General features: G+C 43.5%; 59 protein-coding genes and 1 tRNA gene (2 of these 60 only partly in view). 32 read left to right on the top strand and 28 right to left on the bottom strand.

Features of this window, described 5'->3' with window-relative positions:
- From I8J31_RS06060 to I8J31_RS06025, 8 genes are all read right to left on the bottom strand, one after another.
- Positions 1-131 carry the beginning of a TRAP transporter large permease gene (locus I8J31_RS06060; protein ID WP_199467377.1) on the bottom strand. Its footprint begins 1,483 nt before the window's first position, so 131 of the gene's 1,614 nt are visible here — the first part of the coding sequence; its start codon is at positions 129-131; its stop codon lies beyond the left edge, outside the window.
- Between the two features lie 17 nt (positions 132-148).
- Positions 149-826: a TRAP transporter small permease gene (locus tag I8J31_RS06055; protein WP_199467376.1), complete on the bottom strand. Its 678-nt coding sequence runs from the start codon at positions 824-826 to the stop codon at positions 149-151.
- A 167-nt stretch (positions 827-993) separates the two neighbouring features.
- Entirely contained in the window at positions 994-1,986 is a 993-nt protein-coding gene (locus tag I8J31_RS06050; protein ID WP_199467375.1) for a TRAP transporter substrate-binding protein, read from the bottom strand.
- A 239-nt stretch (positions 1,987-2,225) separates the two neighbouring features.
- The gene (locus I8J31_RS06045) at positions 2,226-4,325 is read right to left on the bottom strand and encodes a tRNA(Met) cytidine acetyltransferase TmcA (RefSeq protein ID WP_199467374.1); all 2,100 of its coding nucleotides are present in this window, start codon (positions 4,323-4,325) and stop codon (positions 2,226-2,228) included.
- An 86-nt stretch (positions 4,326-4,411) separates the two neighbouring features.
- On the bottom strand, positions 4,412-5,899 hold the full coding sequence (gene prpD, locus I8J31_RS06040; RefSeq protein WP_199467373.1) for a 2-methylcitrate dehydratase: 1,488 nt from the start codon (positions 5,897-5,899) through the stop codon (positions 4,412-4,414).
- 35 nt (positions 5,900-5,934) lie between these two features.
- Positions 5,935-7,062, bottom strand: a complete 1,128-nt coding sequence (gene prpC / locus I8J31_RS06035; RefSeq protein ID WP_199467372.1) for a bifunctional 2-methylcitrate synthase/citrate synthase — start codon at positions 7,060-7,062, stop codon at positions 5,935-5,937.
- An 86-nt stretch (positions 7,063-7,148) separates the two neighbouring features.
- Positions 7,149-8,039: a methylisocitrate lyase gene (prpB, locus tag I8J31_RS06030; protein WP_199467371.1), complete on the bottom strand. Its 891-nt coding sequence runs from the start codon at positions 8,037-8,039 to the stop codon at positions 7,149-7,151.
- Positions 8,040-8,050: 11 nt separating this feature from the next.
- Positions 8,051-8,779 (bottom strand): GntR family transcriptional regulator, encoded by a 729-nt coding sequence (locus tag I8J31_RS06025; protein WP_199467370.1) that lies wholly within the window; start codon positions 8,777-8,779, stop codon positions 8,051-8,053.
- A 317-nt stretch (positions 8,780-9,096) separates the two neighbouring features.
- Between I8J31_RS06025 and I8J31_RS06020 the strand changes: the two genes are divergently transcribed.
- Entirely contained in the window at positions 9,097-9,357 is a 261-nt protein-coding gene (locus I8J31_RS06020; RefSeq protein ID WP_123095758.1) for a DUF5062 family protein, read from the top strand.
- Between the two features lie 4 nt (positions 9,358-9,361).
- Here the strand turns inward: I8J31_RS06020 and I8J31_RS06015 are convergent, their stop codons facing one another.
- A complete protein-coding gene (locus I8J31_RS06015; protein WP_199467369.1) occupies positions 9,362-9,829 on the bottom strand; it encodes an Lrp/AsnC family transcriptional regulator in 468 nt (155 codons plus the stop codon).
- A gap of 135 nt (positions 9,830-9,964) precedes the next feature.
- Here I8J31_RS06015 and I8J31_RS06010 point away from each other — a divergent pair, with 135 nt between their 5' ends.
- Complete coding sequence (locus tag I8J31_RS06010) at positions 9,965-10,675, top strand: DUF1826 domain-containing protein (protein ID WP_199467368.1); 711 nt, start codon at positions 9,965-9,967, stop codon at positions 10,673-10,675.
- 35 nt (positions 10,676-10,710) lie between these two features.
- Here I8J31_RS06010 and I8J31_RS06005 read toward each other — a convergent pair whose 3' ends face one another.
- From I8J31_RS06005 to I8J31_RS05990, 4 genes are all read right to left on the bottom strand, one after another.
- Positions 10,711-11,118 (bottom strand): SDR family NAD(P)-dependent oxidoreductase, encoded by a 408-nt coding sequence (locus I8J31_RS06005; RefSeq protein ID WP_199467367.1) that lies wholly within the window; start codon positions 11,116-11,118, stop codon positions 10,711-10,713.
- Positions 11,119-11,336: 218 nt separating this feature from the next.
- Positions 11,337-11,702 carry a Rossmann-fold NAD(P)-binding domain-containing protein gene (locus I8J31_RS06000; protein WP_199467366.1) on the bottom strand — a complete coding sequence of 122 codons (366 nt, stop codon included), beginning with the start codon at positions 11,700-11,702 and terminating at the stop codon, positions 11,337-11,339.
- 69 nt (positions 11,703-11,771) lie between these two features.
- Positions 11,772-12,164 carry a thiol-disulfide oxidoreductase DCC family protein gene (locus tag I8J31_RS05995; RefSeq protein WP_199467365.1) on the bottom strand — a complete coding sequence of 131 codons (393 nt, stop codon included), beginning with the start codon at positions 12,162-12,164 and terminating at the stop codon, positions 11,772-11,774.
- 120 nt (positions 12,165-12,284) lie between these two features.
- Positions 12,285-12,731 (bottom strand): DUF3429 domain-containing protein, encoded by a 447-nt coding sequence (locus tag I8J31_RS05990; protein ID WP_199467364.1) that lies wholly within the window; start codon positions 12,729-12,731, stop codon positions 12,285-12,287.
- A gap of 250 nt (positions 12,732-12,981) precedes the next feature.
- On the opposite strand from I8J31_RS05990, the gene I8J31_RS05985 reads away from it, so the two are divergent.
- Together I8J31_RS05985 and I8J31_RS05980 are read left to right on the top strand one after the other, a co-directional pair.
- Positions 12,982-14,358 carry a glycine--tRNA ligase gene (locus I8J31_RS05985; RefSeq protein ID WP_199467363.1) on the top strand — a complete coding sequence of 459 codons (1,377 nt, stop codon included), beginning with the start codon at positions 12,982-12,984 and terminating at the stop codon, positions 14,356-14,358.
- A 247-nt stretch (positions 14,359-14,605) separates the two neighbouring features.
- On the top strand, positions 14,606-15,748 hold the full coding sequence (locus tag I8J31_RS05980; protein WP_199467362.1) for a Fic family protein: 1,143 nt from the start codon (positions 14,606-14,608) through the stop codon (positions 15,746-15,748).
- Here I8J31_RS05980 and I8J31_RS05975 read toward each other — a convergent pair.
- The 9 genes from I8J31_RS05975 to I8J31_RS05935 all read right to left on the bottom strand — a co-directional run bounded on the left by I8J31_RS05975 (position 15,729) and on the right by I8J31_RS05935 (position 23,510).
- A complete protein-coding gene (locus tag I8J31_RS05975) occupies positions 15,729-15,878 on the bottom strand; it encodes a homocysteine S-methyltransferase family protein (RefSeq protein ID WP_233402619.1) in 150 nt (49 codons plus the stop codon). The two genes, I8J31_RS05980 and I8J31_RS05975, sit on opposite strands and share 20 nt — an antisense overlap.
- A complete protein-coding gene (locus I8J31_RS05970; RefSeq protein WP_199467361.1) occupies positions 15,856-16,572 on the bottom strand; it encodes an aspartate/glutamate racemase family protein in 717 nt (238 codons plus the stop codon). The genes I8J31_RS05975 and I8J31_RS05970 overlap by 23 nt, the downstream gene beginning before the upstream one ends.
- 1 nt (position 16,573) lies before the next feature.
- A complete protein-coding gene (locus I8J31_RS05965) occupies positions 16,574-17,389 on the bottom strand; it encodes an ABC transporter permease (RefSeq protein ID WP_199467360.1) in 816 nt (271 codons plus the stop codon).
- Position 17,390: 1 nt separating this feature from the next.
- A complete protein-coding gene (locus tag I8J31_RS05960) occupies positions 17,391-18,248 on the bottom strand; it encodes an ABC transporter permease (protein ID WP_199467359.1) in 858 nt (285 codons plus the stop codon).
- 81 nt (positions 18,249-18,329) lie between these two features.
- Positions 18,330-19,661 (bottom strand): ABC transporter substrate-binding protein, encoded by a 1,332-nt coding sequence (locus I8J31_RS05955; protein WP_199467358.1) that lies wholly within the window; start codon positions 19,659-19,661, stop codon positions 18,330-18,332.
- Positions 19,662-19,681: 20 nt separating this feature from the next.
- Positions 19,682-20,710, bottom strand: a complete 1,029-nt coding sequence (locus I8J31_RS05950) for an ABC transporter ATP-binding protein (RefSeq protein WP_199467357.1) — start codon at positions 20,708-20,710, stop codon at positions 19,682-19,684.
- 242 nt (positions 20,711-20,952) lie between these two features.
- Entirely contained in the window at positions 20,953-22,041 is a 1,089-nt protein-coding gene (locus I8J31_RS05945; protein ID WP_199467356.1) for an MBL fold metallo-hydrolase, read from the bottom strand.
- Positions 22,042-22,471: 430 nt separating this feature from the next.
- Positions 22,472-23,008, bottom strand: coding sequence for a GNAT family N-acetyltransferase (locus I8J31_RS05940; protein WP_199467355.1), 537 nt, complete (start codon positions 23,006-23,008; stop codon positions 22,472-22,474).
- 118 nt (positions 23,009-23,126) lie between these two features.
- Positions 23,127-23,510, bottom strand: a complete 384-nt coding sequence (locus I8J31_RS05935) for a GNAT family N-acetyltransferase (RefSeq protein ID WP_199467354.1) — start codon at positions 23,508-23,510, stop codon at positions 23,127-23,129.
- Between the two features lie 180 nt (positions 23,511-23,690).
- Between I8J31_RS05935 and I8J31_RS05930 the strand changes: the two genes are divergently transcribed.
- Together I8J31_RS05930 and I8J31_RS05925 are read left to right on the top strand one after the other, a co-directional pair.
- Positions 23,691-23,936, top strand: a complete 246-nt coding sequence (locus I8J31_RS05930) for a type II toxin-antitoxin system CcdA family antitoxin (RefSeq protein ID WP_199467353.1) — start codon at positions 23,691-23,693, stop codon at positions 23,934-23,936.
- Positions 23,936-24,253 (top strand): CcdB family protein, encoded by a 318-nt coding sequence (locus I8J31_RS05925; RefSeq protein WP_199467352.1) that lies wholly within the window; start codon positions 23,936-23,938, stop codon positions 24,251-24,253. The genes I8J31_RS05930 and I8J31_RS05925 overlap by 1 nt, the downstream gene beginning before the upstream one ends.
- A gap of 99 nt (positions 24,254-24,352) precedes the next feature.
- Here the strand turns inward: I8J31_RS05925 and I8J31_RS05920 are convergent, their stop codons facing one another.
- Positions 24,353-24,823 (bottom strand): GNAT family N-acetyltransferase, encoded by a 471-nt coding sequence (locus I8J31_RS05920; RefSeq protein ID WP_199467351.1) that lies wholly within the window; start codon positions 24,821-24,823, stop codon positions 24,353-24,355.
- A 129-nt stretch (positions 24,824-24,952) separates the two neighbouring features.
- Positions 24,953-25,111 (bottom strand): hypothetical protein, encoded by a 159-nt coding sequence (locus tag I8J31_RS20840; protein WP_233402606.1) that lies wholly within the window; start codon positions 25,109-25,111, stop codon positions 24,953-24,955.
- A 592-nt stretch (positions 25,112-25,703) separates the two neighbouring features.
- On the opposite strand from I8J31_RS20840, the gene I8J31_RS05910 reads away from it, so the two are divergent.
- The 18 genes from I8J31_RS05910 to I8J31_RS05825 all read left to right on the top strand — a co-directional run bounded on the left by I8J31_RS05910 (position 25,704) and on the right by I8J31_RS05825 (position 43,990).
- Positions 25,704-26,720 carry a methyltransferase gene (locus tag I8J31_RS05910; protein ID WP_199467349.1) on the top strand — a complete coding sequence of 339 codons (1,017 nt, stop codon included), beginning with the start codon at positions 25,704-25,706 and terminating at the stop codon, positions 26,718-26,720.
- Between the two features lie 587 nt (positions 26,721-27,307).
- A complete protein-coding gene (urtA, locus tag I8J31_RS05905; RefSeq protein WP_199467348.1) occupies positions 27,308-28,591 on the top strand; it encodes an urea ABC transporter substrate-binding protein in 1,284 nt (427 codons plus the stop codon).
- A 180-nt stretch (positions 28,592-28,771) separates the two neighbouring features.
- A complete protein-coding gene (gene urtB / locus I8J31_RS05900) occupies positions 28,772-30,373 on the top strand; it encodes an urea ABC transporter permease subunit UrtB (RefSeq protein WP_199467347.1) in 1,602 nt (533 codons plus the stop codon).
- Positions 30,370-31,503, top strand: coding sequence for an urea ABC transporter permease subunit UrtC (gene urtC / locus I8J31_RS05895; protein ID WP_199467346.1), 1,134 nt, complete (start codon positions 30,370-30,372; stop codon positions 31,501-31,503). Before urtB ends, urtC begins: the two co-directional genes overlap by 4 nt.
- Complete coding sequence (gene urtD, locus I8J31_RS05890) at positions 31,500-32,375, top strand: urea ABC transporter ATP-binding protein UrtD (protein ID WP_199467345.1); 876 nt, start codon at positions 31,500-31,502, stop codon at positions 32,373-32,375. The genes urtC and urtD overlap by 4 nt, the downstream gene beginning before the upstream one ends.
- On the top strand, positions 32,372-33,079 hold the full coding sequence (gene urtE, locus I8J31_RS05885) for an urea ABC transporter ATP-binding subunit UrtE (protein WP_199467344.1): 708 nt from the start codon (positions 32,372-32,374) through the stop codon (positions 33,077-33,079). The genes urtD and urtE overlap by 4 nt, the downstream gene beginning before the upstream one ends.
- A 54-nt stretch (positions 33,080-33,133) precedes the next feature.
- Positions 33,134-34,075 carry an urease accessory protein UreD gene (locus I8J31_RS05880; protein WP_199467343.1) on the top strand — a complete coding sequence of 314 codons (942 nt, stop codon included), beginning with the start codon at positions 33,134-33,136 and terminating at the stop codon, positions 34,073-34,075.
- A gap of 57 nt (positions 34,076-34,132) precedes the next feature.
- Positions 34,133-34,435 carry an urease subunit gamma gene (locus I8J31_RS05875; RefSeq protein WP_199467342.1) on the top strand — a complete coding sequence of 101 codons (303 nt, stop codon included), beginning with the start codon at positions 34,133-34,135 and terminating at the stop codon, positions 34,433-34,435.
- 42 nt (positions 34,436-34,477) lie between these two features.
- Complete coding sequence (locus tag I8J31_RS05870; protein ID WP_199467341.1) at positions 34,478-34,807, top strand: urease subunit beta; 330 nt, start codon at positions 34,478-34,480, stop codon at positions 34,805-34,807.
- Complete coding sequence (ureC, locus tag I8J31_RS05865) at positions 34,804-36,525, top strand: urease subunit alpha (protein ID WP_199467340.1); 1,722 nt, start codon at positions 34,804-34,806, stop codon at positions 36,523-36,525. Before I8J31_RS05870 ends, ureC begins: the two co-directional genes overlap by 4 nt.
- Positions 36,526-36,534: 9 nt before the next feature.
- Positions 36,535-36,978, top strand: coding sequence for an urease accessory protein UreE (locus I8J31_RS05860; RefSeq protein WP_199467339.1), 444 nt, complete (start codon positions 36,535-36,537; stop codon positions 36,976-36,978).
- A complete protein-coding gene (locus tag I8J31_RS05855; RefSeq protein WP_199467338.1) occupies positions 36,959-37,636 on the top strand; it encodes an urease accessory protein UreF in 678 nt (225 codons plus the stop codon). The genes I8J31_RS05860 and I8J31_RS05855 overlap by 20 nt, the downstream gene beginning before the upstream one ends.
- Before the next feature lie 33 nt (positions 37,637-37,669).
- Entirely contained in the window at positions 37,670-38,317 is a 648-nt protein-coding gene (gene ureG, locus I8J31_RS05850; RefSeq protein WP_199467337.1) for an urease accessory protein UreG, read from the top strand.
- A gap of 21 nt (positions 38,318-38,338) precedes the next feature.
- Positions 38,339-38,911 carry a HupE/UreJ family protein gene (locus I8J31_RS05845; RefSeq protein ID WP_199467336.1) on the top strand — a complete coding sequence of 191 codons (573 nt, stop codon included), beginning with the start codon at positions 38,339-38,341 and terminating at the stop codon, positions 38,909-38,911.
- Between the two features lie 43 nt (positions 38,912-38,954).
- Positions 38,955-42,395, top strand: a complete 3,441-nt coding sequence (locus I8J31_RS05840) for a hybrid sensor histidine kinase/response regulator (protein WP_199467335.1) — start codon at positions 38,955-38,957, stop codon at positions 42,393-42,395.
- A 19-nt stretch (positions 42,396-42,414) separates the two neighbouring features.
- The gene (locus I8J31_RS05835) at positions 42,415-43,326 is read left to right on the top strand and encodes a response regulator transcription factor (RefSeq protein ID WP_199467334.1); all 912 of its coding nucleotides are present in this window, start codon (positions 42,415-42,417) and stop codon (positions 43,324-43,326) included.
- Between the two features lie 60 nt (positions 43,327-43,386).
- Positions 43,387-43,800, top strand: coding sequence for a GNAT family N-acetyltransferase (locus I8J31_RS05830; protein WP_199467333.1), 414 nt, complete (start codon positions 43,387-43,389; stop codon positions 43,798-43,800).
- A 113-nt stretch (positions 43,801-43,913) separates the two neighbouring features.
- A tRNA-Ile gene (locus I8J31_RS05825) sits at positions 43,914-43,990 on the top strand.
- Positions 43,991-44,078: 88 nt separating this feature from the next.
- Here I8J31_RS05825 and I8J31_RS05820 read toward each other — a convergent pair.
- Entirely contained in the window at positions 44,079-45,155 is a 1,077-nt protein-coding gene (locus tag I8J31_RS05820) for a hypothetical protein (protein ID WP_199467332.1), read from the bottom strand.
- 118 nt (positions 45,156-45,273) lie between these two features.
- Between I8J31_RS05820 and I8J31_RS05815 the strand changes: the two genes are divergently transcribed.
- The 7 genes from I8J31_RS05815 (at position 45,274) to I8J31_RS05785 (ending at position 53,726) form a co-directional block, all read left to right on the top strand.
- Positions 45,274-45,513, top strand: a complete 240-nt coding sequence (locus I8J31_RS05815; protein WP_199467331.1) for a helix-turn-helix domain-containing protein — start codon at positions 45,274-45,276, stop codon at positions 45,511-45,513.
- 196 nt (positions 45,514-45,709) lie between these two features.
- Positions 45,710-45,985 carry a hypothetical protein gene (locus I8J31_RS05810; RefSeq protein ID WP_199467330.1) on the top strand — a complete coding sequence of 92 codons (276 nt, stop codon included), beginning with the start codon at positions 45,710-45,712 and terminating at the stop codon, positions 45,983-45,985.
- Positions 45,986-45,987: 2 nt separating this feature from the next.
- On the top strand, positions 45,988-47,715 hold the full coding sequence (locus tag I8J31_RS05805) for a type IV secretion system DNA-binding domain-containing protein (RefSeq protein WP_199467329.1): 1,728 nt from the start codon (positions 45,988-45,990) through the stop codon (positions 47,713-47,715).
- The gene (gene mobF / locus I8J31_RS05800; protein ID WP_199467328.1) at positions 47,715-50,225 is read left to right on the top strand and encodes a MobF family relaxase; all 2,511 of its coding nucleotides are present in this window, start codon (positions 47,715-47,717) and stop codon (positions 50,223-50,225) included. The genes I8J31_RS05805 and mobF overlap by 1 nt, the downstream gene beginning before the upstream one ends.
- 49 nt (positions 50,226-50,274) lie before the next feature.
- Entirely contained in the window at positions 50,275-50,577 is a 303-nt protein-coding gene (locus tag I8J31_RS21195; protein ID WP_199467327.1) for an AAA family ATPase, read from the top strand.
- Positions 50,578-50,601: 24 nt separating this feature from the next.
- On the top strand, positions 50,602-52,494 hold the full coding sequence (locus I8J31_RS05790) for a retron Eco8 family effector endonuclease (RefSeq protein WP_199467326.1): 1,893 nt from the start codon (positions 50,602-50,604) through the stop codon (positions 52,492-52,494).
- Between the two features lie 116 nt (positions 52,495-52,610).
- A complete protein-coding gene (locus I8J31_RS05785; protein WP_199467325.1) occupies positions 52,611-53,726 on the top strand; it encodes a reverse transcriptase family protein in 1,116 nt (371 codons plus the stop codon).
- A 3-nt stretch (positions 53,727-53,729) separates the two neighbouring features.
- On the opposite strand, the gene I8J31_RS05780 is transcribed toward I8J31_RS05785, so the two are convergent.
- Both I8J31_RS05780 and I8J31_RS05775 read right to left on the bottom strand, forming a co-directional pair.
- The gene (locus tag I8J31_RS05780) at positions 53,730-54,938 is read right to left on the bottom strand and encodes a tyrosine-type recombinase/integrase (protein WP_199467324.1); all 1,209 of its coding nucleotides are present in this window, start codon (positions 54,936-54,938) and stop codon (positions 53,730-53,732) included.
- A 316-nt stretch (positions 54,939-55,254) separates the two neighbouring features.
- Complete coding sequence (locus I8J31_RS05775) at positions 55,255-55,545, bottom strand: ArsR/SmtB family transcription factor (RefSeq protein ID WP_199467323.1); 291 nt, start codon at positions 55,543-55,545, stop codon at positions 55,255-55,257.
- Between the two features lie 112 nt (positions 55,546-55,657).
- On the opposite strand from I8J31_RS05775, the gene I8J31_RS05770 reads away from it, so the two are divergent.
- Complete coding sequence (locus tag I8J31_RS05770; RefSeq protein WP_199467322.1) at positions 55,658-56,632, top strand: permease; 975 nt, start codon at positions 55,658-55,660, stop codon at positions 56,630-56,632.
- Between the two features lie 357 nt (positions 56,633-56,989).
- Here I8J31_RS05770 and I8J31_RS05765 read toward each other — a convergent pair whose 3' ends face one another.
- Positions 56,990-57,534, bottom strand: partial view of an XRE family transcriptional regulator gene (locus I8J31_RS05765; RefSeq protein WP_199467321.1) — the 3' portion only. 160 nt of this gene lie beyond the right edge of the window; 545 of the gene's 705 nt are visible here — the last part of the coding sequence; its start codon lies beyond the right edge, outside the window; the stop codon is at positions 56,990-56,992.

The following is a 57,534-nucleotide window of genomic DNA, read 5'->3' as shown; positions in this document are numbered from 1 at the left end:
GCCACCGATGACAAGGAGTCATGGGAGAAAAAAGTAATAAACAAGATGGACGATAAGCCCAAACAAATACCAACCGGCAAGCCGAGAAACAGCAAAGTTAGTACTAATCCAAATAAAAGAAGTGATTCCACAATAAGCTCCTAACCGCTTAGTCTTTTAAGACGTTTCTGTTTTCTTCGACGAGGTCTTGTGCCTCATGGCCACTTATAAACATGTCTCGTTTGCCACGAACAATGTCGATAAAGGCTTGCAAAGAACGGTACGTCAGTAGCGCCAAACTGATGGGTAGAATGATTAATACGACCCAGCGATGGAAACGTGGTTGTAAACCGAATAGTTCTTGAACGAACACAGGGTAGCGTAGTTCTTCTGAACCTATGCCAATTTTGTACATTTTTGACCAATATTCGATGGCACCGCCTCTTACGTCCACACCCAGCATAGCGAGCCAAGTGGAGTCCAGTAAGAGCAAGCCATACAGCATGGCGGCCGCTGCGCCAAATAGGGATAGTCCTTTTGCGATGCGTTTAGGAACGGCGTTTAGAACAATGTCTACGCCAAGGTGAATACCAGTTTTAATACCATAGCTCATGCCTAAAAGGATTAACCATGAAAAGGCAATAGTATTAAACTCTAATGCGGCATCCCAACCAGTATTAAAGCCGTAACGAGCAATAACTTGACCGAATGAGACCGCCATAATGGAAGAGATAACCAGAATGATCAGATTTTCTTCCGCTCTCTCCATGGCTTTGGGAAAACGTTTTTCCAGCACCCAAAGGACTAGAATAAAAATAAGTAAATAAAGATGTGGCCAATATGCCATGGGAATCTCCTAAGTTCAGCGGACCTGAACATGTGGTAAAAAGCAGCTCGGGTGTTTTCGGCTCGTATCTCAAAAATGAGAGTTAAAATCTAGGAAAAATACCGAAAATAGCTGACCTCTTCTATTCGAAATGAAAGAGGTCAGCTGACTGCTGGGTAAGGAACTAATTAAGCGCCGGCAGCGGCTTTGATTAGATCTTTACCAATGTCGCTTTCGAACTGAGACCAAACTGGCTGCATGGTGTCGACCCATACTTTCAACTGATCAGCAGTTAAAGTATTGATCTTGCCACCCGCTTTTAGAATGTTAGCGCGGTTTGCGGCTTCTTTGGCTTTAACCGATAGGTTTGCTTCTTGTGTTACATCGTCAGCGATTTTCATGAATTGAGCACGATCTTCATCTGATAGGCTATTCAGAAAATCAGAAGAGGTCATGAACAAGTAAGCCAACAACTGGTGGTTGGTTTCTGTCACGCTATCTTGAACTTCATAGAATTTTTTCGTGTAGATGTTAGACCAAGTATTTTCTTGACCATCTACTACGCCTGTTTGTAGCGCACCATAGACTTCAGAAAAAGACATGGCTTGCGGAGACGCGCCCATTGCTGAAATCATTTGCTTCGCAACGTCGGATGTTTGTACGCGGAATTTCAAGCCTTTCGCATCGTTAGGTAATGTCAGTTGTTTGTTGGCAGAGAAGTATTTCATGCCAGACATCCAGTAACCTAAACCAACAAAACCAGCATACTCATCCATTTCGGTTAGTAGCTTTTTACCTTCTGCTGTATTGGTAAAACGAATGGCGTGATCCATATCTTTAAAGATAAATGGTAGGTCAAATACACCGTATTTAGAAGTATAAGAACCGAATTTAGATAGGGAAGGTGCAAGCAGCTGTACGTCACCTAATAGAAGGGCTTCAAGCTCTTTAGAGTCACCAAATAGGGTAGAGTTTGGAAAAACTTCAACACACAATTTGCCGTTCATTTCCTTATTAACGCGTTCTGCAAAATTGTTCGCAGCAACCACTTTAGGGTGAGTTGTACCACCAGTAACATGGCTGAATTTGACAACACGTTCGCCAGCGTCACAGCTTGCCAAAGCAGTATTTGCTGAGAAAGCAAGAGCGAGAGAGGTTAGAGCTAGGCTAATTTTTTTCATTGTTATTAGACTCCGATTACTAAGTAGTTATTATTGTTTACCCGATTTCAGCCAAAGAATGGCAGAGCAAAACAGGCGTTGCTAACTTCGTAATCTTTACATGATTTGTGCCAAGTTTTTAAAAAACAAAATAAGGTTTTGATTTTAAAGATAAAATTAAATTTAAAGTGAAATTTCTTAGGGGTTTTTAACTAAATAGTAGGGGGGATTACACACATGTCATATTTAAAAAGGGGTGGTCATCCACCCATTTTGTCTTTCGCTACTTGCTCTTTAAATACTTGTTCTTTAAGTAAAGCTTTAAAAGCTTGATGCATGGCTTTTTTACCAGAGAGTTTCGCTTGTTGGCGTGTTTTCTCGGTATTTCTGCCAAGCGCCGCTTCTATTGCCAGTTTATCTAGGGGGGTTTCAGGGTCGAGTTGGGCGTTTGAAGCGAGGTTGAGAATGGTTTTTAAAAATACGGCTCGAATACTATCAAAAGGTCTATGGTGCTCGATGAAGAGTTGTAGATCCTCTTGGTCATATTGAGAAAGCTGAGTTGCCAGAGTGGGCGCTTGACTACTTTGTAATATCTGCATGACGAGCTCTATGGGTAGACCTTGGTATTGCAATAAGAGGTTGATTGAAAAGTGTTCGAGAAAGCGTCGTTGCCAAGACTCTGCCTCTTGTTTTGCTATGGCTGTTAATGGTTTGAGCATCATTAAAGAGTAACTGCCACTGGCTTGATCTTTTGTTGTACCTAGGCGCACAGGAAGGTAAGCATTTTTCAACCAAAAGCCTAAAACATCTGAGGTGGCGGCAAAGCTGGTGCAGAGAAAATCACATTGTCCCTGTGCCGCGATTTCTATGTGGTTGAGCAACTGACTTCCCAAGCCCTTATTCTGCTGGCTTTGCTCTGTGGCAATGCGACTAATGCGCCAGTATTGGTAGCCTCCAGCGTTTTTAATGCCTTCATGGGCGAGTAAAGATTGGGGGAGGAGGTGGCCCCGGGGGCGGCGCTTGCCTTCGAGCACCGCTTGGCTTAACTCACTGGGTAGATTGCCCTCAGTTGTCATGATGGCAACACTCTTTAGGACACCGTCTTGCAAAGAGAGATAACTCAACACAGAAGGGTCATCCAGTATCCAACGTAAATTATCAGCTGAAGTTTGATAGTGAGCGCCAACTAATAGTTGAAAAGTCTTGTTCAGCAAGGCTGGCTGTTGCAACCACTCTTTTCCGGCCATGCTTTGGTATTCAATCGCTTGTGGTTTTTGTCTTTGTAACTCAGGGGGAGTGGTTGCTTCTGCAAGGCAGTGGGGTGTTAAACAGAGACAGTGATTGATCCAGTTTTCTAGTGGGTCATTTTCCCCCCATCGAATAGGTGCTTGTAATGACAGGGATGTTAAGCGCGGCTCTTGATCCGTTAAATAACGGCAAAAGCGTATGCCAAAGCCTTTTCCCGCGCCTTCATAACCATAATCTGTGGTACTAAAAATGCACTGATTGGCCTTCTGATGCAGCGACATGAGCAAGGGTACAGGAATCATCGCGGCTTCATCGACAAACAACCAATCCCATTGACTGTCATTGAGAAGTAACGCGTCAGGCGCGAAAAAGGGCAGCTTAATGGTTTGGTCGGTTTCAGCGACGACTTGTTCAAAACGCGCTTTAAGTGTGGCAATGGCTTCTTGGTTCGGCGCGGTGACGGCGACTTTTTTCCCTGCTAGTAGCATTTTTGCCAAACTGTCTCCCAGTAACGTGGACTTGCCTCTACCACGGGGAGCGATTAACACATGGTTTTTGGTTTTTGTCTGCAAAAGAGTGGCTTGCGCTAGAGACTGGTCTTGAGTCAATTGAGCATTGGCCTTGATTGATGCAAGCGCGGGTAAGGTTTTTATTGTATTCGAAGCAAGCTTAATAAAAGGTGAGGTGTCACTCTGAAGTTGGTTTAATAAATACTGTTTGAAATAAGAGTCGAGCTGTTCCGGTTCGTAGGGCCAAGGTAGATGACGGGCAAGGTCTTGGTCAGGCAGAGATAACCAATTGTCTTCAGGTAAAGCAATGGCAAACACACCACCAGCGCGCACTGTGCCAGATAAAATAGCCAAAGCACTGGCCGAGACACCTTGGGTAAGATCCAGCAAAATAGCGTCATGGTTCGAACCTAACTCTTGGCGCGCTTGCTTAAAACAACGAGTAGAAAAATCACCAGTGTTAAGTGCATCGTAGCCACTGACATCATGGGCGGCAATAAGAGGAGAATTGAGCTGTTTGCTGAGCAGTAAAAAGTCGGCGAGTAGCTGCGCCACGTTTCCTGTTAATAGGAAACAGTGGCGGTGGTGTGCTGATGTCGGCATAAAATCTCCTTGTGGTCAGCCTATCATACTGCGACCACAAGGAAGCGCCAACCTCAAAGGCTTTGAACCCTTAAGGGTTGATGATGTTAAGCAATCACAAACAGGTCCATAAAGCCTTGAACGGGTGTGCTTTCCAGTTTTTGCTGCTGCTTACAGAGATCAAAAATGGCTTGGCTTTGACGACTTGGAAAACGCGTCGCTAAATTGTTTTTGAATTTTTGTTCTAGCAAGGGAATGCCTTCTTCACGGCGACGACGATGACCTACAGGGTATTCGACGACCACTTCCTCTGTACTGCTGCCATCCTTAAAGAAAACCTGAATGGCATTGGCGATAGAGCGTTTATCGGCTTCTAAATATTCCGCAGTGAAGCGCTTATCTTCGACGATTTCCATTTTATCTCGTAGCTCATCAATAATAGGGTTTGCAGCGTGGAAGCTGTCTTCATAATGCTCTGCGACTAAGTTTCCAAACGCCAAAGGTACGGCGGCCATGTATTGCAAGCAATGGTCTCGGTCAGCGGCGTTTGCCAATGGGCCAGACTTGGAAATAATACGAATTGCCGATTCGTGGGTACGAATAACAATTTTCTCAATGTCCGCTAAACGATCTTTCACTTGAGGATACAGAGTCACCGCCGCTTCTGCTGCGGTTTGCGCATGGAATTCCGCTGGGAAGGAAATCTTAAAGAGAATATTTTCCATCACGTACGTGCCGTAATCTTGAGAGAAGGAGAACTGACGCTGATCGTCAGGCTTGATGGCTTGGTCTTTGTTGGTTTTTGAGAAAGACACATCGTAAAACCCCCACTGTGGTGCAGTCAGCACACTCGGAATTCCCATTTCACCGCGCATCGACATATCGGCTAGGCGCACGGCTCTAGAGGTTGCGTCCCCTGCGGCCCAAGATTTACGTGAGCCCGCGTTCGGCGCATGGCGATAAGTACGCAGGGCAGAACCATCGACCCAGGCTTGAGAAACGGCGGCCATGATTTGTTCTCGGTCACCGCCCATCATCTTGGTCACCACGGCAGTCGAGGCCACGCGAACCAATAATACGTGACATAAGCCGACGCGATTAAAGGAGTTTTCTAAGGCAATAACGCCCTGTATTTCATGGGCCATCACCATGGCTTCGAGTACTTCTCGCATGCTAATGGGCGCTTCGCCATTGGCGACTCTTACCTGAGAAAGATGATCCGCCATTGCCAATATACCGCCCAGATTATCGGATGGATGGCCCCATTCCGCAGCTAACCAAGTGTCGTTGTAATCGAGCCAGCGAATAATGCAGCCGATATCCCAAGCCGCCTTCACCGGATCGAGGGACAAAGACGTCCCCGGCACCCGGGCGCCATTGGGGACCACTGTGCCCTGTACGATCGGGCCAAGGTGTTTGGTGCATTCTGGAAAGCGTAGTGCCAACAGACCGCAGCCTAGGGTGTCCATTAAACAGTTACGGGCCGTATCTAGGGCTTCTTGACTGGTTACTTTAAAGGTCAGTACATAGTCAGCGATGTTTTGAATGACTTGGTCGTAATCCGGTCGGTTATTGATGTCTACGTTAGCGCTCATGTTGAGTCCTTGTTCATTGAATTCATTAGGTGGTTTTATTTTCTGTTGTCTATGGCAATCCACTCGGCATGGTCTGGGCCTGTGTAATCGGCACTGGGACGAATAATGCGATTGTTAGCGCGTTGTTCCATCACATGAGCCGCCCAACCCGTGACTCGGGAGCAAACAAAAATGGGCGTAAATAACGGGGTCGGAATGCCCATAAAACGATAGGCGCTGGCGTGGAAGAAATCGGCATTACAGAAGAGTTTTTTCTCGCGCCACATCACGGCTTCGCAACGTTCTGATACGGCGTACAAATGATCGTCTCCCGCTTCTTCGCTGAGTTTTTTCGCCCATTTTTTTATAATCTCGTTACGCGGATCTCGTTCGCTGTAGATGGCATGGCCAAAGCCCATGATTTTTTCTTTATTAGCAAGCTTTTGTAACAACGCAGCTTCGGCCTCATCTGCCGATTTCCAGGGTTCTATCATATCCATGGCGGCTTCGTTTGCGCCACCATGCAATGGGCCACGTAAGCTGCCAATGCCTCCAGTAATGCAAGAGTGCATATCTGATAGGGTGGAAGCACATACACGAGCAGTAAAAGTAGACGCGTTAAATTCATGCTCTGCGTATAGAATCAAAGAGGCGTTCATCACTTGGGTATGCAGTGCGTTGGGCGCTTTATCATGCAGCATGGTTAGGAAATGACCGGCCAGAGAAGGCACATGGGGGTTGTGTGTATCAATTCGCACGCCGTCGTGACTAAAGCGGTACCAGTACAGCACCATAGCAGGCAAGGTGGCGACTAATCTATCTGCTACCTGATGCTGATCTGCCATGCTGTTTTCTGGTTCTAAATTGCCAAGGAAAGAGCAACCAGTGCGCATCACATCCATTGGGTGAGTGTCTTTTGGAACCTGCTCTAGCACGGCTTTCAATGGCTCTGGTAAAGCACGCAGTCCCATGAGCTTTTCTTCGTAGGCGGTGAGTTCTGAACGATTAGGTAGGTTGCCATACAGTAATAGATAGGCGATTTCTTCAAAGCTCGCTTGGTCAGCAAGTACATCGATATCGTAGCCTCGGTAGGTTAATCCAGCGGCGGCTTTCCCGACGGTGCAGAGGGCGGTTTCACCTGCGCTTTGGCCTCGTAAACCGGCTCCTGAAAGTACTTTTGGCATGTTTCTTCTCCTTCTTTATTTTTATATTCAAAGGTTAGTGGATGACAAAAATGCAGTGCTATATTTACTCTAATAGTTTGCTCTTATTATTTAGACTCTTCTTTTGCTGAGAAGAGCACATCGAGTTTGTCTTCGTATTCATGGTAGTTAAGAAAGTCGTAGAGCTCGTTACGGGTTTGCATGCGCGTGACCACATTATGCTGGTGGCCATCTTTTAACAGGTGTTTATAAACATTTAGCGCTGCCTTGTTCATAGCGCGAAAAGCACTGAGAGGATAAAGCACCAGATCGACGCCTGCGTTGGCCAGTTCTGTTTTGGTGAACAAAGGCGTTGCGCCAAATTCAGTGATATTGGCCAGCACAGGTACTTTTACCGCATGAGAAAATTCTTGGTATTGCGCTAGAGTGAGCATGGCCTCTGGAAAAATCATATCGGCACCGGCTTCGACACAAGCGACAGCACGAGCAATAGCGGACTCCATGCCTTCAACAGCGAGGGCATCGGTGCGTGCCATAATGACAAAATTGTCATCATTACGGGCATCCACACAGGCTTTAATACGGTCTACCATTTCGTCTTGGCTGACGATGGCTTTATTAGGACGGTGACCACAACGTTTCTGTTGCACTTGATCTTCAATATGTACTGCCGCCGCGCCAGCTTTTTCCATTTGCTGAATGCTTCTGGCGATATTGAAAGCACCGCCAAAACCTGTGTCTATATCGACAAGTAGCGGTAAATTCGATGCCGAGGTAATGCGGCGTACGTCTTCTAATACGTCGTGTAGGTCGGTCATGCCAAGATCGGGTAGGCCATAAGACGCATTCGCTACTCCGCCTCCCGATAAGTAAATTGCATGATGCCCCGTTCTTTCTGCCATCATGGCACAGTAGGCGTTAACGGTCCCAACGACTTGCAAAGGAGACTGCTCTTTTACGGCTTGTCTAAAGCGTAAACCGGCTGAATCTTTTGTCATTGTTTTTCCCCTTATTGTTTAGGTTGATTGGCTGGGTGAATGGGTAATCCAGCCTTTGTGGGAAGCGAGACAGCTTGTTCCATCGCTTGTTTTAAAAGTTGACTTGCACGGCTAATGTGGCGACGCATCAGTAGCTCTGCAAGATCTCCTTCGTGATTGGCTATCGCATCTAAAATAGCTCTGTGTTCTCGTAATGCTTGGCGTGGATCACTCCTTTGATCTGAGGTATGACGGCGATACATACGGATAACGGCATACAGCTCTTCCGTTAGTAGACGGATGAGCTTGGCATTACCGCTGGCGTGAATGATGCGTAAGTGGAAGTCATCATTGCTTCCTTGTTGGATATAATGCTCGTCTTTATGGGCATCGAGATGGGCTTGGTGTTCGTCCAGTAAATGCGTTAAACGCAGGACATCGTCTTGGGTCATATTACTGGCTGCTAATCTTGCTGCCATGCCTTCTAGTGCTTCCCGCATGGTAAAGGTGTCGAGCATGTCTTGAATATTTAATTGGATAACGCGCGCGCCCACATTGGCAGTACGAGTGACTAGGCCGAGTCCTTCGAGTTTAACAATCGCTTCTCTCAGAGGGCCTCTAGACACACCATATTGCTTGGCGAGTTCGGGCTCAGAAATCTTACTGCCTTGGGCAATCTGGCCTTGCACTATGGCATTGGTTAGCTGTTGCGCTATGTCTTCTGACAGTGTGGCAGATTTGATGGGAATAAGCGGGTTCATAATCGACTAAAAGATCTTATTGTTGACAATATCATTCTTTATAGTCGTATTTTTGCGTTTTAACAAGGTTGATTGTCAACAATTTTCTCTTTGTTATTCATTCTTTAGTCGTATAGAGAGCTGATATACGGCCAATAAAAAAAGGTAACATTGTGTTTAATAAGCTTTTTTTGTATTTCTTTGGCAGAAAGGCTCGGTTGGGCTTAGTAAAGCTGATAAAGTCTGAAGAATAATAAAGAGGCGTGTTATCAATAGTGTCGACAATGGGTTTGTGCGAACTTGGTGACTGGTTGAACGATAAGGTTAGAGGAAGCAAGATGAAAAAAATAAAAAATGAAGCGGCGTTGAGTAAAAAAGCCATCCAAGTTGGCGAAAATTATGCGCTTAAGCGTGGCTATGATGGCTTTTCTGCCACCATGTCCGCGAATGAGAAAACCGAGTCCATTTATCGGTTATTAGTATTAGATAAATTAATTGTGGCTTTGCCAGCCGATAAAGAAGACCTACCTAGCATGAAGCATAAACTGGCTTTATGGATTCAAAAACATCTGCCAAAAGACGATCCGTTGCTTAAATAAGCCGTTATAAACCTAAAGGCAAGTGAGTAACATTTTTTACTTCCCGCATGGTGAAGTGACTTTGAGCTTCTTGAATGTGAGGAAGTTGCAATAACGTACCCCGTAAGAAGTTTTCATAGCCGCTAATGTTTTTGGCTACCACTCTTAGGCTATAGTCCATGGAGCCTGAGATGGTCCAACATTCCATGACTTCATCTAAGTCGACAATCGCTTGTTCGAACTCATCTAACATCTTTCTACCGTGGGAAGATAATTTGATATTGACCAATACGACTATGTCTAAACCCATTTTTTGTCGGTTTAAAATAGCTTGAGTGGATTGAATAAAGCCTTCTTGTTGCAGGCGGTTAATGCGTCTCCAGCAAGGAGACTGAGACAAGCCGATCTGCTCGGCAATGTCAGTGGCGGTTAAGTTTGCGTCAAGTTGTAATAGGTTCAGGATTTTACGGTCGGTCGAATCTAGGTTTTCCATAGTACTACTCTCTAACTAGTTATAACTCATATAAAGGATCTATCCGTTGAGCGTTGAGGCTCTTTTTAAAAGTGTTATGATATAACATAATATAAATTTATTTCTGCATATCGTACCAATTTATGGAAAGGATACATGAACAATATAATTTTAGGTCATAAGCGTGATGGTTTGAAAAATAGTAAAGAGCATAATTTGAATGTGTGTTGCCCTGATCCTATTTCCCCCATACTAAGCGTGGTCAAATCGTCTGATCAAAAAATATTGGCAGATATTTACCAGGATAATGTCAGCATGGTTATTTGGGAGCGTCCGCTTACTCGGTTGGCAGACTATTCTTCCTCTGCTCTGTCATTAGCACCAAATTTGGTCTTGAAAGCTCAAGATAGTCCAGAAAAGCTAGAGCGTTTACTGAAGAGTTTGTTGCCTGAGGCAGAGTATAAAGAGGTTTTTCTTCAAGATATCCGTTTGCTGATGGACATGTTTGCCTGTCTGTTTGATCTTGAGCAAGTCGGGTTGCGCTTAAACGCGCTATCTGGCGCCATGTGTCCACGCTTTCATGTGGATAAAATTCCCTGTCGATTAGTGACCAGTTATCAAGGTAATGGCACCGAGTGGTTAGAGGAAGCCGATGTGGTTCGGGAACAGTTAGGACGTGGTGGCAACCCCGCGAACCATAATAGTGGGTTAAGCGAAGATGGCAGGGTACAGCGTTTACAAGCGGGCGATGTCGCCATTATGAAAGGGGATAATTGGCCGGCATTAACGGGTCACGGCGTCGTGCATCGCTCGCCTGTCGCGAGTTTACATGACCAACGACTGTTTTTAAGTTTGGACATGGTATGAGCGTTTCTCTCTTACTTTATCGCTGTGTTGTTTGACTACCATTCAATTGTTTGGTTATTCCAGTCTAGATAAGCGGCTTTATTGTCCATTTTGACATTGTTCATGATGGCCAGTAGACGGGTCGCAACAAAGTCAGCTGAAAATAACCTGCCTTCAGGCACTGCGTGTTGGAAAGGTTTTGACAGGGGAGTATCCGTTGTACCTGGGTGAAAGGCGATGAGTTTGACATTTTTTGCCCTTCTGGCGTATTCCACGGCACTGGTTTGAATAAGCATGTTTAGTGCCGCTTTGGAGGCGCGGTAACTGTACCAGCCGCCCATTTTATTGTCGGAAATACTACCAACGCGAGCGCTGAATACCGCGACTTGAGTGGCTTCATTACCCTGCAAGACATGGATTAACTTACTTAAGGAAGGTCTGAACAAGTCCTCTTGTCTCAGCATGTGGATAAAAGCCTGTTATTCGAGGCGAGTGCCGAATGTGAATAGTTGCCCTATTGTCGAGGTGCTCAACAAAGAATTCAGGCTTTTAGACCATGCCCTTCGGGTCTTTCAGAGAAAACGCCACACTGCGTTGCGACTCTTTGAAAGGTACTTACATTACATCAGAGTCGCGCCTTATTTGACGATTTCTCTGAAAGACTGAGTCTTAGTAGACTTATTCAGACCTTCCTTAACCACAGCATAGGGATAATTGAGTTAGCATGGAAAACGGTTTGTAATTGAGACGTACTGATTTCTTCTAATTTTCTTTCTGGCATCATCTTCTCGTCGTGCAATATGCCATTGCATATCAATACCTTGGTGATTTTCCCCGTGTAATTAAATAGCTCCTTAGAGACTCTATCGATATCCTGTTCCGTATTATCGCAAACAAACCAAGAGGTTTTTGGCCCTAATGCGTTTTTTGGGATAGTGCGACTGACGGCCAAAATACCAAGACACTGTGTGTCGTCTTCAAATTGTTGTACGGACGATTGAGCAATCGTGCTGCTCGCCCCAACAATTAGCGCATAAAAAGACGACATAGTTGACTCCGATATATTCAAAGGTCTCTCAAAAACTGCCCAGTTAAGAGGTTTCTAAGCTGGTTGTTGCTATAGATCGCACTGGTCTTTCTGGCAAGATTCACAGCGAGCTTTTCCTGCTAGAAGCGCAGACAGAGGATGGCGATAACGGGCAAAAACACGATAGCCCATATCGGCAAATAGACGAATCACTGGCCAGCGTAAAACTTGCAGCCATTTATGTTTACCGACTAGATGCCAAGCCAGACAGGTCACATCTAACCCTTTGATGATGTCACCATTATCGAGTTGGCCATGTAATATCTTGTCTGCTTCGATAGGGTCTATGTGCGGGTAATGTAGGGTGAAATCTTCCCCATGAAGACTTTTTAAGGTGAGCTTTTTATCATGATCAAAAGCCAGTAGCTTTTTCATTTCAGCGGCGCAGAGTGGACAATGACTGTCATAAAAAATGGTAAGCATGCTTAATGGCTCAATAATACGAAGATAACTACTGTTACGTACAGTCGCGTCGCTTGGATCAGATTTTTGGCTTGTGGGCTTTTGATTTATAGAAAGAAGGCGTTTTTTTAACGATCAACATTAGTAATGTGGAAAGAGTACCAAGAGATGCAGTACACAAACGAAAATAGTAAGGAGAAAACGCATATTGGTATAGCGTGTGTGGGAGTTACCTTTGAATTTGATCCAGCGTGCGTCTACCCAAAAAACGCTAATAAAACCAAGTAACAACAGAGCAATGGATAATTCGGGCACGTTAATGATTAATGATGCCCATGCCCCGTAGGACAACACATTACTGCATATGAGTAGATAACTTCCAGAGGTGCTTTTTTCTTTATGAATGACTTGTCCCCAAAGCATACCACTTAGGTAGCTGAGTATGAGAGCACTATAGGTAGTGAACAAATGGGTTCCTGATACATCAAGAAAAGTCTTTGCTGTCAGGCTTAAATAAGCAGAAAAAACAAAAGGGATCATTCCTAGTACACCTAGAATGATCACTAGAGGTTGTGAATAGGTACGCATTTGAATGACCCTTTAATAAATAAAAACTTCAACTGTGTAAATATTATGAATCAGAAAATGTTTTATCTTAATGTTGTCATGATTTCCAGTTATATATCTTATCTTTACAAAAACTCGCTTCTTTTGCGCTTCTGTTAATCTTCATTGAGGGGAAGAGGGGCAATGGAGTACAATGGGAGGTTATCAGTCATTAGTAAAGCATGATTCCTCATGCTCTCATTAACGAAATATTGCTTAAGGTTGTTTAGAAATGCCAGCTAAAACAATGGATGAACTCGTCTCCCTTTGTAAACGTCGCGGATTTATTTTCCAAGGCAGTGAAATCTACGGTGGTATGCAAGGTGCTTACGATTATGGTCCGTTAGGTATTGAATTAAAAAACAACCTAAAAGCGGCTTGGTGGCGTTCGATGGTATACGAGCGTGACGATGTAGAAGGCCTAGATGCTGCCATCGTTCAAAACAAACACGTTTACAAATACTCAGGCCATGAAGACACCTTCACAGACCCAATGGTCGATTGTCACGACTGTAAGTCTCGTCTACGTGCCGACCACATGAAAGACATTAAAGTCTGTGACAACTGTGGTTCCACAAACGTCACAGAGCCTCGTGATTTCAACTTAATGTTCAAAACCAACGTTGGCCCAATGGTAGACGAAGAATCATATACCTACCTTCGTCCAGAAACCGCACAAGGCATTTTCACTAACTTCAAAAACGTCGTGGACTCTACCTCCCGTACTTTGCCTTTTGGTATCGCACAAATTGGTAAATCCTTCCGTAACGAAATTACCCCACGTAACTTTATCTTCCGTGTTCGTGAATTTGAACAAATGGAATTGGAATTCTTCTGTAAACCAGGTGAAGATGAAAAATGGCATGACTTCTGGGTTAATACACGCAAACAGTGGTGGTTGGACCAAGGCTTAACAGAAGAAAACATCGAATTTGAATACGTAACAGGCGACGACCTTGCCCATTACTCAAAATCCACAGTGGATATCTTGTACAAATTTCCACACGGTCTTGAAGAACTAGAAGGTGTCGCAAACCGTACCGACTACGACCTAGGTTCACATACCAAAGCACAAGAAGAATTCGGCCTTTCTGCGAAAGTGAAAAAGAACGAACACTCTACTGCCAAGTTAGCGATTCGTGATCTTGAAGCAAACAAATGGGAAGTACCTTTCTGTATCGAACCTTCTGCCGGCCTTGATCGTGGTTTATTAGCGGTTATGACAGAAGCCTACACAGAAGAAGAACTGGAAAATGGTACGACTCGTACGGTGCTTAAATTCAAGCCACACCTAGCGCCAATCAAAGTCGCCATCATGCCACTTAAAAAGAACAAACCTGAGATCGTTGCCTTAGCGAAAGAGCTTAAAAACAAGCTTCAAAAACTGGGCCTTGGTCGTATTCTTTATGAAAACACAGGTAACGTAGGTAAAGGCTACCGTCGTCATGACGAAGTCGGTACACCAATCTGTGTAACGGTTGATTTTGATTCTATCGAAAAAGAAGGCGCACCAGTTACCGTTCGTGACCGCGACACAATGGAACAGATCGTAGTGAACGCAGCGGACTTACCAGCGTATGTGATTAACTACTTTATCAACCAAGACTAAATTAGTCGGTTCATAAAGCGAATGTAAAATGCCGTTAAGATGAAAGTCTTAACGGCATTTTTTGTTTTGGGGAAGAGAGGCTTCGTTATCACTAAACCTAAAAATCTAATGCTAACAAAACCCTTTGTATGTAGTTGATGGATTAGATAGTATGTAGTTGTGTTTTTATTTTTTTGTAGTTCCTTGTGTTTTTATTTTTAATAAAAATTAGTTAAAACAATGTGTTGTTATATTATGGTGTAGTTATATGTTTTTTAATGAGGGGGTTAAATTAAGATTGGTTAGCCCTAGTTTTGATTCCGATCTGACTGATTCCTTGATTGAGTTAAATCATTTGAGGAGGTTGAAGTTACAGGGGACGACCAAGCCATGGATATTTTTTCAACTCAAAGATATTTTTCATATTTTAGAGAGTGTTGGTTCAGCGAGAATTGAAGGCAACAGAACGACAATTTCAGAATATATTGAAAGAAAAATTCAGCAAGAAGAAAGATCAAACGAAAGGTTCTCTGAAATCGCAAACGTAGAAGCTGCGATGGACTTTATAGAGAAGAGTATCAGTGAGGGCACGGAGTTCACTCATTACTTTATTAAACAGTTGCATCAACTTGTTGTCGGTGAGTTAACGGATGAAGGAGATAGAACTCCAGGCGCATATAGAGCTTGGAATGTAGAGATATCTCAGTCTTTACATACTCCGCCGGATCATATTCAAGTTCAATCTTACATGGATGAACTTCTCAGCTTTATAAATGAGGCGGCTGCAGATAAATATGATTTATTGAAAACAGCCGTTGCTCATCATCGCTTTACATGGATACACCCATTTGGAAATGGGAATGGACGCGTGGTTAGGCTACTTACTTACGCTTTAATGATTAAGTATGGTTTTAACGTAAAAGATGGAAAAATAATAAATCCAACGGCTGTTTTTTGTAACGATAGAGACAAGTATTATGCATACTTGGCAGAAGCGGATTCAGGTTCAGATGATGGTTTATTAAGCTGGTGCGACTACGTATTGTCGGGGATTTTGGAAGAAGTAACCAAGGTAAACAAGCTCTTGGATTTTGATTTTCTCTACAAAAACATTTTAGTTCCAACGATAAAGCTTGGTGTTGATAGAGGCTATATCAACAAAGAAGAGGCAAAGGTTTTAAACCTCGGAATTTCTAAACAAAGCTTCACCGCGAGTGAACTTGATGAAGCATTTGATGGGTTAACCAGTAGGCAAAAAACACATTTGATTTCGAAAATGAAAGAATCGGGTTTTATAAAGCCTTTAAAAGAAAACGGTAGAACCTACTATGTGAGCTTTATGAACAACTTTTTAATGCGAAGTCTTATTAAAGTGTTAGAAAAAGAAAAGTTCATCCCCTCAATTGACTAATAGAGCTTTTAAGCGACCTCTTTTTCAAACTATTTTTCCATTCTGCGAGTGCCTTAATATGACTGGGTTTTATACCGCCGCAGCCGCCTATTATGTTCGCGCCAAAGCTAGGTGTGAGGTTTCTTCTCAGGAAACTGGTAGCTTAGTTTTTTACTGGTGTTGAGGTTTAAATCGATTAAGGCTTCTGCAAATTTAATGGCGCTGCGTACCCCATCCACCACAGGGACACCTAAATCCGTTTCTAAACGAGTTACCCAGTGGCTCATTCCCGCGCAGCCGAGTATCAAGGCTTCCCCATGATGTTGTTCCAGAGCATCATGAGAAGCTTGTAGGAGTCGCTGGTAACTGTTTGGATCGGCTTCTAACTGCAGTACCGGAATACCGGAGGCAAATACACCCGCACAACGAGAGGCTAGACCATATTGGCTAAGGTTTCTTTCCAATATGGGAACGGAGCGCTGCAAGGTGGTCATGATGCAAAACCTTTGGCTAATAAAACTGGCCGCGTGCATGGCGGCTTCACCAATCCCGATAACGGGCGCTGTTGTCAGCTCGCGTACCGCATCTAACCCCGTATCGTCAAAACAAGCGATAACATAAGCGCTGGCCTTCTCTGATGAAGCGGAACTTTCGATATCACGAACCATTTGAGTCAGATGAAAAGCCGCTAATGCGCCATCACTGTGGCCCTCAATACTGGCCGGACCTTGCTCGGATGTAACAAACCGCAAAGCGTGATGAACACCTAATAACCCCGCGGCCTCTTGTTCTAATATGGTCGTCATACTGGATGAAGCGTTAGGGTTAATTACAAATATCGTCATGTTATGCCTTGTTAGAATAGGAACGTCGTGTCCAGCGTAAAATACATAAGGTAATGATAATCAAGGAAAAAGAAGTCACAGTAGTCAGAGTGCCCAAAGCATAAAGCACGGGCGTCGTCACGTTGGTCGTCATGGCAAACAGCTCAAGGGGCAGGGTATTAAAACTGCCAGATGTCATCAGCGTACGGGCGAATTCATCCCAACTTAAGGTAAAACCAAACAGTCCAACACCAATAAGGCTAGGCGCCAATAAAGGCAACAAAACGTATTTAAAGGTTTGCCAATGGGAAGCGCCAAGGTCAGCAGAAGCGGTTTCGTAGCTAGGGTTAAAGCGATTGAAAACCGCAAACATAATCAGCAAGCCAAAAGGTAGCGTCCACGTCAGATGCGCACCAAAGCCAGAAGAATACCAATTAGACTCCCAATCCATACGGTCAAACATCAAACCAATCCCCAAACTCACTAAGATAGAAGGAATAATTAAACTGGTTAATGTGAGATAGAATAAAAACGAACTGCCAGCAAAACGCTTACGAAACGCCAAACCCGCCAAGAAAGACACCACCACCGTGGTTACCATCACGCTTAAGCCTAGGGTGAAAGAGCGCACAATGGCATCGCCAAAATTCCCCACCGCCTGTTTTTGAAACAGCTGTTCAAACCAATATAACGAGACGCCTTGCATGGGGAAGGTTAAACCGCCCCCCGGTCCCTGAAAAGACAGCAAAGCAATCGTGAGCGTAGGGCCGTATAAAAACAGCACAAAGACAGCAAAGAAAAGGCTCAGAAGATAAAAGCCAGTAGAGCGTTTTTTCATATTAAAGCTCCTTACGAATATCAACCAAACGGAACAGAATGACCAAAATTAAGATAACGGTAAACAGCAAAACAACCGCCCCAGCGGCGGCCGCCGGATATTGCAGCAAAGATATTTCGTTATAAATGAGCGTCGCGATATTGGCCCGAATACCACCGCCCATAATTTTCACCGTCACAAAATCCCCCATGACGAGGGTGAAAACAAAAATGCTGCCAATAATAATGCCGGATTTAGAAAGCGGAATGACCACATCCCGAAGGATATGATAAGGCTTGGCACCAGCATCAATAGCCGCCTCTATTAAGCTTTTATCAATACGCATCATACTGTTAAAAATCGGCACCACCATGAATAAGGTATAAAGGTGAACATAAGCCAACACAATGGCGAAATCGCTGTAGAGCAAAAACTCCAAGGGAGCATCGGTAAGCCCCGCAGACTGTAATCCTGAATTGATCAAACCGTTACGGCCTAATAATGGAATCCATGAAATCATGCGAATGATATTAGAGGTTAAAAACGGGATAGTACAAATCAAAAACAACAGGGTTTGCATGCCGTTTGTTTTGATATGAAAAGCTAAAAAATAGGCGACAGTAAAGCCTATGAGCAAGGTGAGTAGCCAAGCAAGAAAGGCGTATTTAAAGGTATTTACATAGGCCAGCCAAGTGACTTTAGAGGTCAAAAGGTACTCATAATTGTCGAAGATAAAGTCAGGAATAATGGAATACTCGTTATAATCCCAAAAACTGACCACGGTGATAACAAACAGAGGAAACACCAAAAATGTCATCAGAACCAAAGTGAGCGGCAATGACTGCCAATAACTACTGACATTTTTTGTATTAATAAGCATGTATAAACTCTACTCTTATTGGTGGGTGGAAGTTCTCAGCCAGATAGTTGTACTGACTGAGAACTGAGTCATCGTCGCTTATTAAGAGACGATAAATTCGTTCCACTTACGAATCATGTGACGGTTTTCATCCATTACAGAGTTCCAACAGGCAACGGCCCCCATTCGATCCCAGTAAGATCCACCATCACGAACCGCGCCAGCTTTTTCCATCAGATCGCCTGTTGGGCTTAAGATCGCCCCTTGAGCAGGTTTACCCTCGATCCAATAGCCCCATTCGTCGTCTGTCATAAAGGCTTTCGAAGTCGAAGGTGCCGCACTGTAATACCCCTGACGGTTCAGATAGGCACCGACCCAACCAGACAAATACCAATCGATATATTCATAAGCGGCTTCAAGTTCTAAACCAGACAAGTGGCCTGCCAACCCAAGACCACCACCCCAAGCACGATAACCTTCTTTTAATGGTTGGTATTTACAGGCAATACCTCGGCTACGAACGGCGGCCACGGCAGGAGACCACATACTTTGAATGACCACTTCACCAGACGCCATCAAGTTAACCGACTCATCAAAAGACTTCCAAAAAGCGCGGAATTGCCCGGCTTTTTTAGCGTCTGTTAAAATCGCCATGGTTTTATTGATTTCGTCTTTCGTCATGTTGCCTTTATCGCCATAGGTGATTTCGCCCATGGCTTCACAGATCATCGCGGCATCCATAATGCCAATGGCAGGAATATTCAGAATAGACGCTTTGCCTTTAAACGCAGGGTCCATAATGTCGGCCCATGAGGTAATATCACGACCCACTAAATCTGGGCGTATACCTAAGGTATCGGCGTTATAAATAGTGGGAACCAGAGTCATCCAATCCGTAGGCGCTTTGGCAAAAGAGGTTGAATCTTTACTTTCTACGAAACCGACCGTATGAGGTGCGGTACCCTGTGCAATGGTAGAGTCTTTGGTTAATTTACCGTTAATGAAAAGAGGCGAAATTTTGTCGAAGTTTTTCAGTTTACGGACATCCAAAGGTTGCATGTTTCCAGACGGAAACACCTTCTTACAAATCCAATATTCAATGTCGGCAATATCGTAAGATTTTGGCTGAGTAATGGCCCGCTGTGTCACGCTGTCGGAATCCAGAGAAGTCAGCTGCAAATTAAAACCGAGATCTTCTTTACATTTATCGGCGATAGCATTGAGATTTGATACACCCGTACCAAATTGTCGCAAGGTCACATCCTTAATATTCTGTGCCCAAATCATAGGGAACCCAGAAATGGCGGTAGCGCCTACGGCCCCTTTTAATAGAGTTCGACGTGATAAAACGCCTGTCTCTTTGGTACTGCTTTCTTTTGGAACGTCCGTGTCGAGAGCTACTTGCGTTTCAGGCGTGATTTTTGAGTCTGTCATCGTGGTTTCCTTTTAAGCTTTTAGTTAGGGTGGAAGGGGTTTATGTTATCGAGTGCCCAGCTCAACTGGACGTGTAAAGCAGGTATTGCAAGGTCTTGTGGGAGTTGGTCTTCAGGGATATAGCACATCACCTTTTGACCATCTGCCAACCGTGTTTCAACAAAGTAAAATTGCGCCTGAAACTCCACATCAAGAATTTCAGCCTTGATAGAAACATGATGTTCTTCCGTGTTTGCATCCAAGGGGGCAAGGCTTATTTTGTCGGAACGGATAGAAAACGACTCGGCCCCATTAAGAGGAGATGGGTCATTTAATGTATTGGCTTTTAAAACATTGTGGCCGCCAATAAAGTCGGCAACAAAAGCAGAAGCGGGTTTTTCAAAAATGGATTTTGGATGACCTTGTTGCTGGATAACCCCATCGGCCATGACCACGGCTAAATCCGCTAACGCAAAAGCCTCTTCTTGGGAATGAGTAACATGGATAAAGGTTAAACCGAGCTTGCTTTGTAACTGTTTTAATTCTTTACGCATTTGTATACGAAGAAAGGGGTCAAGTGCAGAAAGTGGCTCGTCTAAAAGTACCACGTCGGGTTTGCATATTAATGCTCGTGCTAAGGCGATTCGCTGTTGTTGACCGCCAGAAAGTTGATCAGGGCGCTTATCTGCAAAGGACGCCATATTCACAAGGTCTAGCATCTCCATTGCTTCTTTGGTTCGGTCTGCTTTATTTAAACCGGCGATCTTCAAGCCGTAAGCCACATTGTCTACACAGCTTAAATGAGGGAATAGGGCGTAATTCTGAAACATCATTGCCGTGCCGCGTTTGCGTGGGGCCAGATCCGTCACGTTACGAGAATTTAATACTATATCGCCAGAGGTTACCTCCTCATGGCCTGCAATCATGCGTAATGTGGTGCTCTTTCCGCACCCACTGGGGCCCAGTAAACAACAGTAGCTGCCAGAGGCTATTTTTAAATCGATGCCATCCACAGCGATTTTTCCATCATAGCTTTTGCTTGTATTAATCAGTTCAACACCCTTTACCATAAAAGCCTCAAAGAATGATTTCAAGATTGTATACAAGATTAGCAAGCTTTGTACCAAGTTTGATCGAGGGTCTGCAAGGCCCTATTCTTGGAAAAATTGGCTAGTGTTAGGGCAAGCGAGTGACTGTTTTGATGGTTTTTTGTACCGTTATGGTGCGGAGCATAATGTATTGACGACAGTTTTTGTGCCGGAAGGCATTTGAATGGTGAGCTAGGGGAAGAGGGGAAGTCTGCTTTTAGTTATCAATATTTCTTCTGCCACCAGCGTTTTTTACTGGTGGGGTCGCTAATACTAAGGATTTGACCAAATTCTGGTGTACTAAGGTTAACATCCCGTTTTATCGCTTCAGCAAGAACCCTGTCTAAAGGGTCGTTCCATGGATGAAAAGCAAGATTAAAGGTACAGTTGTGGATCGGCATCATGACCTTACCTTTTAGGTCTATATGAGCCTGAACGCTTTGTTCTGGTCGCATATGTTTGTATGGCCAGGCTTTATCATAAGCCCCCGTTTCTACCATGGTTAGGTCAAAAGGTCCGTACTTGTTACCAATGTCTTTAAAGCCTGCGAAATAGCCTGAGTCGCCGCTAAAATACAGGCTAAATGTGGGGGTTTTAATGACCCATGATCCCCACAAGGTTTCATCTCTATCACTTAGGCTACGTCCCGAAAAATGCTGCGACGGCGTGAAAGCCACCAAGCCTTTGCTGGTTTGTTGTTCTTGCCACCAGTCGAACGCTGTTATTTTATCGTCACTGATGCCCCAAGAGGTTAAATTACCATCCACACCAATAGGCACCAAAAACTGCTCTGTTTTACTGGACAAGGCCAGCACCGTGGCCTTGTCTAAATGATCGTAGTGATTATGAGAGATCAGCACCTTACTGATAGGAGGTAAGTCTTCCAAGGAAATAGGGGGCTGGTGGAAACGCTTAGGTCCTAAAAACTGAAAAGGGGAAGCACGTTCAGAAAACATAGGGTCAAGCAACCAATACTCACCGTATACCTTAAGCAAGATAGAGGAATGTCCTAACTTAGCAATGTGCAAGGTGTCATCACTCAGATTATCCAAATCGGTTCGGCTAATCGCTTGCACAGGAATCACCATATTAGGCTGGGTGTTGGGCTCTTTCCCGACTGCCGCCCGCCCTAATATTTTTAGAACATCACCCACCGATTTAGAAGGCAAATCAGCCGTATTATGAAAAACACCGTCTTTGTAGTGATCTGACTTGTCTTTGTCCATGGCTTTCAATGAACTGGAAGGGTTAGCTGCACAACCGACAAAAAAGAGTAGGGTAATAGAGGACAGAAGAAGCTTTATCAATATCATCAAAAGTGCCCTTAAAATGGAAAATACTATTTTGTTATTTGAATGAATGGATAAATTATCATAATAGTTGCGTAGAAGAAGGTCTTTTACCCTTGAGTTTGCATATAAGGCATCGCGCTTTTACTATTCTTTCGATGGCATCATGGCTTAAAAGAAAGTCCGATAAGGGCCTTTTTACTTTCCTTTAGACCAAAGCTTTGTGGCTCTGAAAAAAGTTACCAGTCCATAAAGACAGAATAAACTTGCAGCCTCAAAGGCTTTTTAAAAATCCAAACACTTGATATGACGAGTTTTGAGAGGTGGCCTGTTAAAATTAATTCTTCCTTATCCTTATCTATTTACACATGACGCAGGTATAAACGGCGAGCAACTTTGTTGTGAACCCAGCACGCGAAGTGTGCGATTTTGCCTGTATTTATTATGTGTGTTGCTACCATAGGTCAGGATTATTTAATGCCTCTACACATTGAGTAGGGCCAGCGATAGCCTCGATTTTTTTACCATCAAGTGATTGCGCAAGCCACCCAATTGGCTGGCTTAGAGGGTAAGGTGCTTTTACAATATTTTCATTGATTTTCGCGAAGCCAGTTTTTGAGTAGTAACTTGGATTACCATATGTGAAAACTAAATTGACATTTTGCGAGCTAAGATAATCCAGACCATATTGAATTAGCTTTTGGCCAATACCTGTACCCTGAACATTTGTTGAAACAGCCACTGGTGACAAAATAAATGCTGTTGTGCCACTAGGCACAGTAAAACGGCTGAAGAATATACAGCCAACAAAAACCTCATTTTCTTCTGCGATGCAACCAATTAAATCTTGTGGTTTGGTGGTAGTAATTAGATTTGAAACAAAATCAGCAATCACTTGCCCTTCTGCTTCGCCCTCTGATGCAGAGAATACACTTTTGAAAAGATCGATAACGCTCTGGGATTCAGATTTACTGAATAATGAAAACTTCATATTTTTTGACCTCTGGCACTATCTCTAACATGCATATAACGCAGCTCGCAACCGAGTCGAAGGCCCGCACGTCAGTAAAGCGGAGAGGCAGCTAATGGCCTAGTGTTGCAGGGCCTTGTTACATGGTGGAGTATAGATGCCCTTCTTCTCCATCTTTTGTGAAATTCACCGTGCGTTGCCAACTCAACTTTTCTGCTACTTGTTGACTGGCGGTATTCTCATTAGCAATGAAGATTTTTAACTTACTTAAATCAAATTCACTAGCAATCGTTTGAAGTACGAGCTTGCAAGATTCGGTTGCGATTCTTCTTCCCCAAAACTTCTCTCGCAAGAAGTAGCCAAAATCAAAGATTCCTTTTTCTGATTTAACACCACAAAAACCGATAAGTTCATCAGATCCAGATTCTGCCACAACGAAACGTGAAGGTGATTCAAGCTCTGATTCAAACCATTTTTTAGCTTCGCTGTCGTTAAGTGCTCTTCTTGGGCCTAGGAACTTCATAACATTGCGTCCTGGACTAAGTCAAAAACAGCTTCCTTAGCGATAATCCTCAAGTCCCTGAGATAAATATTCGTCATAGTTATTAATATATGTAACGCTGCTGTAAGCGGTGTCCGTTTTACAGCTTTGTTAAATGATGTATTATGCGCACTGATATGCGCATAGTGCAGGAGCTCGACAATGCATACCTTATACGATGACAGTGCCCCCAAAAAATCAACAAACCTTAGTATAAACAGTGACTTACTAGCAAAGTCCAGAGCGCTAAACATCAACCTCTCAGCCACTCTTGAGCTGGCGCTTAAAAACCAACTTGCTCAGGTGGAAGCTACCAAATGGGCAGAAAATAATAAACCAGCGATTAAAGCTTATAACGAATTCGTGGAACAAAACGGGGGCTTTGGCGATGAATTCAGGAACTTTTAATGGCTCAGTTTGATGTGTATCGCAACCCAAGTAAAACGACCCGGAAGTTTTACCCTTATCTTCTAGATATTCAAAGCCCCTACATTTCTGACCTGGCAACTAGAATTGTGATTCCACTTGGGCTTGTATCATTTTTTAAAAATGAATCGATGGATATTTTAACCCCTGAAATTACTTTTGAAGAAGAAGGCTTATTGTTACTGACGCCACAAATGTCTTCTATGCCATCCAATCTATTGAAAGAACCTGTCGGTACCTTAGTACACTTTCGAGATCAAATAATAAACGCAGTAGACTTTGCTATCTCTGGCGTTTAACACTGCGTTAAGCGACAAAAAATTGTTGGCTAAGATGCTGGACGGAGTGAAACAGCCAACTGTTTTTGTCCGTTTGAACACCTTGTTAGTAATATTTTATTACAATGCCTGTCTCATTTTACGACCACCAACAGGAGTTAAACCATTTTTTTGATAAAAATTTAATGTCCTTTCAAATTCGGGTAAAGGTGGAGTGCATAATTCAATGCATGACCAATCATGTAGCTTCCCGTATTTTTTAACTTGTTCGATTAACGTAGAACCAACACCTGAAGCTCTAAGTTCAGGTGAAACATAAAACTCTTGAATTACACCAATTTTGCCACCAGCGTATAAAGCATATGTTTCAGTAAAAGTAACAACGGCAATAGACTTATTTTGATATTCACCGATAATCGCAGCGTAATGACCGTCACGAATTAGTTCACGACAACGCTCAATTGTACTATTGAGGTTAATATCAAAATGCTGTGCTTTGGTTAATTCACATATTTCATTTGTAAGATCAACAACCAAAGAACCTATGGTTTCTGAATCCTCTAATTTAGCTTCTTTAAAATTAATTTGCATACAGACTCTTGAATATTGCTAACGCCCAGCTAAGCCGCCGGAACGAAGTTGATTGTTTTGTGCGAGCGTAGCGAAAAAGCACAAAACGAGCAACGCAGTGGAGGTCGGTTTGAGCTGATTGTTATGTATTTAGCTGAGGCGCTCAACGCTTTTTGCCCAAAATGTAATTGAGCCATTAGATGCTTCAAAATCTCCGACATAAATACCCAGTGATTCAAGTCCATGCGACTTAATATCTTCAATGAACATTCCACCCGTCGCCCAAGGAAATCCTTTTTCTATCTCCAAGTCTTGAGGCCCCCAAAATCTGAGACAAACAACCTCACTGTCTTTCTTTAGGTGCAGATCTATATAGGATTTTGAGTTATCTTTCTCTACAAATTTGTATGAGAAACAATCAATATCATATAAGTGTGGCGACTCTACTATTGGGTGATAAATTCGGTCCATATATACCTACACATAACATTTTAATAGTGCGCATGCTCATTTACACTTTTTTGAAAGCCTATCAAAAACTACCTAAGTAATTTATTTAATTCACTTTTATAGCCTTATAAACAAAAACTGGGAAAACGAGCATGCGCGTTATTTCATTTATCCACAGCACGTTATTTTTTAGCTGAGAATCCTTATGCCTTGATACTAAAACATTTTCCTATTTTCCATTTAAAAGCCTATCGTTTGATATGACAGACTTTGAGAGGTGGGTGGCCTGTTTAAATGTTTGAGAACCTTAACATATAACGTGAACATCCACTTTAATGTACTCTTTTTTATTATCCAAGCCTGAAAATGAAAAATCTCTTGTTCTGCCGATAACAAATTATTATTGTTTTATTGCTTGTATTTTTACAGCGATGGATTGGGAGTTAGCAGTATGAATAAAGAGATGGCTAAAGCACCACCTGCAAATATGAAGCAAATCATGATACAGATGGTGTCATCAAGATGCCTAAGTATTGCAGCCAATATGGGGATTGCCGACACCATTGGCGATACACCTTACCCCATCAATCTATTAAGTGAAAAACTAGGTGTTGATGAGAATGCCTTATTCAGACTGATCCGTGTGCTGTCTACCCAAGGGATATTTTCAATCGACGAACATCAGATCATTTCAAACACGGAGATTTCAGACTATCTAAAAAGCGATGTTACCGGATCGCAAAGAAATTTTGCCAGAATGATGGGCGGCTCGTGGATGTGGAAAGCATTCAACAGTTTAGAGTACTCAATCGAAACGGGAAAACCTGCTTTTTCTATAGCTTTTCCCGACAGTGATAATCCCTTCGAGTATTTCAAGCATGACAGCCCTCAAGATGGCAGGATTTTTAACCATGCCATGTCGGATTTCTCATACAGTTTTGATAAGCCACTCGTGGATGCCTACGACTTTAGCTCTATGAGCCATGTTGTTGACTTAGGCGGTGCAGAAGGGTGTTTACTTAACGCTATTAAGTCGGAATATCCTAAGGTAAAAACTACACTTTTCGATTTGCCTGAAGTTATTCTTCAAAAGCAAGGGACAGATACACCTGTGGAATTTAATCTGGCAGGGGGAGACTTTTTCCAAAAAATAGAGCCTATTGCTGATTGTTATACCATTAAGTATGTTCTTCACAACTGGAATGACGATGCCTGTATAAAGATTCTTGAGAATTGCCGAAATGTCATCAAGGATAATGGCCGATTGCTCATTATGGATATGCTGATTAAAGAAGATGAGCCGCAAGTATTCGAGAAATCTCTGGATATTGTGATGCTACTTTTACTCGGCGCAAAGGAACGCTCAGCACAAGAGTTTGAAGACCTACTCGCCAAGGCGGGCTTTAAAATCAACCGGGTAATTCCCAGCAAATGCCCGCTGAGTATTATTGAAGCCGTACCTGTTTGACAACTTCTCCAGACTTCAAAGTGCGGCCGGAATGCACATGCACAGCATCCACTGTACAACAAGGTCTTGGTGACTCTCGACCCAGACAAACTAAGTTCGACACAATCCTGATTGTGCGACCATGAGTAGTTTTCGAGTCCGTTAAAAACAATCTTCCTCACGACAGCAAAAATAATTTATGCCTTACGCCATCAAGCGTCTTGCTAAACCTGATGCAAAACCAAGGCAATGACACGTTTTGGGCTGAAAGTCCGACAAAAGATTTTTTGGTTACTTTTTTATCGATTGAAAAAAGTTACCCGCCCAGCAGGGCGGAATAAAACTCGCAGCTCAAAGCATTTGAACGGAAGCAGATAAAACCATAACCCCTCCCTTTCGAAGGCATAAGGGGAGGGAGCTAAGGTCCTGCCTAGCAGAGCGAAAAACCGCCTTATACGTCAAATGACGTATCCCCCTAAGTCATTTCGCGCATACCTTTCTACTGGTGAATTTTGAATACTGGGTCTACCGACATGAGGTTTCAGGGATGTCTCATATCTCTTATTCAAATTAAACAATACTGTAAATCACAAGAGGAAGACTGGACCATGAAGATCAAGACGTTAGTTTCCGCAATTGCTTTATCCGGTGCGACGTTAATCGCACTGCCTTCTATTGCAGCCGATACCATTAAGGTGGGTGTACTGCATTCTTTGTCTGGCACGATGGCGATTTCTGAAACCACATTGAAAGACACGGTTTTGATGATGGTAGACGATCAAAACAAAAAAGGCGGTTTGCTTGGTAAAAAGCTAGAAGCCGTTGTGGTTGACCCCGCCTCTAACTGGCCTTTGTTTGCCGAAAAAGGTCGTGAGCTTTTGACGAAAGACAAAGTTGACGTGATCTTTGGTAGCTGGACATCGGTTTCTCGTAAATCTGTTCTGCCTGTTCTAGAAGAGTTGAACGGTTTGATGTTCTACCCAGTGCAATACGAAGGCGAAGAGTCGTCTAAAAACGTATTTTACACTGGCGCTGCGCCAAACCAGCAAGCGATCCCAGCGGTAGATTATTTGATGAACGATCTAGACGTAGAGCGTTTTGTGCTAGCGGGTACGGATTATGTTTATCCACGTACCACCAACAAAATTCTTGAAGCCTATTTGAAAGCCAAAGGCGTTGCGGCACAAGATATCATGATCAACTACACGCCATTCGGTCATTCTGATTGGCAGTCGATTGTATCTGACATTAAAAAATTCGGTAGCGCAGGTAAGAAAACCGCCGTGGTTTCTACCATCAATGGTGACGCCAACATTCCTTTCTACAAAGAATTGGGTAACCAAGGTATTTCAGCAGAAGACATCCCAGTGGTTGCCTTCTCGGTGGGTGAAGAAGAATTATCTGGTCTAGACACGAAACCCCTTGTTGGTCATCTAGCGGCTTGGAACTATTTCCAAAGTGTTGAAACAGATGAGAATGAAGCCTTCATTAAAGCGTGGAAAGCTTATACCAAGAATCCTAAGCGCGTCACAAACGACCCAATGGAAGCGACTTACATCGGTTTCAAAATGTGGGCGAACGCGGTGAAACAAGCGGGCACAACGGACGTAGACGCGGTTGAACAGGCCATGATTGGTCAAGAAACACCGAACCTAACCGGTGGTGTTGCGGTGATGAACAAGAACCATCACTTGAGCAAGCCTGTGCTGATTGGCGAAATCCAAGACGACGGTCAATTTGAAGTGGTTTGGGAAACGGACGGTGTGGTTGCCGGCGATGCCTGGTCTGACTTTCTACCGGGTTCTAAAGACCTGATTTCAGATTGGACAGCACCGATCAAGTGCGGTAACTACAATACGAAAACCAAAGCCTGTTCAGGCCAGAACTACTAAGCAAGGTGTTTTGACTCGCTCCCAGGGTTAAAAGCTGGCTCTCTGCATCAACTAGGCAGAGAGCCTTTTTTGATCCTTGCTTTATTCCTTTACGAGACCGTTTTTATAAAGCTTTTTATAAGAATACACGCTGAAAGAGCCCATTCGTAACCGTAACCACCCCCAAAATGGAGTATCACTTTGAGACAATTAATTGCACTTTGCTGCTGTCTTTTTGGACTCTTATCTTTTCCAATACAGGCCGCCGAGACAAGCCGTGTTGATGCCTTGTTCACTGAGCTCGCAGGCGCAAAGCTGAAACACATGGAGTTGATTTTAGAGCAGCTCGAAGAAGCCAAGGGCGAAGCCATATTACCGCTGTTTCGTGTATTGCTCGGTGGCGACCTGTATTACATCAAGGCCAACAAAAACCTTGTGGGCAAATTCGATGATCAAGGCAAGACCCTTTATAAACAGGTGTTTAACGACACTCTAGTGCCAAATTTGGCCAAACGAGATGTTAAAAAAATAAGAGTAAACAATAAGTTACGTGGTTACTTACGCAATGCCATTGCGCGAATTCAACTCACCGCAAAATCCCCAAGCGTGCGTGAAAGTGCCGTACGAGAATTACTGTCCAAATTAGACGCAAGTACCGTGGTGATTTTAGAAGACCTTTACCCCAACGAGCCAAACAAGAAAGTCAAAGAGGCAATGGGATTGGCCTTGGCGATGCATACGGCATCGCAAACGGAATTGGCAGTGTCTAACCGACTGGTGGCTATCGAAACACTGTCCACCAGCTTAGAAAACGATGTACGAAACGCCTTAACCAAGCTGACTCAAGACGACAATCCAGCCATTATCAAAGCCGCACAAGGCGCATTAGAACAGATCGCCCAACGTGCCAAACGCTTTGCCTTTGTTGATCAGCTTTTCTTTGGCTTGAGTCTAGGATCTGTACTCTTGCTCGCTTCCATTGGTTTGGCGATTACCTTTGGCGTGATGGGGGTGATCAACATGGCCCATGGCGAGATGATCATGCTCGGCGCTTACACCACCTATGTGGTGCAGTTGATCATGCCGAACTACATAGACTATTCCATCTGGGTGGCGATTCCCGCGGCCTTTTTGGTGTCGGGTTTAATGGGCGTATTAATCGAACGTTTAGTGATTCGCCATTTGCACGGTCGTCCATTGGAAACCTTATTAGCCACCTTCGGGATCAGTTTGATCTTGCAACAGCTGGTACGCACCATCTTTTCACCGCTTAACCGCCAAGTATCGACACCGAGCTGGATGAGTGGCTCTTGGGAAATTAACCCGGTTTTATCTCTAACGTTAAACCGTTTGTACATTCTTGCTTTTGCATTGCTGGTGTTTATCGCATTGGTGATTATTTTGAAGAAAACTTCTCTAGGGCTAAATGTTCGCGCTGTCTCACAAAACCGCAACATGGCGAAAGCCATGGGGGTGAAAACCAATTGGGTCGACGCCATGACCTTTGGTTTGGGCTCTGGTATCGCAGGCATTGCTGGTGTGGCGTTAAGCCAGCTCACTAACGTCGGTCCTAACTTGGGTCAGGCGTACATTATCGACTCCTTCATGGTGGTGGTGTTTGGTGGTGTGGGTAACTTATTGGGTACGTTAGTGGCGGCCTTTACTTTAGGTATTGCCACCAAGTTTCTTGAACCGACCACGGGCGCGGTACTCGCGGCCATTCTGGTATTGGTGTTTATTATTCTCTTTATTCAAAAACGTCCTAAAGGACTCTTTCCACAAAAAGGGAGGGCAGCAGAATGAGTCGTCTTACAGCTTGGTTTTCAGAAGGGCGTTCGTCCGGTAAACATACCCTGCCTTTTGTGGTGATTTTATTGGGTGTGACCCTATTGGCCTCGGCGGCGAATTTGTTTTTACCTGCGGATTCCGCTTTGTACGTCAGCACTTACACCATTACCTTGTTAGGTAAATACCTGTGCTATGCCATGTTGGCGCTGGCGGTGGACATCATCTGGGGGTATTGCGGTATTTTGAGCCTAGGTCACGGAGCATTTTTTGCCTTGGGCGGTTATGCCATGGGTATGTATTTAATGCGTCAAATAGGTGACCGTGGTGTGTATGGCGATCCGCTTTTGCCAGACTTCATGGTCTTCTTAGATTGGAAAGAATTGCCTTGGTTCTGGCTCGGCATGGATCAGTTCTGGTTCGCCATGCTAATGGCTGTTGCCGTGCCCGGTTTATTGGCCTTTGTGTTTGGTTGGTTAGCGTTTCGTTCCCGGGTGACGGGGGTGTACTTGTCCATCATGACGCAGGCCTTAACCTACGCTTTATTGTTGGCGTTTTTCCGCAACGAAATGGGCTTTGGTGGCAATAATGGCTTAACGGACTTTAAAGAAATTCTCGGCTTTAGTTTGCAATCTGATAGCACCCGCATCAGCTTATTTATCATTACCGCACTGTTATTATCAGTGATATTTGTCATCAGCCAGCGCATTCTTTCTTCGCGCTTTGGCAAAGTGGTATTAACCATCCGTGATGCGGAATCTCGCTCGCGCTTTATTGGCTATCGCACCGACCGTTATAAGGTTTGGTTGTTTGTCTATTCCGCCGTCATCGCAGGTATTGCCGGGGCTTTATATGTGCCACAAGTTGGCATCATCAACCCGGGAGAATTTTCGCCTGTTAACTCCATCGAAATGGTGATCTGGGTGGCCGTCGGTGGTCGTGGCACCTTGATTGGTGCGGTGATAGGCGCGCTCTTGGTGAACTACGCAAAAACCCGTTTTACCGCGATCATGCCAGATGCTTGGTTGTTTGCTTTGGGTGCCATGTTCGTCTTGGTTACCCTGTATTTACCAAAAGGCTTAATGGGGGTGTATGGCCAGTTAAAAGCCAAGTATCGTCCAACGAATGCTAAGGAGTCCCAAGTATGAGTGCCTTAGACAATACCCGTGAATTATTTCGTCGTGATCAGGTGTGGCCATTTCTTGCGCCAGCTCAAAGTCGGGTCAATGTAGACAATCAAATGATTCTCTATGTGGAAGATTTAAACCTCAGCTTTGACGGTTTTAAAGCCCTGAACAATTTGAATCTGTACATCAATGACGGTGAATTGCGTTGTTTAATCGGTGCCAATGGGGCGGGTAAAACCACCTTGATGGACGTGATTACCGGAAAAACCCAATGCGATTCCGGCACCGTCTATTTTGGGCAAAACCATAATTTGCTTAACAAAGACGAAGCAGAAATTGCCCAGCTTGGCATAGGTCGTAAATTCCAGAAACCGACGGTATTTGAAGAGCAAACCGTGTTCGACAACTTGGAGCTTTCGCTTAAAACCGACAAGCGTGTGTTGCCAACCTTGTTCTCTCGCTTAACGCCTACCCAGATAGATCGCATCGATGAGGTGTTAAAAACCATCGGCTTGGCAGAGCACAGATTTATGCTGGCTGGGGCTTTATCCCACGGCCAAAAGCAATGGTTGGAAATCGGCATGTTATTGGCGGCTGACCCAAGACTACTGTTAATAGATGAACCTGTGGCTGGCATGACCGCTCAAGAAACCGAACGCACCGCAGAGTTGCTCACCTCCCTTGCGGGTGAACGCACCGTGATCGTAGTGGAGCACGATATGGAATTTGTGCGCAGCATTGCCCGTACCGTGACCGTTTTGCATCAGGGCTCTGTGTTGGCGGAAGGCACCATGGATCAAATTCAAAGCAACAAAGATGTGATTGAAGTGTACCTTGGAGAAGAGGCCGTAGGTGAAAAAGGCGCAGAACAAGGTAAGGGGGAAAGGGCATGATTTCTATTAACAAAGTCGATCAACTTTACGGCGGCACGCAAATTCTTTGGGGACTGGATTTAGACATAGTACCCGGTTCCATCACCTGCATCATGGGGCGTAATGGCGTGGGTAAAACCACCTTATTAAAAACCATCATGGGCTTGTTACCCATCAAAAGTGGTGAGATCACCATGGAAGGCGAAGTGCTGAATAAGCAAAGCGCTGAAAAGCGCGCTTACTCTGGCATAGGTTATGTGCCCCAAGGGCGTGATATTTTCCCCATGCTCACAGTGGAAGAGAACCTGCGCATTGGTTTGCCTGTTCGCAGCAAACGTACCACCGACAGCCCGAAGGAAATCCCAGAGAAAATCTTTGAGCTGTTTCCCGTGCTAAAAGACATGTTGCATCGACGTGGTGGGGATCTATCGGGCGGTCAGCAACAGCAACTTGCCATTGGTCGTGCCTTGGTATTAGAGCCAAAGGTATTGATTCTGGACGAGCCGAATGAAGGCATTCAGCCTAATATTGTGAAACAAATCGGTGATGTGATTCTTAAACTTAATGCCGAAGAAGGGCTGACTGTGATCTTGGTAGAGCAGAAACTGGGTTTTGCTCGTCGGGTTGGTAAGGAGTTTCGTTTGATGGAAAAAGGCCGCGTTGTGGCCTCCGATAAAATGGAAAATCTAAACGATACCTTGATAAAGCAGTATTTAGCGGTGTAGTTCTTGCATATTTAAGTCAGCATAAAAACAATGAAACGCCTAAATAGGACACTGATGAACTCATCACATAATCTTGCTTTGGCAGGCTTTACTTTGGAAGACAAGGGGAACGAACAGCAAACGCCTCTGCCTGTGTCGTCAACAACAAGTCTGGCGACGTCCCAGTGGCATGCGTTTCTTACCTTGGGCTTTAGTAAAACCGCGCGCGGTACCGTGCTCAAAACCTGCGATCACCAAGGGCCTTTGTATGTGCAAAAGCCCTTTTATCCGGAAGGCAAAGACACGGCGCATGTGTACTTATTGCATCCTCCGGGTGGTTTGGTGTCTGGCGATAGATTAACCATTACTGCCAATCTGGCTGAAAACACTCACGTTTTGATCACCACGCCCGGTGCGGGTCGCGTTTATCGCGCGAGGGAAGACAAAAGCCTCCAGCATCAAATTGTTCAATTAAATGTTGCTGCAAACAGCCTGATGGAATGGTTACCACAGGAAACCATTCTCTATCCGAATGCCCATACTCGCCTTGAAAACTGCATTGATCTTGCGGAAAACGCCAAATTCATCGGCTGGGAAATCACCTGTTTTGGTTTGCCTGCCAACCAGCAAGGCTTCGGCGAAGGTCATGCAGAACAAGGTTTTCAGATTCGTCAACATGGTCGTCTAAAAGTCCGAGAACGCTTGGTGATAGACAGCCAAAGCCGAGCGGTTTTTTCGTCTAAGGCCGGGCTAGATGGCCAACCAATCAATGGCTTAATGATTGCTGGGCCATTTGATTTAAACACCAATCATGATGAGCTAATGGATAGACTGCGCCAATACTGTACCCAACATGGGTCATTAAGTGGCGTGAGTCTGGTGGGCGAATACATTATGGTTCGCAGTATTCATGATGATTCGGAACAAGTGAAACAACTGTTTATTCAATGTTGGCAAGATATTCGGCCGGCATTGCTAGGAAAAGAGAGCAAGGAACCCAGAATCTGGTCGACCTAAAAAAGTGCGGTCGCTCCGTTTTGGTTCGATATATGGCAACAGAAAGAGGCATTACTGATGGAATTGCTACCAAGAGAAAAAGACAAGCTTCTGGTTTTTACCGCAGCCCTACTGGCCGAGCGTCGTTTGAATCGCGGTCTAAAACTCAACTACCCAGAGTCGATGGCCTACATCACCATGGAAATCATCGAAGGTGCGCGGGACGGTAAAACCGTGGCCGAACTGATGGCCTACGGCAAAACCCTATTAAGCGCGGATCAAGTGATGGACGGCGTGATTGAGCTGATCCATGAAGTGCAGGTGGAAGCGACGTTTCCTGATGGTACTAAGTTGGTCACTGTCCATAATCCTATAAATTAATGACGACTGTGCTCGTCAATATTTTGTTAAAAGGAAAGCATCATGACTCCAGGTGAGATACAGGTTGCCGAAGGCGACATCGAACTCAATGTGGGCCGTAATACCATGACCCTTAGGGTCGAAAATACGGGTGACCGCCCAGTGCAAATTGGCTCCCATTACCATTTTTACGAAGTGAACCCCGCCCTGTCTTTTGATCGCGAAGCCACCAAAGGGTTTCGTTTGAACATTGCCTCTGGCACCGCGGTGCGTTTTGAACCCGGCCAAGGCCGCGAAGTAGATTTGGTGGAATACGCTGGCAGCAAAACCATTTACGGTTTTCGTGGCGAGGTGATGGGGTCTCTTTCTAACGATTCGGAGGCCGCATCATGAGCCAGCCAAAAACAGCAAAAATAGACAGACAAAGCTACGCGCAAATGTTCGGTCCAACCACGGGTGACCGTGTGCGTTTGGGCGATACGGACATTTGGATACAGGTGGAAAAAGACTTCACCACCTACGGCGACGAAGTAAAATTTGGTGGCGGCAAAGTCATCCGTGACGGCATGGGACAAAGCCAAGTGACCAATGACACCGCCGTGGATTTGGTGATCACCAATGCATTGGTTCTCGACCATTGGGGCATTGTCAAAGGCGATGTGGGCATCAAGGAAGGCCGTATTTTTAAAGTCGGTAAAGCCGGCAATCCAGACGTGCAAGACAATGTGGACATTATTATCGGGCCGGGTACCGAAGTGATCGCGGGGGAAGGCTCCATCCTGACCGCTGGTGGTATAGACGCGCACATTCATTTTATTTGCCCACAACAAATTGAAGAAGCGCTCACTTCTGGCGTGACCACCATGATTGGCGGCGGCACGGGCCCAGCTACCGGTACCAATGCGACGACCTGTACACCGGGGCCTTGGTATCTAGGCAAAATGTTGCAAGCTACTGACAGCATGCCAATGAATTTAGGTTTTCTTGGCAAGGGCAATGCCAGCCTGCCGGACGCACTGGAAGAACAGCTCGAAGCCGGTGCTTGTGGTTTAAAACTGCACGAAGATTGGGGCACCACACCGGCCTCCATTGATTGTTGTTTGAGCGTGGCGGAAAAGTACGATGTACAGGTGGCGATCCATACTGACACCTTGAACGAATCCGGCTTTGTGGACAGCACCATTGGCGCGTTTAAAGACCGTGTAATTCACACTTATCACACAGAAGGCGCAGGTGGCGGCCATGCACCAGACATCATCCAAGCCTGTTCGAACCCGAACGTTTTACCTTCGTCTACCAACCCGACGCGACCTTATACCCGCAACACGGTGGATGAGCATTTGGACATGTTGATGGTATGTCATCACTTGGACAGCAACATTCCTGAAGACGTGGCTTTTGCCGATTCCCGAATTCGCAAAGAAACCATCGCCGCGGAAGACATTCTGCATGACCGTGGTGCCTTTAGTATGATTTCGTCGGATTCCCAAGCCATGGGTCGAGTGGGGGAAGTCGTCACTCGCACATGGCAAACCGCTCACAAAATGAAGCAGCAATTCGGCCTGTTGGCGGAAGACAAAGAACTCGGTGCCGACAACTTTCGCGCCCGTCGTTACATCGCCAAATACACCATTAACCCCGCCATCGCCCACGGCATTAGCCACGAAGTCGGCTCGATTGAACCGGGTAAAATGGCCGATCTAGTCTTGTGGAAGCCAGCGTTTTTTGGCGTGAAACCCTCGATGATCATCAAGGGCGGCATGATCGCCAGCGCGCCAATGGGCGACCCGAATGCCTCTATTCCCACACCGCAACCCGTGCATTATCGTCCTATGTTTGGTTCCTTCGGCAAAGCATCCGCCGCGACCTCGATCACCTTTGTTTCCAGCGCAGCGCTGAACAATGGCTTGAAGGAAAAACTGGGACTGGATCGTACCTTGGTAGCCTGTAGAAACACCCGCAACATTTCCAAGCTCGACATGGTGCATAACGATTGGCTGCCAAACATTAGCGTTGATCCACAAACCTATGAAGTCCGCGCCGATGGCGAGCTATTAACCTGTGAGCCTGCGGAGAAACTGCCCCTCGCGCAACTCTACACATTATTTTAGGAACAGCAGATGCTCGATATTTATGAACGATTAGGCACCCATTGCCACGACCTTGTGTACACCACAGTGACCTTAACTCACGAACAACGTGACCGTGGTCGCCTAAAACTGGTGGGGGACAATAAGGAAGAGGTGCGGGTGTTCCTTGAGCGCGGTAAACCCCTGTTGGTTGGGGAATATCTAAAAGCCGAATGCGGCAAAATCGTCCAAGTGGTTGGCGCGGTGGAAGACGTGGCCCACGCCAGTTGTGACGATTGGGAAGCCTTTTCTAAAGCCTGTTACCACCTAGGAAACCGCCATACCAAGATTCAAGTGGGCGAACGCTGGTTACGCATCAAACCTGACCATGTGTTGGAAGACATGTTGCACATGTTGGGCTTGATTATCAGCCACGAAGAAGCGGTGTTTATCCCAGAATCTGGAGCTTACAGTCATGGCCATAGTCACCACTGAGGCAAGCCTATTACGCCTGTTGCAGCTAAGCAGCGTGAGCTTACCGGTGGGCGGTTATGCCTTTTCCCAAGGCATGGAATACGCCATTGATCAAGGCTGGGTGAAAAACAAAGCCGATGTGTCGAACTGGATCGGGTTGCAGATTCAGCAGTCGGTAGCGCGGGTAGACTTGCCCGTGTTGCGCTTGTGCATAGCCGCTGCCAGCCAACAGGATACGGTGCGCCTATTGGAACTGAATGATCTGGCATTAGCCTGTCGGGAAACCAAAGAACTGCGCTTAAACGATACCGCCATGGGCGAAGCATTAGCCCGTTTGATGGGCAGCTTAGCCATAGAAACCCCTTTCGAGCGCTTGCAAGACATCAGCTTTGTGACCCTATTTGCGATAGCGGCCAACCATTGGAAGATGGACTTTGGCCTAGCCGCGCTAGGTTTTACTTGGTCTTGGCTAGAAAACCAAATTGCCGCCGCGACCAAACTGGTGCCGCTGGGGCAAACCCAAGCACAGGAACTGCTCGGCGAACTACAGGGCGACATAAACCAAGCCATCGCCTTATCCATGACCATTGAAGAAGACCGCATTGGCGCAGGGTTACCCACTATTGCCATTGCCAGCGCCATGCATGAAACACAATATTCACGATTGTTTCGTTCTTAAACGAGATGGTCAACATGTTAAGAGGAACAGATTATGAGTAAACCAAAGCAAACCCTACGCATCGGTGTGGGTGGCCCTGTTGGGTCGGGTAAAACGGCACTGTTGCGTTCTTTATGTTCAGCCATGCGCGACCATTACAACATTGCGGTGGTTACGAATGACATTTACACCCAAGAAGACGCGAAGTTTTTGACCGAGCATGAAGCCTTAGACGCGGATCGTATTTTGGGCGTGGAAACAGGCGGTTGCCCCCATACGGCGATTCGTGAAGACGCGTCAATGAACTTGGCGGCGATTGACCAGTTATTAGAACGTCATGGGGAGTTGGATGTGGTGTTTGTGGAAAGCGGCGGCGATAACCTGAGCGCCACGTTTAGCCCTGAATTGTCGGATCTGACCATCTATGTGATCGATGTCTCGGCGGGGGATAAAATTCCTCGTAAAGGCGGACCGGGTATTACCAAGTCCGATTTGTTGATCATTAATAAAACCGATTTAGCCCCCTTGGTTGGTGCCTCTTTAGAGGTAATGGACCGTGATGCGAAAATGATGCGCGGTGCACGCCCCTTTGTATTCTCTAACTTGAAACAAGCGCAGGGCTTAGACGACATTATTCAATTTATTGTCTCGGAAGGCATGTTAGAAGCCAAAACATTACCCGCAGCGAAAGCGGTGGTTTAATCAAAACAGTAGGAGAAGACTATGGGTTTATCTATCGTAAAATGGGTGTCTAGTACGGCGCTGTTATTGGCTTCTGGCGTGGCGCTTGCGCACCCAAGCCATGAACATACATCTAGCTTTATGGCGGGTTTTTCTCACCCCATGGGCGGTTTTGATCACCTTTTGGCAATGGTCGCAGTGGGCCTTTGGGCGGCCAGTTTGGGTGGCCGTGCCTTGTGGGCGGTGCCTGCGGCGTTTGTTATCACCATGTTCGCGGGTGGCGGGTTAGCCGTGGCAGGTATGCAAATTCCGTTTATCGAACAAGGCATTTTGCTGTCTGTGATTGTATTGGGCGCCTTGCTGCTAGGGGCGAAGCGTTTGCCTGTGATGGCGTGTGCGGTAATTGCAGCGGGTTTTGCGTTATTTCACGGGGCGGCCCATGGGATCGAAATGCCGATCAATGCCGATGGCCTGCAATATACGCTTGGCTTTGTATCATCGACTGTCGTGTTGCATTTGATGGGGCTGGGTTTAGGTCTGCTGGCGACACCATTAATGACTCGCATCGGTGGATCAGTGATTGCCGTTATGGGCTTGTTGTTGGTGGTTTCCTAATAGTAAGACGGTTATCCCAAAAAAGTCCTGATCGCGAGACCCTATGACGGCTGCACAAAAGATCTTTAAAGTACGACGCCACTATAACAAGTGGGTCGCCGACCAAACGATGGAAGATTACGCCCTGCGTTATACCTCTAAGCAGGGCCATACCATGAGCATCGAGCGCGTCGGACACACGGCGCTCGGGGCGACGGCGTTTTTGGCACTGGAAGGCTTGGCAGCTGTTATTACGCTCGCCTATGGGTTTACCAATGCGGTGGCGGCTATCTTGACCGTATTGGCGCTGTTTTTTGTGACCGGTTTCCCTATTGCCTATTATTCCGCTAAGCATGGTTTAGACATTGATTTATTGACCCGTGGTGCAGGGTTTGGCTATCTCGGCTCAACCATTACCTCTTTGATTTATGCGACCTTCACCTTTATTTTCTTTGCCATTGAAGCGGCTATTTTGGCCTCGGCTCTGGAAGTGCTATTGGGCATTCCCCTGCAAATTGGCTATGCGCTTTCTGCCTTGTTTGTGATCCCCATCGTTACCCATGGTATTCGCGCCATAAGTCGTTTTCAAAATGGCAGCCAGTGGATTTGGCTGGTGTTGCAAGTGGCGGCCATTGGGGTGGTGGTGACGCAGGAATACCAAAATTTTTCCGGTTGGACGCATTACACACCGGTAGATCTTCCGCAAGGGGCGCATTTTGATTGGATTTTGTTTGGCTCTGCGGCGACTGTGTTGTTTGCCCTGATGGCGCAAATTGGCGAGCAGGTGGATTACCTGCGATTTTTTCCTAAAAAGACCAAGCAAAACCGCAAACGCTGGTGGTTTTGGCTGATACTCGCGGGCCCAGGTTGGGTGTTTATTGGCGGCATAAAAATGCTGCTGGGCTCGTTTTTAGCCTACTTAGCGATTTCCGATGGTGCGACCCTAATACAAGCCTCAGACCCAACTTATTTGTATCAGCGTATCTTTTTCTTTTTGACCACTTCTCCCACGACGGCATTAATCTTGGCCGCGGTGTTTGTGTTTATTTGCCAGATGAAAATCAACCTGACCAATGCCTATGCAGGCTCCATTGCTTGGTCGAACTTTTTTTCGCGTTTGACTCATTCTCACCCCGGTCGGGTAGTATGGCTGGTGTTTAACGTCACCATTGCGTTATTACTGATGGAGCTGGGGATTTATCAAGCCCTCGGCGCTGTGTTGGGCGTGTTTGCCATTGCGGCAGTCAGTTGGTTGGGCAGCTTGTCCGCTGACTTGCTGATCAATAAACCGCTGGGGTTAAGCCCCAATTATGTGGAATTCAAACGCGCGCATTTATATGACATTAACCCCGTCGGCACCGGATCTATGCTGGTTGCAACAAGCTTGGGCTTAATCAGTTATTTGGGGGTATTTGGGGAAGAGGCCAAAAGCCTATGTCACTTTATCTCTCTTGCGACCTGTTTTGTGTGTGTGCCGCTGATTGCTTGGCTGACCAAGGGCAAGTATTACCTTGCTCGCCAGAGTCCAGAGCTGGTGCCCATGATAGAGATCGCCCAGCAACAAAACCCGACATTGGTCACCTTGACCTGTGGCATTTGTGAGAATGCCTTCGAAACCGAAGACATGAGTTTTTGTTCTGCTTACATGCAGCCGATTTGTTCCTTGTGTTGTTCGTTGGATGTGCGTTGTTTGGACAGTTGTAAGCCACAGGCAAGCATCGTCCAGCAGAGTGATTATTTCTTTAAACTGTTTTTGCCGAAACGTATGGTGAAAGCATTGAAGTCACGCTTCGGGCGGTTTTTGTCTCTGTTGACGGTTATCAACATTATTAATGCGGCCTTGATGATGTTGATTTATCGGCAGATGGCACCGAACTCAATCACTGAGGAAGCCTTGTTGCAAGACACCATGTTTGCACTCTTCTTCACCTTGTTGATTGTATCTGGCGTCTTGTCTTGGTTGTTTTTGTTGGCCCATGAAAGCCGAGTGGTGGCGCAAAAAGAGTCCAACCGACAAACCCGTAAGTTGATTCGCGAGGTGGACGCTCACCAAGAAACCGACCGTGCATTGCAAGGAGCAAAAGAGCAGGCAGAACACGCTAATGAGGCGAAAAGTCGTTATCTTACCGGTATTAGTCACGAATTACGTACGCCGCTGCAATCCATTATTGGCTATGCCCAGTTACTTTCCGAGAAGCCAAATACCCCATCAGGCCATCAAAATGGGTTGGATATCATTCATCGCAGTGGTTTGTATTTGGCGGATTTGATCGAAGGCTTGTTGGACATTTCGAAGATCGAAGCAGGGCGCTTTGACTTGTATCGTAGCCCGGTGGATTTTCCAAAACTGATGGATCAGCTAAATAGCATGTTTGCTATGCAAGCCCGTGATAAAGGCGTTCAATTACAGACCAAAATCCTTGCGCCTTTGCCCCAGTATGTAATGACGGATGAAAAACGTTTACGGCAAATATTGATCAACTTGCTGTCAAATGCGGTGAAATACACGCCAAAAGGCTCGGTTTTGTTCGAAGTGAACTACCGTAACCAAGTGGCGGAATTTGTGATTCGCGATACGGGGCTTGGCATCAAAGAAGAACACTTACAGCGTATTTTTGATCCGTTCGAGCGTGTTCGTGATATCAGTACGGGGAACTTGTCTGGGACAGGCTTGGGCCTCACCATAGTAAAATTGTTAACCGAAGTCATGGGGGGCGACCTGCAAGCGCAATCTGTGGTTGGCGAAGGCAGTGAATTCCGTGTCAGTCTTATGTTGCCGTGGGTGAGTCAAGGGGACTCTTCTGCTGACGAATATAAGCGTATTGTCAGTTATCGAGGTTACCAGCGCACGTTAATGGTGGTGGATGATGACCCTGTGGTCCGTGGCCTGTTGTCCGACATTCTGGTGCCGCTGGGCTTTAATGTGTTGGAAGCATCGGATGCAAAGGTGTGTCTGGATGAGCTAGACTCCTGCTCGCCTGACCTGTTTATTTTAGATGTTTCCATGCCCGGCATGGACGGTTTGACCTTGGCGAAAGTCTTGCGTGACCGTGGCTACAGTACACCCATTGTTATGCTGTCTGCGGATGCCCAAGAAAACCTACGACAACCCGATGAGCAAGCGGCGTTTAATCAGTATTTGGTGAAACCCGTTAACAACAGCGCTTTGTTGGATGCGATTAAACACTGGTTGGTGTTGGACTGGGTGTACCAAGAGACGGATTCCAGCATATTTGCGCCTTTGTCTGTGGCAACAACGGGGGCCAGCGATAAGCAGGGCAAAGATTTGATCCCAGTAAGCATTCCCGATCACGAAAGCGTGCGAGAGTTGATGGCATTCGCCGAAATGGGTTACAAAAAAGGCGTGCGTGGTGTATTGGATCAGCTGGGCAACAATGGCCTATTGGACCCAATTCATACCCAGCAACTAGAAAATTTGTATCAGAGCTTTCAGTTCGATGGTATTGCTCAATATTTAAAGCAACATTCTTCGTCATTAGCGTGATAAATTGGAAAACATAACAATGAATCCAACCAGCAAAAGTGACATTGTCTTAGTGGTCGACGACTCGCCGGATGCGTTGAGCCTGATTCATGACACCTTAGAAGCGGCCAATATGGATGTGCTCGTCGCCCTAGAAGGCAAGCAAGCCTTAACCATTGCCAAACGGATTCGCCCTGACATCATCTTGCTGGATGCCATCATGCCGAATATGGATGGTTTTGAAACCTGTCGACAACTAAAAGCCGACCAAAGCTTGGCCTCTATCCCAGTGATTTTTATGACGGGATTAAGCGATACCGACGACATTGTACGTGGCTTAGAGGTGGGCGGTGTGGACTACCTGACAAAACCGATTCAGCCGAATGAGTTGATTGCCCGTATGCGGGTGCATTTGTCTAATGCGCGTTTGAGCAATAATGCGCAATCCGCGTTGGATAGCATGGGGCAGTACTTGATGACCGCCACGGCTGCCGGGGAAGTCGCTTGGGCAACGCCACAAACCTATGCGTTATTGGCAAGAGCGCGTGCCAGCAACGAATGGCAGAGCAGTGAAATGGCTTTACAAATTCGCCTTTGGTTAGCTCATCAACCTGAGGTGGGCAACAGCTTAAAATTAACGGGATTGGATTATCCGTTAGCTTTAAAAATGATGGGCCTAACGGAGCAAAAAGAAGTACTACTAAAACTGGAAGATGGCGATAGACCTACTGGTCCGGCATTGTTGAAGCAAGAATTGGAATTAACCGATAGGGAATCGGAAGTGTTACATTGGATTGCCAATGGCAAAACCAACCGAGAAATTGCTGAAATCTTAGCAATGAGTCCACGTACTGTGAACAAACACCTAGAGCAGATCTTTCCCAAACTGGGGGTAGAAAACCGTACCTCAGCGGCTGGTGTTGCATTAAAAGTGTTGGCGGCTGATCGTTAACGCTTATTCTGGCTTCCTTTTTTATAGGTTGCTGCCTTTTATTTTTCACAGGGTATTGCTATGAGTGTGGCGTACAAAATAAACCAAGCGATTAGTGCAGATCAGTTTATTAATTTGTTGTCTGGCACCACGCTAGGGGCACGTCGTCCGCTTGATAACATCGAGACGATCAACGCCATGTTAGAGCACGGAAACCTTCTGGTAACCGCGTGGCAGGGAGACAAGCTAGTTGGCGTGGCTCGCTCGGTGACGGACTTTGCCTTTTGCTGTTACTTGTCTGATATCGCGGTGGATGAAGCTATACAATCGTCTGGTATTGGCAAGCAGTTGATTCGTTTAACCAAGGAAGCCTTGCAGCCTCAATGTACTTTGATTCTCTTGTCTGCGCCACAAGCGGTAGACTATTACCCCAAAATTGGCTTTACCCAACATGGTAGTGCGTGGGTGCTGACCGATATTGACGCTTTAAAATAAGGGTTAGCCTTTCATATGGCGCTGAAAAGTACAGGGAAATGAATTAGATAAGAAAAAAGGTATCCACTTCTTGGCAATCACAAGTCATGCATATATAATTCGTTTCGCTTTTAGGGCCTGTAGCTCAGTTGGTTAGAGCATCCGACTCATAATCGGCAGGTCCCCCGTTCAAGTCGGGGCAGGCCCACCATATATCGAAGCCTCTAGATAGTTAGTTAACGCTAACTTCTAGGGGCTTTTTTATTGCCCGTGCTACATGGGTGCTACAGCCTCAACCATCATTTTTTATTTTTCTTTTTAGGCTTCATTAGAACGTCTGCAAGTTGTATTGATTCCAAGAGCCAAAATGGATGATTTGAAGGGTCTTCTTCATGATCTAAAATAGATGGACTAAGACAGGCTTTTCTGAACTCTTCGTAGCTATCAGAGCCTATTATGTGAGGCTCTAGCTGAGGAAATATATTAGTAAACTTGACTAAGTACTTTCTAAGATTTTTTTTAATTGATGGAGACCAATCGCACCTTTGTATCTCATCAACTAACTCATGCAGCTCCGCATTAGTAATAATACAACCTTCTTTTAGGTCGTTAACTGGGTGAAATGAAGACTGAAGCTGAATGTTATCCCCATAATATTCTCGAAGAATTTGGTAACGTGTTAGTTTTTTATGGTGTTCCTTAATTCGATTATACGCTCTTTTCCCCCTGATATAGTTGGTAGTGTATTGAGGCTTATTTGGGCGTTCTATCGTTTTATGGTTTTTACAACAGTCGTTTAATTTACTCTTGTATGTTATACGATAACAATATTTACAGATTTTAACCCCATTCATTTCTGAGGTTTCTATAATGGCTTTAACTCCACCTAGAAGTTCTGAAATTATATAAATATCATCACTTATCTGGCTCAACCTGCTTCCTGCCGAACAAGAGTTGTATGATGTAATCCAGCTGTATGAGTCTCTTACACCGTTAATAAATAAAACATAATGTTTATCAGTCTTCCTGAATTTAGATTCGCTCCAATAGGGTCCTTCCTCGATGCCAAAAAGAACAACTGAAATATGTATGGCTGCAGATTCTTCAATTTCTTGGGTATCTTGAAGTGACTCTGTTAGAACCGTTATTAATTCATGCCTTAATAAGCTGATAAAAGATTGATTGCTATATCTCAGGTCGTTAAATAACGTAAATGGTTTAGTGCTTCCTTCTTCTTTTGGTGTGCAGTATTCAAATAGTGTTCGTAATGATTTTTTTAAACTCTGACTACTTGTAGATTCAGCTTCTCTTATTTTTGATTCTAGCAATGCTAAAAGTCTTTCTCTTAAAGGCTTAGGCCTTCTTTGCTTAGACAATAGAAACCTCACTTTCTAGAAACTTGTCAATATGAATTATGAGCTTTTATTTAATGTCAAAGATAACCTTTGATTGTGACTCTTAGTCATGTCCAGTCAACAAACTAGAGAGGTTATCATGATTGAACAAGAACAATCTTCAATAGGAATATCTACGGGAAAACCGCTTTTGAGTAGGAGTGAGGCTGCACAGTACCTAGGTATACGTCCTCAAACGCTTTCTGTTTGGGCATGTCACGGGCGCTATGGCCTGAGATACGCCAAAGTCGGACGTAGGGTGATGTATCGCATTATCGATCTTGAAGAGTTCGTAGAACGTCGTACAGTGTCTAACACAGGAGAGTTGGTTAATGACTAAATTTACTGGTTTTCTATCAGACCCCAACGCACCAGTGGTGCATTCAGTGTCTTGTGGAAATCTGAGAAATCGCTTGAGTCACTTACAGAGTAGCGGATTTCAGTTAGCGAATTGATTTCTCAATTCCATTATTAAAAATTTAACAAATTCAATTATTTAAAGCGGATTTCATTGAAATCACGCTCAAGGAATTCCTATGTCTAAAAAAAATGTAAACCGAGCAATCACTGTACGTTTTTCAGCTTCAGATTATAACCGCATCGTACACGATGCTGAACAAAAAAATGGATCTGTTGCGGAGCATATTCGGGCCATAATTTCAGCAAATGATGAGCAGTTGTCTCTAGACCAACGATTAGTAGATCTAGAGCGTCGCATTACTAACAAGACATTTTCTATTGTGTGCGCAGTTGCGAATTTATCTGAGCATGAACGCGAGATGGTCAAAATGCGCTTGAACGGAGGTAAGTAATAATGAGATTGACACCAAATCAAAAAACTCAGGATTGGGAAGGGATCTTAATTTTGTTTGGGATAACTTTCTTTTTCTCATACTGCTTACAGATCTTGTTTACATGGAACTGGATTTCTGGATGGGGAGATTTTTTGGATCACTCAAAGTTCTTTATTAGTTTAATAAAGCACTTATTAAAAATAGGTAGTGGTTCTGATTGGAATTACTACTGGGGTTGGCTTGAAAAGAATAATCTATATTTTCACTTCTATTTACATCTCCTAGTGCCATTTTTAATCTCGCTATTCTTGTCATATAAACTGACAAAAAAAGCTTGTTGGAATTATGGTGGGAAGGATCTTAGCCATCATATTGAGGGGAATAAACTTTATACTGCTCATAAGGCAATTAAGTCTGCAAAGAAGTGCGCTAAAAAGACGGTAAAAAGCGAAGGGCGAAAAAGTAGAGGGGTTAAAATTCACCCAGAGATTTGCATAACCAAAAAAATTGAACAATCAAATATAGGTATTTTTGGAACTACGGGAGTTGGCAAAACGACTGTGATTTTACCTATTATTTATCAAGCCATTCAGTCTGGAGAAAGAGCTTTTATCTTCGATAAAAAGCGTGAGTTTACACCATACTTTTTAGACAAAAGAGCAATATTAATTGCTCCGTGGGATAAACGATCTAGACCTTGGGGCATTGGGAAAGACGTACGGAATAATGAAGACGCAAAAACAGTCGCTGATAATTTAATTCCGATGTCGAACTCACATGATCAAATGTGGATTTACGGGGCTAGGTTGATTTTCGCGGGTATGTTGGTATCTCTTCGCAATGAAGGCGGTGACTGGGGGTGGAATGAAGTAGCGCAGCGACTTAAAACGCCTCAAAATAAAATGCTTTCGCTACTTGAGCTGCATTACCCAATCGCTAGCTCTTTCATTATCGAGAACTCAAAAACCACGCAGGGGTTTTATGTAAACCTAATTTCTGAACTGTCGTGGATTGAGACCCTCGCAATGGCATGGAATAAGAATGAACTGCCAGAGTTTTCGATACGAGATTGGGTTGCAGCAAAAGGAAAGAAGGAGCCTCAAACCATTATTATTCAGGCTGATGAGCGCTATGAGGCAATGGGAGCACCAATTTGCAATGCTCTACTTTCTCTTATGACCACCTATTTTCTTTCTCAGCCTCAGAAAGATTCGCGACCTACGTGGCTGTTTATTGATGAAATGGCTAATTTACCTGCCAATCCAGATTTAATACGTTGGCTTGAGCTGGCTCGATCACGAGGAGGGCGAGCCTTGTTAGGAACTCAATCAATTTCGCAAATTCGTTCAAACTATACTGACCATGATGCTGATACGATTCTCAATTTATTATCCACTATAGTTTCCCTACGAGTGGGAAGTGCAGGGAAAGAATCTGAATATATTTCGAATATTTTTGGTACAAAAATCATAGATCGTCCTTCAACGCACGTTGGAGATAGAACATGGTCTCGGTGTGAAGAGCTAGTAGTTGAGGAGCGTGATCTAACCCAACTTGAGCTACCAAATAAAAAAGGCGTCACAGGTTTTTTGTTGGTACCTAGTTGGGAGTATGTATTTCGACTTACTTGGCCTTATTTTAAAAGAAAAAAAGTAGCGAAAGAGCAGGTGCTTGCAGATTGGGTTACGTCTAGCCCTAAGCCCAAAACAGTTAGCTCAAATAATCGATTATTTGGGGGGCGTTCCTAATGTTAACAATATCACCTGTTCGAACTGTTTCATATTATACAAATTTAGCCGCTGAGGATTATTACCTTGGGGCTGGCGAACCACCTGGAGAGTGGTATGGACTAGGTACTAGATCTCTAGGGTTGTATGGGAATACAGTTGAAAAAGCTGATATTGAAGCACTTATAAACGGGGGGGCGCCTTCGGGCGCTTCTCTTGTTCAAAATGCTTATTCAGAAAAAAGACGCTTAGGTTGGGATTGTACATTCAGTGCTCCCAAGTCTGTTTCCCTGATATGGGCTAGAGCTGATGATAATTTGCGCTCAAAGATTCAAACAGCTCAATCTCAAGCAGCTAAAAGAGGAATCGATGCATTAGAGCGTTATGCTGCTTTTACGAGGCGAGGAAAGGCTGGAGAGACTTTAGAGCGCACGACTGGGTTAGTGGCTGCAACTTTTAGCCACTGTACATCGCGGGAGCAAGACCCTCAATTACATACACATGCTGTAATTTGTAATGTAGCGCCACGAGCAGATGATAGTTGGGGTAGTGTTGAGTCCCGAAAAATTTATCAATGGCAAAAAGCGGCTGGAGCGTTATATCGAGCTGAATTAGCAGCACAGATGAAACAGCTAGGTTTTCAGGTTGAACGAGATGAAGACTCCTTTCATGTGTCTGGTGTTGATAAAAAGCTATGTGAGCATTTTTCAAAAAGATCAAAATCTATTCGTGAGGAGCTAAAAAAACAGGGAGTCGATAGTAGTGCTAGCAAAGTGGGAGATTTAATAAAACTGGATACCCGAAAAGATAAGGGGTTAGTTGATCATCAAGCATTGTTAAAAAGTTGGCAAAGTGAAATGGATGGTATGGGCTTTCATACTGAGACTCTACATTCTATACAGACTGAAATTCTTTGCGATGCTGAATTGCCAGAAGACGATCAAATTCTGTATTCAATTACTGACAAGAAAGCGACTTTTAAGCCTCAAGACCTATTTTATCAGACAGCTATTCAATCCGTTCAGCGCGGAATTAACGCTGCTGAGTGTGAGCAAAACGTTAAGCGGTTGATCAGAGATCAAGAGGTTGTAGAGTTAAGTGCAGAAAATCCGTTTGAACCACAATACACTACTCAATCGGTTTTAAATTGTGAACGCATGATGATACAAACCGCTCGTGATTTATCGAGTCGTTTCACTAAAAGCCTAACTGAGCCTGAAATTCAAAGAGCGTTGAAAAAGGCTGAGTCGGAGCTCGGTTTTCCTTTTGACGATGAGCAAATAGAAGCAATATACAATGCTCTAAACGGGCCTGATATTTCCATTGTGCAAGGCTCGGCTGGTGCAGGGAAAACGACCTTAATGTTAGCAGCAAGACATGCCTATAATGAGAAGGGTTACAAAGTTTTAGGTGCCAGTATTGCAAAAAAGGCGGCGGATAACCTTCAAGAAGAGACAGGTATTCAATCAGTAACAGTTGCCTCATTGATTAATAAAATCACGAATGGCATTAACCCTTTATCATCTACGGGAGTTTTAGTTGTTGATGAAGCTGGTCAATTACCTAGTACTGATCTACAAAAACTCACGCATTGTGCTCATCAGGCCCAGTGTAAATTGATACTTACTGGTGAAGACAAACAACTTGATGCAATTAATCGAGGGGGAGCACTGCGCTATCTATCAAATCCTGAAGTAATTGGTACACAGCGTATTGAAAATATACGTAGGCAGCGAACAGCATGGGCTCGTGGGGTGGTGGCAGATCTAAGGGACGGAAAAGCAGAACAGGCTCTTAAAACGCTTGATGAGAAAGGGTGTCTTCATTTTCATGAGAATGCAGAAAATACTAAAAAAGCGTTAGTGGATGGCTGGCATAAGTATCAAAACGCTAATCCTGAAAAAGCCTCGCTTGTCATTGCGCAGCGGTGGAGTGATGTACAGGAAATTAGCAAAGCAATTAGGGATATTCACATATTAGAGGGGCGCGTAGGGCAAGAAAATATTCCGCTTTCGTGTAGTGTCGCTGATAAGTCGTTTAAAACGGAATTTTCTAAGGGCGACCGAATTAAATTTTGTCGTAATGATTATAGAAAGCTTGGTGTATCTAATGGTACGTTAGGAACTATAGAGTCTATTCGAATTGTTGAAAGCGCAGATGTAGAGTTTTCAATAAGAGCGGATGATGGTCGTAAAGTGAGCTTTTTATCCTCAGAATATGCAGATGACAAAGGGACTCATCTTTGTCATTCATATGCACTGACGGTGTACAGCTCTCAGGGGACGACTATTGATGGTAACACTTTTGTCTATTTCACCAAGGAAATGAATCGAGCAAACATCTATGTTGCTGCAAGTCGTCATAAAGACGAGTCTCATATTTTCTATAATCGCTATGAAATAGAAGAACTCTTTCCTGACTCAAACATAGCTGGTAAGAGAGAAGAAATGCTTGTTAGTATGATGTCTAAGGAAAAGATATCTAGATTATCTATCGAAAAAATCGCAATCGATAATTATATAGAATTGTGATTAACATGTTTTTTTGTACTTTCTAAAATATTAGCTAAATGGAAGTGATATGACTATAAAGTCTATAAAGGTCAAAAATCTATTGTCATTTGATGATTTTTTAATGGACGATATTAATGATTTTAACTGTATTATAGGTAAGAATAATGTAGGGAAATCTAATTTATTGAAATTGTTGAGGTTTTTTTATAATAGTCTTAACGGTGAAAAGGTCATTTCTCCTGAGCTGAATTCAAAATATGATTCTTTTGGCTCTATTACATTAACATATGATCTTACCAGAATTAAATCGATTGTTAGGTCAAACACAAAAAGTGCCTATCTTAAACATATCTATAATGTTTTTTTTTAAAATAGTATTACAGATATAGCTAGTTTGTTTGAGTTTTCAGAAAATAAACCTATTTTGTTTAGTCTAACTCTTAAAGTTTTTAAAGATGGAACAATCGTTTGGTCTGATAAAGACTCAAAAAAAAGAGAAGGTGTTTATAATTTATTTCCTTTTTTTGACATCGATTCTAGGCATATAGATTTATATGATTGGAATAAGGTTTGGGATATTGTATGCAGATTGAATACATTCAATCTTAAAGGCTTGTCTAACAATGATTTGATGGATTTCTTAGACGATAAAATTGCTAATGGTAGCGGTGATTATAAAAAATATGTTCAATCTGTTGAAAAATTAATTGATACAAAAGGCTACAGTTATAGAGATAAGGTTCTTAGTTATATAAAAATAGCATTAAAAGGACATGATTTTGTTCATTTTGGAGAAGATATAAAAACTCAATCTGATGGAACGAATTCACATAAATTTATTGAAATAATGATAACACTATTAATAAGTCTAACAAGACGAGAATATATTTCTCCGTTTATATTTGTTGATGAGCCTGAAGTTGGTCTTCACCCACGATTAAATGAGCAGTTAATAAATAGAGTTTACGATGTATATATGTCATTTAAAAAAACAAAAGATGATGTTGAGGTAGGGAAGTATAAGACGCCATATCCCAAAGTAATTCTATCCACACACTCCCCTAATATTTTAAAACAATGTATAAAGCTTTTTAAAATTAACCAAAGGGTTTACCATTTTACAAAAAAAGGTAAGAAACCTACAAGAATAAATGTGCTTAATTCAACATATTCTGATGCTAGGTTTATTAACTCTTTTGGTGATAATGAAGCGAGGCTATTTTTTAGTGATTTTATTTTGTTTGTTGAAGGGCAAACTGAAATTGAACTCTTTGGTAATTTTAACCTTTCAAGGAAATTTCCAGTTCTAAATAGAATTGATGTTTATGGTGCAAATAATGTCACACTTAAGTATATAGCGCCAAGTTATAGTAATGCATCTATTCCATATATGGTTTTGTATGATTTAGATAAAATAGTTCAGTTTGATTACAATACTGGGAAATTTAAATATACTGATGACAATTTCAATCTTAAAGGTGCCTTTAATAAAGAAAAATTTTCGCTTTATTCAAATTTTAAAGATGTAGTTCTTTATCATTTTAATTACATATTTACTTTGGATAAAAAAATATTTTCTTTAGATTCTTTAGGTACTTCGTATTTGGGTTTTAATAATAGACTTGTAACTAGTAAGTTGAATTTTATCGCAAATAAAAGAGGTTATAATTTTTTAAATGACACAATTGAAGGTTTGTTGATTTGTAATGAGTCAAAATGGATTTTTGAAAGATGGATTGTTAGTTTAGTATTTGAAAAATGTTATCAAGCATCAAAAAAACCTAGAGATGATATTATAAAACTGAAATCCAAAAGTGCTAATTATATAGAATCATTTAATAAGCTATTTACTTCTCAGGATCGTGGGTTTATATGTAGTGGTAATGATAAATTATTTTTAGATGATGTGAAAAAAAAGTATCTTCGTGAAGTAAAAAATAAAATCAGATCTATTCTAAATAAAGAAAATGAAGTTGTATTGTATAGACTTATTTTTGAGGGAAAGACAGATAGCTTGATTAGTATTAAAAATAATTCATCCGATAGACTGGACGAAAAAATTCTTAATCTTGTAAAACAACTTAAAGAAAATGATCTTAGGGTACTATCTCCTTACATGAAGAAAACCAGTGGTTGGGTGACTGAATTCTTAGATTTTTCAATTTTAGAAATTGAGAAGCTAGATTATAATTACTTCATGCCTAATTTTAAGTTGGCATTCCCTGAGTTATCGTATATTTTAGAGCAAGCTTCTTCTTCGATAGAAGTGGGGGGTGTTCGCACCTGATCGTTTAACGATTCTAGCCCTAATTTACTATCTATCTGTCAACTATGCCTTTAAGTTGCTAGCAACTCACGGTGTGTAAAGATTGTTCATGGTATCGGAGAAGAAGCTTCCCTCATATGTTTAAAAAATTAAACTCTAAAGACCTATTAAATATACTCTCCTCTGATAGTCAGTCTAGGCTAGTTGTTTTAACGCAGTCTTGGCCGATGCTCAATGTTGATGACGTAAAAACTTTAAAATTTAATAACAAAACATTCTTTAGTTTAGTATCTAGAGCCGAAAGAGATGGATATTTAAAAAAATTAAACTTAAGTTTTTTGAGTAAAATAAAAACAAATTCAGCTTCGGTGGCATATAAAAATGGTAAAAGTTATTTAGATTTTTTTTCACCGCATGTAGAAAACTACAACTTCTTAAGGCTTGATCTAAAATCATTTTTTCATTCTATATCTTATGAAATTATAAAAGAAACATTTGAATCTTACTTTTTAGATGAATATTTCGTTGACAATGGAAAGGAGAAGAGAAAGGAGAAAATAATAGATGTTTTCTTGAATCTGGTTATGCTTAATGTTCCTTCGAGTTATGGAGATTCATTTATCTCGGGAAGGAGGATTTTACCAATGGGGTTTTCTACTTCTCCATTGATATCCAATATAGTTTTTAGGCGTTTTGATATAGTTATTCACGAGTTTTGTGAAAAGCATAATATAAAGTACTCAAGATATGCTGACGATATGCTTTTTTCTTCAAATGTTAGTGATAAAACACTTTTTTCCAATAGATTTCATGAAGAAATTAAATATATTTTAAATAGAGGTGGGTTTAAGGTAAATAATGCAAAGACGATCCAGAGTAAAGGGGTTTTGTCAGTCAATGGTTATGTTGTTGATTCGTATATAGAAAGGAAAGGGCTAAGATTATCGTCAAGTAAATTGAAGAATATAAATAAAATTATTCACGCTCTAGAAAAAGGGTGGTCGTATGAAATTATTTTGAAAAAATATGCAAAAAAAGATTTTGATAAGACTAACTATTATAATAAAGGCATATCAAAGTACAGGAGCGAATATGAAAAAAGTCAAATTTTAAATTTATTGGTTGGTTATAGATCATATTTGATATCATTTCATGAGTTTGACAGAAGAGATAGATCTATTGATAATAATTTTTTAGTTGTAAGTGGTGAAATTATAAAATCTATAGAGAAAGAAATTAATAAAATAATATAAAAATCAATTTTTAGGCTGATTTTCTTTTAATTTGAGTAAATGATTTTCAATTTCCTGAGATGGTATTCTCAATTCTTCTGAGGTTAAGATGGTGTAGCCTGCAGTAACATCGTTTCTTTGAGTTTTGTGATTAAGTAATCTTTTAATAGTGTAAGTTCCTATCCTTAACATTTCAGCCGAGCTTGTAAATGTTCTTCTAAGGTCATGAAGTGTAAAGTTAATTCCTGTTTCATCTATAATTTTCTGTATTGATTTTTTGGGCTCTCGAACATATCCATAGTCGTTTTCAGCTTGAAAAACATACCCATTACTGGTCATTTCCTTACGTCTCTCAAAAATAGAATTTAAATGATCTGCCATTGGTAGCTCTAAATTATCCCCATTTTTCGTTTCTAAAATTCGAAAAGTTCTCTCTTCTAGACTTACTTGTTCCCATTTCAAGTTCAGTAACTCAGATTTTCTTAATCCTGTGAATAGAGCTATTTCAACAAAGTCACAGACCGCAAATAAAAATGTATCTGCTGTTTTACGAATAGTGTTCAAGCCGCTCAATAATTTAGGAATTTCAGACCTTGTTAGGCGTGTTTGCTTACGTGGTACGTGATTCCATTGTCTTTTATGGCTTAGTATCTGAACGGGGTTATAGAGAAAGATAGGTTTGTCTTGGGCGTTTTTATATTCAAATTGAGCAAAGTTGTACAAAGCTCTGAGTACTCTCATGCAATAGTCGGCTTGCGCTCGACTAGTGCATGAGAGACTCGCGTGTTTTTCTTTGATCATGCTCTCTGTAATGTCTGCAAGAGCTGATTTATGCCAGTCAGCAAGATAGGATCGCATTATTTGGTTATAGCCTCGTAAGCTCGACTCAGACAGCTCCTTTTGTGATATGTAGTCATCATAAACTTCTATTAATGTAATTTTTGACTTTGCATCGGCTTTGGCTTGTTCATTTGGGTTGATGCCATGTGCAAGCTTAGATAATTCCTCTAGTGCTTTTTTTCGAGCGTTCTCAATGGTTAAAAAAGGGAATTGACCTAATGTAATGCTTACAGGAGAGGTTTGTCCTTTGAGTCGTTTGTAGACACGAAACGATTTCCTACCAGAAGGAAGCACTTCTATTACTAAACCATCGACCTTAGCATCTTGAATACGTTGTCTTTTATCTGACGGTTCTATGGCGGCAATGATCTCTTTAGTGAACTTCAGTTTCATGTGATACCTAAATTACGTGCTACAAATGTGCTACATAATCTATCAATATAGGTATAGTTAAGTAAAGCTGAATTAAGGTGTTTTAAAATTAAGTATATGATATATATAGATAAATATATTTTTATCAATCTGTATAAAGCTACATAAAGTAATAGGGATTAAAACTCATAATCGGCAGGTCCCCCGTTCAAGTCGGGGCAGGCCCACCATATAAAATAAGCCTCTAGATAGTTAGTTAACGCTAACTTCTAGGGGCTTTTTTATTCTTCCTCAGAAGATCGGACGGTTTAGTTCGTTACTGGTAACACCAAAGAAATCAGCATTCATTGATGCAGCATTCCTCTTTAAGGAAAGCAATAAGACCATCTAATTCCTTATACTGAGGCACGCAGTAGAGTGTTCGCCCATCTCGTTTTTGCATCACTAAGCCTACCGATACAAGGCGTGTGATGTGATGGGATAAGGTTGACCCCGGAACGCCTAATGCCGCTTGAATTTCCCCCACTGGCACCCCTTGTTTTCCCCCTCGTACCAGATAACGAAAAATCTTTAAACGCGTTGAATGTCCTAATTCTGCTAGGCGTTTTGCCGCTATTTCAATTTCCATGGTCTCTCGCCTCAATATTGAATAATTCCATATTACTAGAAATATATTGACACAACAAACAATGGCCAGCATTATATTTCCATAATATTAGAAATATAGTAAGGATTTGGATATGTATGCATACTTGGAAGGCTTAATTGAGAGTCCTGAAATCCAGTCGATGTTAATCAGCAGCGCTGAAATGTTTATGAAGCTGTTTATTGAGCTGACGCTGCTTTTCATCGTCATTAGCTATGGCGTGGCGCTAATAAACCAAAAATTACCGGCTGAAAAAATTCAAAAGCTGTTAGGAGGACGCAAAGGGCGAGGCTATCTAACGGCGGCAGGTCTTGGTGCCATCACGCCATTTTGTAGCTGTTCAACGATTCCCATGCTGATTGGGTTATTAAAAGCGCGTGCGGGATTTGGCACCACCATGACCTTTTTATTCACATCGCCATTGCTAAACCCGATTGTGATTGCGCTATTTATTCCCGTATTGGGCTTACAGGTAACCATCTGGTATGCAGGGTTTGCCTTAACCACATCAATCATTGCGGGCGTTTTATTACAGCGCTTTGGTTTTGATCGTTATATCAAACAGGAAATGTTGGAGACCAAGGCGTCAGGGTGCGGCACAGTCTGTGATGCAAGCCAAGAAACCTCCTGTTGTGGCAGTGTTGAAAAACAAGAACCGACAATATGGAGCGAAGCTTGGCAAGAGTGCTGGTCGCTCTTTCGTTCCATGTTCCCTTACATGTTCATTGCCATGTTGATTGGTGCTTTCGTGCATGGCTTTGTCCCTGCCGACTTCTTTGCTGACGTCGCCAGTGCCGACAACCCAGCCGCGGTTCCAACAGCCGCGTTGATCGGTATACCGCTCTATATTAGGGTAACGGCATTGCTTCCATTAGTCGCTTCTTTTATCGCCAAAGGCGTGAGTATAGGCGCTATCATTGCGCTGGTTATCGGTAGCGGCGGCGCGAGCCTACCTGAAATGATCTTGCTTAAAAGGTTATTTCACTGGCCGCTTATGCTGGCTTTCTTAATGGTGATTTTCAGCATGGCGGTGATTGGGGGCTTTGCTTTTAACTTGTTTATTGGGTAGTTCTTTGATCATTTGAACGCTTTGTTTTGTAGGCGATAAATATTATATAAAACAAAGAGATAACCCCATTCTCCGCTTTCCCCTTGAAGAAAGGGAAAAGAACTTAGCCCAGCTCCGTAGGCAACTAAGCCCATGTCACTTACCTTTCTATTTGTCATTGTTAATACATGGATACTTGATGTTCTATTATGAGAAAGAAGTGCCTTGAAGGCTGATGGCGTGGGAGCGTTGGCTTTAGTCGATGAATGGGGTATTAAAAAAAGCGCGTCACTTAGGTGAGGCGCTTTTTTGTTGGTTGGGCGTTTTTTTTGTCACCACGAATGGTTTTTCTAACGCTGCTTTTTTCTTTTATATTTCTTAGACATCTTTACCTATCCACACCACGCGGCCGATGACTTCTAGGTCGTCGGCTTCGTTCGGTTCGATGGCTTGTTCCTTGTATTCCTTGTTGTCGCTTAGCAGCAGTAGTCCTTTGTTTATCAGCTTCTGCACGCGTTTTACCACTAGGTGGTTGTCGGTGCGGATAACGTAGATGCTGCCGTCGATCATGTCCCTCTGGCTGGTGTCTATCATCAGGGTGTCGTTGTCGCTGATGGTTGGTTCCATGCTGTCGCCACGGGTGAAGACAAGGACGAGGTCGCTTTCGTTGAGGTTACGGTATTTCAGCCATTTATGACGAAAAGCTAGGTAGCGCGTGGGTTCTTCGTCATGGGGCGCCATACCTGGTCCCGCGGACACTTGAACCTTATAGCCGGGGATCATGGCAAACTCTCGGGTGATGTCGTCGTCTTTTGGCTGACTTTCCGTGTTCTCCGAGCTTTCCCCAGTGACTAACCAGTTTACCGATACGCCGCCAGCTTGCGCTAGGGCGAGTAGTCGAGAAACGGTTGGTTCCGAGTCGC

Source organism: Marinomonas transparens, assembly GCF_016463975.1.
Classification (GTDB): domain Bacteria; phylum Pseudomonadota; class Gammaproteobacteria; order Pseudomonadales; family Marinomonadaceae; genus Marinomonas; species Marinomonas transparens.
This window is presented reverse-complemented; position numbering and strand designations above follow the sequence as displayed.

Bases quoted from the DNA above. Each gene is read 5' to 3' on its own strand.
- I8J31_RS05940 (WP_199467355.1), bottom strand. From the start codon at position 23,008: ATGAAGTTTTCATTATTCAGTAAATCTGAATCCCAGAGCGTTATCGAT.
- I8J31_RS05985 (WP_199467363.1), top strand. From the start codon at position 12,982: ATGCCAGCTAAAACAATGGATGAACTCGTCTCCCTTTGTAAACGTCGC.
- I8J31_RS05815 (WP_199467331.1), top strand. From the start codon at position 45,274: ATGATTGAACAAGAACAATCTTCAATAGGAATATCTACGGGAAAACCG.
- I8J31_RS05995 (WP_199467365.1), bottom strand. From the start codon at position 12,164: ATGCTTACCATTTTTTATGACAGTCATTGTCCACTCTGCGCCGCTGAA.
- I8J31_RS05870 (WP_199467341.1), top strand. From the start codon at position 34,478: ATGACTCCAGGTGAGATACAGGTTGCCGAAGGCGACATCGAACTCAAT.
- I8J31_RS05950 (WP_199467357.1), bottom strand. From the start codon at position 20,710: ATGGTAAAGGGTGTTGAACTGATTAATACAAGCAAAAGCTATGATGGA.
- I8J31_RS05830 (WP_199467333.1), top strand. From the start codon at position 43,387: ATGAGTGTGGCGTACAAAATAAACCAAGCGATTAGTGCAGATCAGTTT.
- I8J31_RS05770 (WP_199467322.1), top strand. From the start codon at position 55,658: ATGTATGCATACTTGGAAGGCTTAATTGAGAGTCCTGAAATCCAGTCG.
- I8J31_RS05965 (WP_199467360.1), bottom strand. From the start codon at position 17,389: ATGAAAAAACGCTCTACTGGCTTTTATCTTCTGAGCCTTTTCTTTGCT.
- I8J31_RS06000 (WP_199467366.1), bottom strand. From the start codon at position 11,702: ATGTCGTCTTTTTATGCGCTAATTGTTGGGGCGAGCAGCACGATTGCT.
- I8J31_RS05840 (WP_199467335.1), top strand. From the start codon at position 38,955: ATGACGGCTGCACAAAAGATCTTTAAAGTACGACGCCACTATAACAAG.
- urtD (WP_199467345.1), top strand. From the start codon at position 31,500: ATGAGTGCCTTAGACAATACCCGTGAATTATTTCGTCGTGATCAGGTG.
- I8J31_RS05810 (WP_199467330.1), top strand. From the start codon at position 45,710: ATGTCTAAAAAAAATGTAAACCGAGCAATCACTGTACGTTTTTCAGCT.
- prpD (WP_199467373.1), bottom strand. From the start codon at position 5,899: ATGAGCGCTAACGTAGACATCAATAACCGACCGGATTACGACCAAGTC.
- I8J31_RS05925 (WP_199467352.1), top strand. From the start codon at position 23,936: ATGGCTCAGTTTGATGTGTATCGCAACCCAAGTAAAACGACCCGGAAG.
- I8J31_RS21195 (WP_199467327.1), top strand. From the start codon at position 50,275: ATGACTATAAAGTCTATAAAGGTCAAAAATCTATTGTCATTTGATGAT.
- I8J31_RS05855 (WP_199467338.1), top strand. From the start codon at position 36,959: ATGGCCATAGTCACCACTGAGGCAAGCCTATTACGCCTGTTGCAGCTA.
- I8J31_RS05780 (WP_199467324.1), bottom strand. From the start codon at position 54,938: ATGAAACTGAAGTTCACTAAAGAGATCATTGCCGCCATAGAACCGTCA.
- I8J31_RS05990 (WP_199467364.1), bottom strand. From the start codon at position 12,731: ATGCGTACCTATTCACAACCTCTAGTGATCATTCTAGGTGTACTAGGA.
- I8J31_RS05835 (WP_199467334.1), top strand. From the start codon at position 42,415: ATGAATCCAACCAGCAAAAGTGACATTGTCTTAGTGGTCGACGACTCG.
- I8J31_RS05980 (WP_199467362.1), top strand. From the start codon at position 14,606: ATGTTTTTTAATGAGGGGGTTAAATTAAGATTGGTTAGCCCTAGTTTT.
- I8J31_RS06005 (WP_199467367.1), bottom strand. From the start codon at position 11,118: ATGCTGAGACAAGAGGACTTGTTCAGACCTTCCTTAAGTAAGTTAATC.
- I8J31_RS06045 (WP_199467374.1), bottom strand. From the start codon at position 4,325: ATGCCGACATCAGCACACCACCGCCACTGTTTCCTATTAACAGGAAAC.
- mobF (WP_199467328.1), top strand. From the start codon at position 47,715: ATGTTAACAATATCACCTGTTCGAACTGTTTCATATTATACAAATTTA.
- urtC (WP_199467346.1), top strand. From the start codon at position 30,370: ATGAGTCGTCTTACAGCTTGGTTTTCAGAAGGGCGTTCGTCCGGTAAA.
- I8J31_RS06010 (WP_199467368.1), top strand. From the start codon at position 9,965: ATGAACAATATAATTTTAGGTCATAAGCGTGATGGTTTGAAAAATAGT.
- I8J31_RS05945 (WP_199467356.1), bottom strand. From the start codon at position 22,041: ATGATATTGATAAAGCTTCTTCTGTCCTCTATTACCCTACTCTTTTTT.
- I8J31_RS05805 (WP_199467329.1), top strand. From the start codon at position 45,988: ATGAGATTGACACCAAATCAAAAAACTCAGGATTGGGAAGGGATCTTA.
- I8J31_RS05960 (WP_199467359.1), bottom strand. From the start codon at position 18,248: ATGCTTATTAATACAAAAAATGTCAGTAGTTATTGGCAGTCATTGCCG.
- I8J31_RS05935 (WP_199467354.1), bottom strand. From the start codon at position 23,510: ATGAAGTTCCTAGGCCCAAGAAGAGCACTTAACGACAGCGAAGCTAAA.
- I8J31_RS06055 (WP_199467376.1), bottom strand. From the start codon at position 826: ATGGCATATTGGCCACATCTTTATTTACTTATTTTTATTCTAGTCCTT.
- I8J31_RS05910 (WP_199467349.1), top strand. From the start codon at position 25,704: ATGAATAAAGAGATGGCTAAAGCACCACCTGCAAATATGAAGCAAATC.
- urtE (WP_199467344.1), top strand. From the start codon at position 32,372: ATGATTTCTATTAACAAAGTCGATCAACTTTACGGCGGCACGCAAATT.
- I8J31_RS05880 (WP_199467343.1), top strand. From the start codon at position 33,134: ATGAACTCATCACATAATCTTGCTTTGGCAGGCTTTACTTTGGAAGAC.
- I8J31_RS05875 (WP_199467342.1), top strand. From the start codon at position 34,133: ATGGAATTGCTACCAAGAGAAAAAGACAAGCTTCTGGTTTTTACCGCA.
- I8J31_RS06020 (WP_123095758.1), top strand. From the start codon at position 9,097: ATGAAAAAAATAAAAAATGAAGCGGCGTTGAGTAAAAAAGCCATCCAA.
- I8J31_RS05970 (WP_199467361.1), bottom strand. From the start codon at position 16,572: ATGACGATATTTGTAATTAACCCTAACGCTTCATCCAGTATGACGACC.
- I8J31_RS05785 (WP_199467325.1), top strand. From the start codon at position 52,611: ATGTTTAAAAAATTAAACTCTAAAGACCTATTAAATATACTCTCCTCT.
- I8J31_RS06025 (WP_199467370.1), bottom strand. From the start codon at position 8,779: ATGAACCCGCTTATTCCCATCAAATCTGCCACACTGTCAGAAGACATA.
- I8J31_RS05955 (WP_199467358.1), bottom strand. From the start codon at position 19,661: ATGACAGACTCAAAAATCACGCCTGAAACGCAAGTAGCTCTCGACACG.
- I8J31_RS05930 (WP_199467353.1), top strand. From the start codon at position 23,691: ATGCATACCTTATACGATGACAGTGCCCCCAAAAAATCAACAAACCTT.
- ureC (WP_199467340.1), top strand. From the start codon at position 34,804: ATGAGCCAGCCAAAAACAGCAAAAATAGACAGACAAAGCTACGCGCAA.
- urtA (WP_199467348.1), top strand. From the start codon at position 27,308: ATGAAGATCAAGACGTTAGTTTCCGCAATTGCTTTATCCGGTGCGACG.
- I8J31_RS06015 (WP_199467369.1), bottom strand. From the start codon at position 9,829: ATGGAAAACCTAGATTCGACCGACCGTAAAATCCTGAACCTATTACAA.
- I8J31_RS05775 (WP_199467323.1), bottom strand. From the start codon at position 55,545: ATGGAAATTGAAATAGCGGCAAAACGCCTAGCAGAATTAGGACATTCA.
- I8J31_RS05920 (WP_199467351.1), bottom strand. From the start codon at position 24,823: ATGCAAATTAATTTTAAAGAAGCTAAATTAGAGGATTCAGAAACCATA.
- I8J31_RS05860 (WP_199467339.1), top strand. From the start codon at position 36,535: ATGCTCGATATTTATGAACGATTAGGCACCCATTGCCACGACCTTGTG.
- I8J31_RS05845 (WP_199467336.1), top strand. From the start codon at position 38,339: ATGGGTTTATCTATCGTAAAATGGGTGTCTAGTACGGCGCTGTTATTG.
- ureG (WP_199467337.1), top strand. From the start codon at position 37,670: ATGAGTAAACCAAAGCAAACCCTACGCATCGGTGTGGGTGGCCCTGTT.
- I8J31_RS06050 (WP_199467375.1), bottom strand. From the start codon at position 1,986: ATGAAAAAAATTAGCCTAGCTCTAACCTCTCTCGCTCTTGCTTTCTCA.
- prpC (WP_199467372.1), bottom strand. From the start codon at position 7,062: ATGCCAAAAGTACTTTCAGGAGCCGGTTTACGAGGCCAAAGCGCAGGT.
- prpB (WP_199467371.1), bottom strand. From the start codon at position 8,039: ATGACAAAAGATTCAGCCGGTTTACGCTTTAGACAAGCCGTAAAAGAG.